Genomic DNA, 57,671 nt, shown 5'->3' with positions numbered 1-57,671 from the left:
CGTCATCCACGGCAATTGGTTAATTTTCCGAGCCCGCTCAGTCGCATTTTTGCCGCGCGGTTGCTATACGTCACCGGCTTTGTGAGAGGGAAGTGCAGTTTCATGGCGTTTTATTCGGTCAACCGTCGTTTTGTCGCGGGTCTGGCGCTCACCGGCTTTATGCTTGCCGCCGCCGGCTGCCAATCGAGCGACAATGGTATTCTTAACTTTGGTCTAACCAAGAAGGATCCCGTCGCGCCGCCGCCGCCGCAGGATCCCAAGATCCTCGCCAGCCAGCTGCGAGCCTATTGTCCGAAGGTGACGCTGCGCGACGGCACTGCCTATTTCAACACCTATGCCAAAGGCACGACGGCGAAGCCCAAGAAAAAGAAAGTTGACGCCGCGGCCGACGCCGAGGCCGAGGCAGCCGCCGCGGCCGCCCAGACCGGACCCAACGGCCAGCCGATCGATCCCGCTCACGATCCGTCGAAGATCATCTACCAGGCTTCGATCACCGACGTGACGCGCGATTGCACCCATGCCAACGGCCAGATGTCGATGAAGATAGCCGTCGCCGGCAAGATCGTGCCGGGGCCGATGTTCGCGCCCGGCACCGTCACCATGCCGATCCGCATCGCGGTTCAGCATGGCGAGGAGGTGCTTTATTCGCAGCTGCATCCGTACCAGGTGCAGGTTACCGACCCATCGGCCGCTACCCAATTCGTCTTCGTCGACAGCAATGTCGTGGTGCCGGAGCCGACCGCGCGCGACTACCAGGCCTATGCCGGCTATGACGAGAACACGCCGGTCGCTTCGGCGGACAAGCCGAAAGGCAAGAGGAAGAAGCGCGCTCCGGCGACCAACTGAGCAAGGGCAGGAAACAACGACGGCGTCTCGCTGGCCAAACGAAACAGACGTGTTCGTCGTCTATTCAGGTAATCCGGCTGCCCGTAATGCGCTGCCAAGAGCCTGCGCGAGCGCGGGCGCGCAATTCACGCCTGCAAACTGGCGGCTGTAGCGAAAGCCAGGCTGAAGCTCGATCACGCGGGCGGCGGCCGCCCTCGCTTCGTCCAATCGGCCAAGCTTGGCCAGCGCGGCGGCCAATTGCACATAGGTGATGCTGTGCGCCGGATTGGCTTGGACGGACTTGTAGGCAGCACGGCAAGCCTCTTCGTAACGGCCGCGCAGCAAATGGCTCATCGCCTGCGCGTCAAATGCGGCCCAGGCCCAGGAATCGAACGGGCTCAGCCGCATGCCCTGCTCGCTCCACTCTATCGCGCGCTCTGCTTCACCGCTCCATCCGAGCATGACGCTGCCGAGGATGTAGGTCAGCGCCGATGACGGGCTGATGGCAAGCGCAGCTTCCAATGCCGCGAATGCGCCGGCGCGATCATGCGCATCCATTCCGATGGAAAAGCCCGCCCATGTGAGGGCGAGCGCATCATCCTGCCCGTGGACAATGGCCGACCGCGCGTGGCGGATCGAAGACGCACGGTTGATCTCCTGCAGGCCGGCGCGAAGGAACAGGCAATGATGGCACATCGCGGCATTGCCATGCGCCAGCGCATAGGCCGGTTCGAGCGCGAGCGCACGCTCGAGAAGCACCAGCGCCCTGGTCACTTGATCCGGCATGCCTGAATCCACATCAGGCTGGGCCTGCAGCACGAGATCGTAGGCATCGAGACTGTCGGGGCGCTTGCGCTTGACTCGTTCGATCTCGGCTTTCCGCACGCTTGGCGCAATCGCTCCTACTGCTGCCAGTGCGATCTCGTCTTGGAGCGCAAAGATGTCTTCGGAGCTGCGATCGTAGCGCTCGGCCCAGACATGAGCGCCGGTCGATGCATCGATCATCTGCGCGGTAACACGAACGCTGCCGCCGGCCTTGCGCACGCTGCCTTCGAGGACATAGCGAACGCCAAGCTCGCGGCCGACCTGCTTCACGTCGATGGCGCGACCCTTGTAGCTGAAGGTCGAGTTTCGCGCGATGACGAACAGCCATTTGATGCGCGCTAGGCCTGTGATGATGTCGTCCACCATCCCATCGGCAAAATACTCCTGCTGCGGGTCGCCGCTCAAATTCGAGAACGGCAGGACCGCGATCGAGGGCTTCTCAGGCAAGCTCGGTCCCGACGCGGCGCGGGTGGTGGCCGAGGTGTCGGGAACATTGGTGGCGACGGCCGGTCCGACATAGCGATAGCCGCGGCGCGGCAAAGTCTCGATCCAACTCGCGACATTCGCGGCGTCGGCCAGAGTCCGGCGCAAGGCTGCAATCTGAACCGTCAGATTGTTATCGGCAACCGCCGATCCGCCCCAGCCGGCATCGATCAGCGCGTCCTTCGATACGGGTTGGCCCGCATTCTGGATCAGCAGCCGCAGCAGCGCCACGGCGCGCCGCCCGAGCATGGTCGGCTCGGCGCCGTAAAAGAGAATGCCCACCTCGGGATCGAGGCGGAACGAGCCGAACTGGTAGGCGTCGCCCCTGGCTGTCATTCGAGTCTTTTAGCAAATTTTTGGCAACGGATTCACGACTTTCCGGCGTGAGCAGCCGATGTTGCGCGAACGCTTGCCGCAAACAAGCGCCCTGTCAGAGGAGGATCATATGAGCGCCGATGCCGTCATCCGCATGCCCGACGAGAAGAAGGGCGTCATGTTGCGTGGCCATCCAATGGCTTTCCTCGTTACCGATGAAAATACCAGGCACACCAGCATGTTCGACTGGACGATCCCGCCGGAGTTTGCCACCGGGCGGCATGTTCACCGGGTGCAGGAGGAGACCTTTTACCTGCTCGAGGGCGAGTGTGAATGGCATGTCGGCGACAGGACGGTCCGGGCAACGCCCGGCACCTTTCTGTTCATCCCGCCGGGAATACCGCACAACATCACGAATGTCAGCGAGAAGCCGGCGCGCGTGCTGATGACCGTCTCTCCGCCCGGTCACGAACATTATTTCGAAGAGCTTGTCGAACTCACGGCGCATGGTGCGCCGGATCCGAAAGCGCTCGCCGATCTGCGAAACCGCTACGACACCGACCAGCTGTCGACGCTGACGACGCGCTCCTAGCCGGATCCCTTGGGTTTCTAGGCGTCTTCCGACCACTCCGACAGCGCCGCGATCGTGCTGTTGAGCTCCGCCCAGCGCCGGATGACCGTTTCGGCACCGGCCTCGGTCAGCGCATCGGCATGACCCGGATAGCTGTGCCCGGCGCCGGTGAAGCCGATGACGCGCATGCCGGCGGCCCTGGCGCCGGCGATGCCGTGCACGGAATCCTCAATCACGAAAGTGTTCTTCGGGTTGGCGCCGAGCTTTTCGGCGGCGTAGAGAAACACGTCCGGCGCCGGCTTGGTCTTCTTGCTGGGAATATCGAGGCCCGAAAAGATGCGGCCGGCGAAGAACGGCAGCAGCCGCACCTTCTCCAGCATGAATTCGACCCGCTCAGTGCGTGAATTGGAGCAGACGGCGCGCGGCGCGGTTACGGCCGCCACCGCCTCGCGAGCGCCGTCGATAATGCGCACGTCTGCGCGCAGCTTGCGGTCGACGAGTTCTTCCTCGCGGTCGATCAGCGAGGCCTGGAATGGGATCCGCGACTTCTCCTCGACCCGCAGCATGATGTCCTTGAAGGTCAGGCCGGCATAGGTCTCGGCAAGCTCCTCGGCCGAAATCTCGAATCCGGCCGACGTCAGAAGCTCGGCATCGACGCGCGCGGCGATGATTTCGGAATCGACGAGCACGCCGTCGCAATCGAAGATGACAAGGTCTGGCTGGGGCATGGCAATCCGGACGTTGAGAAGGGGAGCATGGCATGGCTGGCCCAAGCGGTGCGGCATACACCAACGGGCCGCTCTTCGCAAACCGAGCAAGCGTCTGCAGCCTTCACTGAATGTTTACGCTGATCGGTAACCATAACGGTCAGTAAACCGTAACGCGTGCTTTGGGTGTTTTGATGTCTGCCATGCGTCTTCTCGACGAGCTTTCCCACGCTCCCCAGCGGTCCGAATGGCTGGATACCATCCTGAAAGGCGATTGCGTCGCTGCGCTTGACCGCCTGCCGGAAAAGTCGATCGACATCATCTTCGCCGACCCGCCCTATAATCTGCAGCTCGACGGCGACCTGCACCGGCCCGACCAGTCCAAGGTCGACGCCGTCGACGATGACTGGGACCAGTTCGAGAGTTTCGAGGCCTATGACGCCTTCACACGTGCCTGGCTGCTCGCGGCGCGCCGCGTGCTGAAGCCCAGCGGCACCATCTGGGTCATCGGCTCCTATCACAACATCTTCCGCGTCGGCGCCCGCATGCAGGATCTCGGCTTCTGGATCCTGAACGACATCGTCTGGCGCAAGACCAACCCGATGCCGAATTTCCGCGGCCGCCGCTTCCAGAACGCGCATGAGACGATGATCTGGGCCTCGCGAGACCAGAAGGCCAAGGGCTACACCTTCAACTACGAAGCGCTGAAGGCCTCGAATGACGACCTGCAGATGCGCTCCGACTGGCTGTTCCCGATCTGCACCGGCGGCGAGCGGCTCAAGGACGAGAATGGCAACAAGCTGCATCCCACGCAGAAGCCGGAAGCCTTGCTTGCCCGCATCATGATGGCCTCGACCAAACCGGGCGACGTCGTGCTCGATCCCTTCTTCGGTTCCGGCACCACCGGCGCCGTCGCCAAGCGCCTTGGTCGCCACTTTGTCGGCATCGAGCGCGAGCAAGCCTATATCGATGCCGCCAATGAGCGCATCGCCGCCGTGCGCCCGCTGGAAAGCGCCGATCTCACCGTGCTTTCCGGCAAGCGCGCCGAACCGCGCGTCGCCTTCATCAGCCTGCTCGACAATGGACTGATGACGCCGGGCGCGACGCTCTACGATGCCAAGAAGCGCTGGGCGGCCAAAGTGCGCGCCGATGGCACGCTGGCCATCGGCGACAGCGCCGGCTCGATCCACAAGATTGGCGCCGAGGTGCAGGGGCTGGACGCCTGCAACGGCTGGACCTTCTGGCACTATGAGCGCAGCGGCGGCTTGACCCCGATCGACGAGCTGCGCCGCATCGCGCGCCTCGGCATGGAGCGGGCGGGGGGCTGATTCGCCTGAAGCTGAACCAAAACATCAACGGATCGCCGCAGGCGATTCAGATTACGCTGCAATCCCCAGCCGCTCAAGGTCTGCCTTAAGTGCCTTGGCGTCGGTGAACAGCACGGCCTGCCAGCCCGCCGCTTTGGCGCCATCGACATTTTTCTCGCTATCGTCGATGAACAACGTCGCGGGCGGTTCGAGCCCGAATGCGGCGACGTGATGGTCGTAGATCGCCTGATCCGGCTTGATCAGGCCGATCTCGCCGGAGACGGTGACGCCGCGCGGCCGGTTGAGGAAATCGAAACGTTGCCTGGCTTCGGCAAGCGTATCGGCGGCGAAGTTGGTCAGCATGGTCACATCATGGCCCCTCTCGATCAGGCCGAGCATGACGGCGACGCTGTCCTCGTAGGCGTGCGGCACCATCTCATGCCAGTGGCGGCGGAAATTTCGGATGTTCTCGGCGTGGTCGGGATGTTCGGCGATCAGCGCTGCCTCGGCCTCTTCCCATGTCCGCCCGCGATCCTGCTCGATGTTCCAGGCGCTCGTGCAGACATTGTCGAAGAACCACCGCCGCTCCTCGGCATCGGGGATCAGGCGGCTGAACGGAATGTCCGGATCATAATGGATAAGCACCTTGCCGATGTCGAAGACGATATGGCGGATTTCGGTCATTGCGGTCCTTTCAATGCGGGTGCTGCTTTTTGGTCGCGCCCGGTATGGCCGTCTCGATTACCTTTTTCATGACGGTGGGCAGCGCTTCCCCGGAAATTTCATGGGCCAGCGACCAGAAATACCCGTCGGGCGCATCGCGCTTGACGTGGGCATGAAAGATGTCGAGCTCGAGCGCGAAATGTGTGAAGACGTGGCCGATCTGCCCGGCACGCCGCCAATCGGCGGGAAAAGGCGCGGCATCCGCCGTCGTCGCGCCATCCACCCTGGCGGTCCAGGCGGTGGTCGGCACCTCCGTCATGCCGCCGAGCAGGCCTTTGTCGGGCCGCTTGCGCAAGAGGATCGCGCCGTCGTCGCGCTCGGCGACGAAGGCGGCACCCTTGCGCAGCGGCTTGTCGTCCTTCGGCAGGCGGACCGGAAAGCGTTCCGGATCGCCGCTGAGAATGGCGCTGCAATCCTCGCGCACCGGGCACAGCATGCAGCGCGGTCGCTTCGGCGTGCAGATCGTCGCGCCGAGATCCATCATCGCCTGGGCGAAATCGCCGGGCCGCGTTTGCGGGACCAGCTTTTCCACTAGGGCGCGGATTTGCGGTTTGGCTTCGCTGAGCGGCGTCTCGATCGAATAGAGCCGGCTCACGACCCGCTCGACATTGCCGTCAACGACTGCCGCCGGCCGGTCGAAGGCGATCGCCGCGATCGCCGCCGCGGTGTAGGCACCAATGCCGGGCAATTCGCGCAGGCCCGCCTCGGTGTCGGGAAAACGGCCGCCTCGCAGCGCCACGAGGTCGGCGCAGGCCTTCAGGTTGCGCGCCCTTGAGTAATAGCCGAGCCCGGCCCAGGCCTTCATCACGTCCTCGGCGGGTGCCGCCGCCAGCGCCTCGACCGTCGGCCATTTCTCGACGAAATTGCGGAAATAGGCTTTTACCGCCTCGACCGTGGTCTGTTGCAGCATCACCTCGGACAACCAAACGCGATAGGGGTCAGGCCTTTCGCCGCGCGCAAACGCGCCCGGCGTCACGCGCCAGGGCAAGTCGCGATGATGCGCATCATACCAGGCAAGCAGGCAGGCCCCGATATCCCGGGATCCAGCTTTGCTGGTATCTCCGGATCCCGCGTCGCCGGATGCGGCCTGCTGTGATGCCTTGCGGGTCTGGTTTAGTGGTGCCATTGATCGGATGAACTGGGGACTGGAGAACGCACATGGCAGGGAAAAGGCCCTTCGGCAATCCCGTTCCGGTCAGCGATCTCGCGACAGAGATCCTCGATCCGGTGCTGAAGAAGCGCGCCGGCATCTCGATAGGGCTGGTGCAGTCCTGGGAAGAAATCGCCGGGCCTCGGCTCGCCAGCCATTCGCGGCCGGAGAAGATCCAGTGGCCGCGCCGCCTGCACGAAGACGATCCGTTCGAGCCGGCGACGTTGATCATCGCCTGCGAGGGCATGGCCGCGCTGCATCTGCAGCACGAGGCCGGCGAGGTGATCAACCGCGTCAACGCCTTCCTGGGTTTCAACGCGGTCGGCCGCATCAAGATTCTGCAAAAACCGGTGCTTTCGCAAAAGGCGCGCCCGAAGCCGGCGCCGCGGCCTTTGAGCGAGGCCGAGAAATCGAAGCTTTCGCGCCTGGTCGGCAAGATCGAGGACGACGGCCTGCGCGCTTCGCTCGAGCGGCTCGGCGCCACAATTATGGGTGAAAGGAAGCCCAAACGGTCGTAAGAAGCGTCATGAATGCGTTACCGATCTCGCATTCGTGATGCTTGTGATCAAGTTTCCCGATTGGATTGGGGATCGCGATGCCTTAATTCGCGCCAACTCTCGCCTTTTCTAGCCCTTGCATTGCAAAATCCAACCGATATCAGGTGATTCGCATGAACCGTGCCCCGTTTGGCAAAAGTCTGTCTCGCAGAAACCTTCTGACCACGCTGGCTGCTGTTCCTGCGGTGGCGCTGCTTGCAGCATGCAGCGACTCCGGCGAGGAGGCCAAGGCCGCCGATGTGAAGCCGGCCAACCCGTCGACGCCTGCCAAGCCGGCCGCGACGCCGGCGGCGGCCCAGGTGCCCGAGGCGCAGGGCACCGTCGATATGGCGGAGCTGCTGAAGCCCGGCGCGCTGCCCGACAAGCAGCTCGGCAAGGACGACGCCAAGGTCACAATCGTCGAATACGCATCGATGACCTGCCCGCATTGCGCGCATTTCAACGACACCACCTTCCCTCAGTTGAAGTCGAAATACATCGACACCGGCAAGGTCCGTTACATCCTGCGCGAATTCCCATTCGACCCGAGCGCGGAGGCCGGCTTCATGCTGGCGCGCTGCTCGAAGGATAATTACTTCGCCATGGTCGACGTGCTGTTCAAGCAGCAGCCGAGCTGGGTTGGCGTCAGCAACACCAAGGAAGCGCTGCTGCAGATCTCGAAGCTCGCCGGTTTTACACAGGAGTCCTTTGAGTCCTGCTTGACGGACCAGAAACTTCTGGACGATGTGAGAGCAGTCCAGAAACGCGGAGCGGACGAGTTCAAGGTCGACTCGACGCCGACCTTCTTCATTAATGGAAAGACCTACAAAGGGGCGATGTCGATTGAGGAAATGTCGGCCATCATCGACCCTCTGCTCTGACATCCAGGCCGCGCCGAAGCGGTCCGGCTTTGGCGCGCACCCCTGTAGTGTTGGGCGGCGCGAATGAAGTTTTCGCGCCTTCGCCTCCTTGGTTTCAAGTCCTTCGTCGAGCCCGGCGAGTTCGTCATCGAACGCGGGCTGACCGGCATTGTCGGGCCGAACGGCTGCGGCAAGTCGAACCTCGTCGAAGCGCTGCGCTGGGTGATGGGCGAAAGCTCCTACAAGAACATGCGCGCGTCCGGCATGGACGACGTGATCTTCTCGGGCTCGGGTGCGCGGCCTGCGCGCAACACCGCCGAAGTCACGCTTTTCCTCGACAACACCGACCGCACGGCACCCGCCGCCTTCAACGATGCCGATGAGCTGCAGGTGTCGCGCCGCATCGAGCGCGAGGCGGGCTCGCTCTACCGCATCAACGGCAAGGAAGCGCGCGCCAAGGACGTGCAGCTTCTGTTCGCCGACCAATCGACCGGCGCGCGCTCGCCCTCGATGGTCGGGCAGGGCCGCATCGGCGAGCTGATCCAGGCCAAGCCCCAGGCCCGTCGCGCGCTGCTCGAAGAGGCGGCAGGCATTTCCGGCCTGCACACGCGCCGTCATGAAGCCGAGCTCAGACTGAAGGGTGCCGAGCAGAATCTCGAGCGGCTGGACGACGTCGTCGGCGAGCTGGAAGGCCAGATCGAGAGCCTGAAGCGCCAAGCGCGCCAGGCCTCGCGCTTCAAGAACTTGTCGGCCGATATCCGCAAGGCCGAGGCAACGCTCTTGCATCTGCGCTGGACGCTGGCCAAGGCGCAGGAAGGCGAGGCGCGTTCAGCGCTTGCCGTCGCCACCACGCTGGTCGGCGACCGCGCCGCCGCCCAGATGGCGGCGGCCAGGGAGCAGGGCATCGCCGCGCACCGGCTGCCCGATCTGCGCGACGCCGAAGCCGCCGCCGCCGCCGCCTTCCAGCGCCTGTCGATCGCCAAGACCCAGATCGAGGAAGAGGCCGGCCGCATCCGTGCGCGCCAGACCGAGCTCGAACGCCGGCTGCAGCAGCTCGACGCCGACATCGCCCGCGAGGAGCGGATGGTGCGCGACAATGCCGACATCCTCGAGCGCCTGCGCACCGAGGAAGCCGAGCTCAACTCGGAAAATGCAGGTGCTGCCGAGCGCGAGGCGACCACGCGCGCCGCCTTCGAGCAGGCCGGCGCGACGCTCTCGCAAAGCGAGGCAAAACTTGCCGCGCTGACCGCCGAGCGCGCCGAGGCGGCTGCCTCGCGCCACCAGATCGAGCGTAGCTTGCGCGAGACCGCCGAGCGCCGCGACCGCTTCGCGCGCCAGCTCGCCGACGTCGACCGCGAGCTTTCCGATATCGTCGCGCGGATTTCCGGCCTGCCCGATCCGGCCGAAAAGCGCCTGCTGGTCGAGGACGCGCTGGCTCGGCTGGAAGAGAGCGAGGCCGGCGCCATTTCCGCCGAGCAGGCCGTCGCCGAGGCTCGCGCCGCCGAAAGCGCGGCCCGCCCGCCGCTGCAGGATGCAAGGGCCGAACTGGCGCGCATCGAGACCGAAGCGCGCACGCTGGCCAAGATCCTCAACGCCGCCAGTGGCGATCTCTTTCCGTCCGTGCTGGAGCAGATCAATGTCGAGCGCGGCTATGAAACCGCGCTTGGCGCGGCCCTCGGCGAGGATCTCGACGTCCCGCTCGACCGCAGCGCCCCGGTGCATTGGGGCGAAAGCACGGTGCAGCCCGGCGATGCGGCGCTGCCTGAAGGCGTGAAGAGCCTTGCCAGCGTGGTGCGCGCGCCGGCGCAGCTTGCGCGCCGTCTGGCGCAGATCGGCATCGTCGACGGCGCCGACGGCCGTCGTATTCAGGCGCAGCTTGCGCCCGGCCAGCGGCTGGTCAGCCGCGACGGCGCGCTCTGGCGCTGGGACGGCCTGACCGCGAGCGCAGATGCCCCGACCGCCGCCGCGCAGCGGCTGGCGCAGAAGAACCGCCTGGCCGAGCTCGATGCCGAAGCCGTGCAGGCGACGCGCGTCGTGCGCGAGGCCGAGGAAGCGCTGGCTCGCGCCGAGCAGGCGATGCGCCTGGCAAGTGAGGCCGAGCGCAATGCTCGCCAGGCCGGCCGCGATGCCCAGCATGCGCTGGATGCCGCGCGTAACGCGCTGGCCGAGGCCGAGAAGGCTGGCGGCGAGCTGTTGAGCCGGCGCGCCGCGCTAGAAGAGGCACGCGCTCGCATCGTTGACAGCCACGAGGAGACGCAGGCCTCCTTCCTCGAAGCCGAGGAGATGCTGAAGGACGCGCCCGATCTCGGCGATCTGCAGCTTCAGCTCGAACAGGCTTCCGCCAACGTCTCGCGCGACCGCGCCACGCTTGCCGATGCGCGCGCAGTGCATGAAGGGCTGCGGCGCGAGGCCGAGGCGCGTATTCGCCGGCTGGATGCCATCGGTGCCGAGCGCAGGAACTGGCTGGAGCGCGCCGAAAATGCCTCGACGCAGATCGCCGCCCTCGGCGAGCGCAAGGCAGAAGCCGAAGCCGAGCGCGAGCGGCTGGCCGATGCGCCCGACGAGATCGACGCCAAGCGCCGCGCCCTGCTGACGCAGCTTTCCGAGGCCGAGGCGCTGCGCAAGGCTGCCGGCGACCGCCTGCAGGAGGCGGAAAACAAGCAGGCGGAGCTCGACAAGGCGGCCACCGCCGCCATCCAGTCGCTCGCCGAATCGCGCGAAACCCGCGTTCGCGCCGAGGAGCGGCTGACCGCGGCGGATGAACGCCGCGCCGAGGTCGAGGCGCGCATCCAGGAGGCGCTGAACACGCCGCCACATCTGGTCATCAAGCATACCGGCCTCGAAGCCGACGATCCGATGCCCGACATGGCCGAGATCGAACGCCAGCTCGACCGGCTGAAGATCGAGCGCGAGCGGCTCGGCGCCGTGAACCTGCGCGCCGAGGAGGAGCAGAAGGAACTGTCCGACAGGCTGGAAACCATCGTTTCCGAGCGCGAGGACATCATCGAGGCGATCCGCAAGCTGCGCCAGGCGATCCAGAGCCTCAACCGCGAGGGCCGCGAGCGGCTGCTGTCGGCCTTCGAGGTGGTCAACGGCCATTTCCAGCGGCTCTTCTCGCATCTCTTCGGCGGCGGCACGGCCGAGCTGCAGTTGATCGAGTCGGAGGATCCGCTGGAGGCGGGACTGGAAATCCTCGCCCGCCCGCCCGGCAAGAAGCCGCAGACCATGACGCTGCTTTCCGGCGGCGAGCAGGCGCTGACCGCGATGTCGCTGATTTTCGCGGTGTTCCTCACCAACCCCGCGCCGATTTGCGTGCTCGACGAGGTCGACGCGCCGCTCGACGATCACAATGTCGAGCGCTTCTGCAATTTGATGGACGAGATGTCGAAGACCACCGAGACGCGCTTCGTCATCATCACCCACAACCCCATCACCATGGCGCGCATGGACCGGCTGTTCGGCGTCACCATGGCCGAGCAGGGCGTCAGCCAGCTGGTCTCGGTCGACCTGCAGGCCGCCGAAGCGATGCGCGAGGCGAGCTGAGAGCTCGGCCGGTTCAGGCTGGCGAACCTGCTCTACTTCTCCGCAGCCGTAGCAGGCGCCGTGTAGCGCCGCCGCACGGCATCGATCACCAGCTTGCGGCTCTCGTCGGCCGATAATGCCTTGTTCTTCTCCGCCTCAGCCGTTTCTTGGGCGAGGTCCTTGTCCCTGATCTGTTGGCGGAACCATTTGGAATAGTCGCCGGCGCGCAGATGGTATTCCCATGTCTTGTCGTCGATGCCTTCCGCCATCTGCGCGAAGATGATGAGATTGTGGGCCCTGAGGTTCATCGCCTTCTTCGGACCGGTGAAGTAGAAGCTGCCTGCCTCGTCGAGCTCGCCTTCGGCATATTTGCGGCTGTGGCGCTTCAGCGACTGGTCCGGCTCGATTGCCTTTACCGTGAACGGCTTCTTGCTGTCATGCGGCCGCCAGAACAGCACCCGGTCGCCCTTGGGCAACGGAATGCTCTTTGGAGCCTGGAGTCCCGTTTCCTTGCAGAAGGTCTTGATCACGCCCTTCGCCTTGGGCCCAAGCGCAATCACCGCCGTCACCAGGCCGAGCGCATCGGTCGAGATCGCTTCCGGATGGACAGTGATCAGCACCGTGCCGGGCAGCTCGATCGAAAGCACGGATCGCGTATCCCCGCGTCGCTTGGGCATCAAATGATGCGCCTCGTCGATGATCAGCCAGTGCGGTCTTGCCGTGCGATAGCGGACATTGCCGAGGCCCGGCAGCAATTCAGCGAAGAAATCGGGCCTCTCATCGACCTTCAGCGCCAGGCCGTTGACCACGATATTGGTCTGCGGTTTTTCGATCAATTCCAGCAACTGTTCCTTGTTCGGCGCGGTCGAGCCGTTGCCGAGCGGCACCGCGCCTTTCAGTCCGTCATAGTCGCCCTCGGGGTCGAAAATGCAGAATTGCAGACCCTTTTCGACCAGCCGCTCGGTGAGCGCCGTGGCCAAGGTCGATTTGCCGATGCCCGAGCTGCCGGCGATCAGCACTGTTTCCATCGGCGACAAGTAGATGTCCTTGCCGCGTGAGGTCCCGAGCAGCACGCCGCGCAAGCGTTTTTTAGCCAGCAGATGATCGTGCTTGACCAGCCTGCGGATCAGCTCCTCGACGCCCTTGCCGCGCGTTTCCTTGGTGACGAGGTCGGCGGTTTCCTTGACGGCGGGCAGCGCATTGGCCACCGCGACGCTGCAGCCCGAAGCCCTGAGGAAGGCGTGGTCGTTTTCGGCGTCGCCGACGGCCACGACATTATGCGGCGACAGCTTCAGGTCGTCGAGCGCCGCCGCCAACCCGGTCGCCTTGTTGATGCCGGAAGGCAGGATCATAACCGCGCCCTTGTTGAAGATGATCTCCAGCTCCAGCCCAAGCTGCTTGATGACGTCGAGCACGGTGGCTTGGTGCGGCTCCCAGGTGGCGACGATCGAGCGGCCGACGGACAGCGGCTTCACGCCGCGCTTTTTGAGCCTGTCGACAAGATCCGCGGAAGGCGAGGGGGCGATCGTACGCTCTTCCTCGCTGGCCGGCGTGTAGACCAGCGCGCCGTTTTCGGCGACCACCTTGTCGAACAGGGAAAGTTCGGGAAACACCTCCTTGAGATCGGGCAGTTCCCGCCCGGTGACCAGGATCAGCTTGCGCCCGGACTTCTTCAGCTTCTCCAGCGCCGAGATCGTGCTGGCCGCGACCAGGCCATCATGCGCCAGCGTGCCATCATAATCGGTGGCCAATGCCATGAAATACATCGGTTGAAACCTCTCCGAACGGTGTTTGTCGGTCCGTCTGGAACGAACAACGCCTGTCGGCGGAAAAGGTTTAGGCCGATGGTTGGCGTCGAAACGATCGCGGTGTTTCGCCCAGCTCACGGCCCATACAGCGTCGCCCAGCGGAATTGGAGCGTGCGCCGACGGGAACCCGGTCGGCACGATCACGTTCGGTCTTGACGAGGTTGCTTCCGCACAAGCGCTTGAGCTGGAGTGAGAGGCCGATCCGATGTATGTCTTTCTGGAGGTCCTGACCGTCATCCTTGTGGCCGGTGCGATGGCTATGGCGCTCGCCCACGCGCTGGAGCTGCCGGGCAAGTTGCGACTCGGCAGGCAAGAGTATTTCGTTGTCCAACGCATCTACTACCCGGGTTTCACGATTGGAGGCGGCATCGCGGAGATCGGTGGGATCCTCGCGACTTTTGCGCTGATGCTGACGTCGAGCGGTGCGCTCCATGTCTGGCTGATCGCCGGCGCCTTGATCGCACTTCTCGCCATGCAGTTTGTCTTCTGGTTCATGACCCAGCCGGTCAACAAGCAATGGCTGCAGGACGTGGAACTGAACGCGCCGGCCAAGCGCTTCTTCGCGACTGAAGGCAGCGACGGAGCTCCGCCCCCACCGGCGCAGGAGTGGACGGCGCTGCGCAACCGCTGGGAACTATCGCACGTTATCCGCGCGACACTGGCGATGCTGAGCCTGATCTTGCTCACCACCGCAATCGCCAAAGGCGCCTGATGTCCGACCGGCTTTCCGGTCAAACCACGCGATGCTTCAAACGCGTTGGCCGATCGTCCGTTCGAGCTTGGCGTTGATGTGGAGGTTGGCTGGGGCGCCAGGATTCGAACCTGGGAATGTCGGTACCAAAAACCGATGCCTTACCACTTGGCGACGCCCCAGCAGGCGGGCATGCCGCGCTGCGCGCGGCCTTATAGGACGAGGCGACGCAAAGCTCAATGCCGGGAGATCAACTAAAATCGGCAGTGACGCGGGGCCGCCATTTCCGGCCAGTTCGTCGCCCGATCGCCGGCGGTGGATCGTAAGCCGCACACGCCGCGCGGCAGCTTCGGGCGGTGCGGGCGCGGGAGCGGCTCAGCTCCGCGTTCAGGGACGCAGGCGATGCAGCCTTGCCTAGGCCTGGGCCACGCGCGCGCGGCAATCCTCCAGGACGGCCGCAAGCGTATCGTCGAAGGGATGCTCGGGCGCCCAGCCGAGCAGGGTCCGGGCGCGGGTCGCATCGCCGACGATGCATGGCAGATCGCTCGGCCGCAGCCGCAGCGGATCCTGCTCCGTGACGATCTTGACGCTGCTGCGGGCCAGCAGCCGATCGAGGATGTCTCCCATCCGCCAGGAGAGGCCGGACGCAAGGTTGAAAATGGCGTTCGGCGCAAGATCGCGGCTCTTCAGAACCGCGCGCGCATAGGCGTTGGCGATGTCGCGCGCATCCAGGAAATCGCGCCTCGCATCGAGGTTGCCGACGCGGATCACCGGCGGAGCCAGGCCCGCTTCGATCCGGGCGATCTGCATGGCGAAGGCCGGCACGGCAAATGCCTCGGTCTGGCCCGGGCCCGTATGGTTGAACGGGCGCATTCGGACACACTTCAATCCCTGGCGCGAAAGCGCGCCGAGCGCGAGGTCGGCCGCGGCCTTGGTCACGGCGTAGTCGTCGATCGGAGCAAGCAGCGTGCCTTCGTCGATCGGGCGTCCGGTCTTGGCGCTTTCGCCATAGACCAGGCCCGATCCGACATGAACCAGCCAGCAGTCCGGTGCTTTGTCGAGGATGGCATGGGCCACGTTGAGCGCGCCGTCCACATGAATGCGCCATGTGTTGCGGGGATCGGCCTGGGCGGCACCCAGGGCCGCGACCGCCGCCATGTGAATGACATGGGTGGGCTGGTGACGGGCAATGGCATCATGGACGGCGGCCGGATCGGTCACGTCCAGTTCTTCGACCTGGCCGAAGGCGGGATGCGGTCCACCATCCTTGGAGGTCGCGGCAATGACAATTTCGCGGCCGCAAATCCTGTGCAGCGCGTCGCCCACATAGGGCCCGACGAAACCGTTGGCGCCGGTTATCAAAACGCGCATGCCGGCCTCACGGACCACGACGAATTGTCCGCATGCGGATGCGTGACGGAAGACGGTGCGTCAAGTCATCGACCTGTTGATGCAAGAGCTTCCTTTCAATTCCTGGCAGCCGAGTGGCGCGCCAGATCGGCGTCCACCATTTCGCGGATCATATCCTCCAGGGAGATCGTCGCTTCCCATCCGAGCTTCGCCTTTGCCTTGGCCGGATTGCCGCGAAGGATTTCGACTTCCGCCGGCCTGAACAGGTCGGGATCGATGACAAGATGGTCATCCATCTCCAGCCCGACATGCTCGAACGCGATCCTGCACATATCGCGCACCGTCGTCGTCCTGCCGGTGGCGACCACATAGTCGTCGGGCTGATCCTGCTGCAGCATCAGCCACATGGCGCGGACATAGTCCCTGGAGTGGCCCCAGTCGCGCTTGGCGTCGATGTTGCCCAGGCGCAGTTCCTTGGCCATGCCCTTCTTGATGCGCGCGACGGCGTCCGTGACTTTGCGTGTCACGAATTCGATGCCGCGAAGCGGCGATTCGTGATTGAACAGGATGCCGCTCGAAGCGTGCAGGCCGAAGCTCTCGCGATAATTGACGGTGATCCAGTGACCGTAGACCTTCGCCACCGCATAGGGAGAGCGGGGATGGAAAGGCGTGGTCTCCGACTGCACCGGCTCCTGGATAAGGCCGTACATCTCCGACGACGACGCCTGGTAGAAACGCGCCTCGGGAATCTCGAGACGCAGCGCCTCGAGAACATTGGTGACGCCGATACCGGTGACGTTGCCTGTCAGGATCGGCTGCTGCCACGAGGATCTGACGAAAGACTGTGCGGCCAGGTTGTAGACCTCGTCCGGCCTTACGTCGCGCATGGTTCGACTAAGACCCGACAGGTCCGTCAGGTTGCCGTCCACGATCCGCACATCGTTTTCGATCCCCAGCCATTTCAGGCGCATGGTGTTGACGTCGGCTGTGCTCGACCGCCGCGCCAGCCCGTGGACTCGGTAACCCTTCGAAAGCAGGAGCTGGGCCAGATAGGCGCCATCCTGCCCCGTAATGCCGGTTATCAACGCCGTTCTTGTCATCGATGCTCTCAGGGCTCGGGCGAGACGTGGGGCACGTGTCCCCGTTATTGTAGAGCGGGCCGCGCCCCAAGCCTGCGGCGATCGCCGGCTCCGTCTTCGTTATACGGCTTCTGATTCATCTGCCAGTGTGGTGTCGCGCGCTTGTTCCAGCGCCATTGCCACAATCTCGCTCGCCCTGTCATGGCTGGCGGCCTCGGCATAGCACCGAAATTCGGGAGCGTTGCCGGAAGGCCGCAGATGGATGATCTCGCCGCTGGTCATCCGTGCCCTGAGACCATCGGTCTCATCGACGTCCAAGACGCTGCCGAAGGGGGCAAGGAAGTGTTGCAAAGCATCACGGTCGGCGAGCTTTCGCATCAAGCCGCGCGATTTCTCGACAGGGAAGTTCTCGAGCCGTTCGCTGGCGCAGACCGGAAGGCTCCAGGTTTGGCGCAGGCCGGAAAGCGATTTTCCGGACGATGCCATCGTGCCTAGCACCGCCAGGATCGGCAAAAATGAATCCCGTGTCGGCAACGCCGACAAGATCTTGCCGTTCACCACGCAGTCCGACCCCAGAAGAACCCCGCCATTGGCTTCGAAGCCGACGATAATGCCGCCTGCCTGCCGCGCGGCCTCCATTTCCGCTATGACGAAAGGGGATCCGACCTTCGTTCTCCTGACGCCGAATCCGAAAGCATCGGAGATGCCTGAATTGGAGGTGATCGGCGTCACCACAATGTCGGCCTTAAGGAACAGCGCCGTGGCCAGCCCGATCAGGTCGCCGCGGAACAGTTCGCCATTTTCGTCGATGACAAGCGGACGATCGGCATCGGCGTCGGCAGAGAGCACGGCGTCGAATTCGAATTCGCGCACCCAGCCTTGCACCCTCGCCATCGTTTCCTGGCCGACGGCCTCCGTATCGACGGGCACGAAGATTTCCGTTTTCCCGACGGGGATCACCTCGGCGCCGTAGGACCGCAGGACCTCGACCAGCAACTCCGCCGCAACCGTGCTGTGCTGGTAGACGCCGAGCTTCATTCCGGAAAGGCCGCCAGGGGGCAGAATGCCATCGACACGATCTCGAAAGGCCGCGAGCGCCTGTTCATGGCCGGCTTGCCGGTTCGCATGGGCCGGAGGCCAGGGATATCGATCCGACAGTTCCGCGACGTGACGGGTGATGGCGGCCTCATCCGCCTTGTCGATCTCGCCCCTCGGCCCATAGAATTTGATGCCGTTGCGGTCGGCGGGAATATGCGACCCCGTCACCATAAGCGCCGCGGCGCCATGCAGGCGGGCGTAAAAGGCGAGCGCAGGCGTGGGGATGGGACCGCAATCGACCGGCTGGAAGCCGGCTGTGGCCAAAGCCGCCATGCAGTCTTCGGCAATCGTTGGGCTGCTGTCGCGCAAATCGCGCCCGACGAAGACCTTGCCTTGCTGAAATCCGGTCGACCGCAAGCGCCGGGCGAAACCCTCAGTATAAAGTCCGCTTGGCCTTCCCACCAATTCGGAAGCCAAACCCCGAACGCCGCTTGAGCCGAATTTCATCAGTCTGCTTTGCTGTTGGAAGATTGCTGACGCTCATTGGAATGAGCCCGGCTGTCAACATCAAAAATAACTCGAAATCCGCGTCTTTTCCTAATGTCCCCAAACGGCCAGTTCGTTGCCGGCCGGATCAGTGAAGTGGAATCGCCTGCCGCCCGGGAAGGAAAAGATCGGCTTGACGATGGTGCCGCCAGCACTCTCGACCGCGTCCAGCGTTTCCTCGAGATTTTCGGAGTAGATGACCGGAAGCGGCTTGGCCGGCGCCTCGCCGGCATCTGCCTGGAAGCCGCCGTCGAGCCCTTCGGCAAAGGCTGCGTAAGTCGGACCGTAGTCGGTGAACGACCATGAAAAGGCGGCGCTGTAGAAGGATTTGACGCTGTCCAGCGTGCCGCCCGTCGCCGGCAGTTCAAGATAGTCGAGTTTTCCATTGAGTTTCATCACGCTACTCCACTGCGTTCCCGTTATGTTCTATATCGGTCGTTTCCCTCCAGCAAGTCTTTTTGACGCAGCTTTTGCTTAATCGATTGTAGCCGCAGTGGTTGCTTGCCGGTGCCTTGCCTTTCGCAGTGCAGCATCCTATCGCTCGGAGCAGGGAAGGTGGGAAACGGCCATCATCGGATGTTTCTATCTTCCACGAACTGGAGGGCAAGCATGACCAAGTGGGTTTACACCTTCGGCGACGGTGCCGCCGAGGGCCGTGCCGGCGACCGCAACCTTCTCGGCGGCAAGGGTGCCAATCTGGCCGAGATGTGCAGCCTCGGGCTGCCGGTGCCGCCCGGTTTCACCATCACCACGGAGGTCTGCAACGCCTATTACGCCAACGGCCGCACCTATCCCAGCGGGCTCGAGACGGATGTCGTCTCCGCTCTCGACCATATCGGTCGGATTACCGGCCGCCGCTTCGGCGACCCGTCGAAGCTGCTTCTGGTCTCCGTGCGCTCCGGTGCTCGCGCCTCGATGCCCGGCATGATGGATACGGTGCTCAATCTCGGCCTCAACGACGAGACGGTCGAGGCTTTGGCCGCCGATTCCGGCGATGCGCGTTTCGCCTATGACAGCTACCGCCGCTTCATCCAGATGTATTCCGACGTCGTCATGGGCCTGGACCACGAAGTGTTCGAGGAGATCCTCGAGGACCAGAAAGCCAGTCTCGGCCATGAGCTCGACACCGGCCTGACGGCCCAGGAATGGCAAGGCGTGATTTCGCTCTACAAGGCCAAGGTCGAGGAAGAGCTCGGCAAGCCGTTCCCGCAAGATCCGCAGGAACAGCTCTGGGGCGCGATCGGCGCCGTGTTCTCGAGCTGGATGAACAACCGCGCGATCACCTACCGGCGCCTGCACGACATCCCGGAAAGCTGGGGCACCGCCGTCAACGTCCAGGCCATGGTATTCGGAAATATGGGCGACACGTCCGCGACCGGCGTCGCCTTCACGCGCAATCCCTCGACCGGCGAGAGGCAGCTCTACGGCGAATTCCTGGTCAATGCCCAGGGCGAGGATGTGGTGGCCGGCATCCGCACGCCACAGAACATCACCGAGGCGGCGCGCATCGCCGCCGGCTCCGACAAGCCGTCGCTGCAGAAGCTTATGCCTGACGCCTTCCAGGCTTTCGTCGACATCTCCGACCGGCTGGAAAAGCACTACCGCGACATGCAGGATCTCGAATTCACCATCGAGCGCGGCAAATTGTGGATGTTGCAGACCCGCTCCGGCAAGCGCACCGCCAAGGCTGCGCTGAAGATTGCCGTCGAGATGGCAAAGGATGGGCTGATCACCAGGGAGGAGGCGGTCGCCCGCATCGATCCGGCCTCGCTCGATCAACTGCTCCATCCGACCATCGACCCGAATGCCGCGCGCGATATCATAGGGACGGGCCTGCCGGCGTCGCCCGGCGCCGCCACTGGCGAGATCGTTTTTTCCTCCAGCGATGCCGAGGACGCCAGGGCGCAAGGCCGCAAGGTAATCCTGGTGCGCATCGAAACCAGCCCGGAGGACATCCACGGCATGCATGCCGCCGAAGGCATCCTCACCACGCGCGGCGGCATGACCAGCCACGCCGCGGTGGTGGCGCGCGGCATGGGCAAGCCCTGCGTGTCCGGCGCCGGCTCGCTGCGTGTCGACTACAAGGCCGGCACGCTGCTCTCGATGGGCCAGACTTTCCGCAAAGGCGACATCATCACAATCGATGGCGGCAACGGCCAGGTGCTCAAAGGGGCGGTCGCCATGCTGCAGCCGGAGCTGTCGGGCGATTTCGCCGCCATCATGGAATGGGCCGACGCCGCGCGCCGCATGAAGGTGCGCACCAACGCCGAAACGCCGCTCGACGCCCGCATGGCGCGCTCTTTCGGCGCCGAGGGCATCGGCCTTTGCCGCACCGAGCACATGTTCTTCGATGGCGACCGTATCGTCGCCATGCGCGAGATGATCCTGGCCGACACCGAGAAGGACAGGCGTGCGGCCCTGGACAAGCTCTTGCCCATGCAGCGCTCGGACTTTCTCGAGCTGTTCGAGATCATGGCCGGCCTGCCGGTGACGATCCGCCTGCTCGACCCGCCGCTGCACGAATTCCTGCCGAAGACCGAGGCCGAGCTCGCCGAGGTCGCCTCCGCCATGAACGTGTCGGCCGACAAGCTCAGGCAGCGCACGGAAGCGCTGCACGAATTCAACCCGATGCTGGGCCATCGCGGCTGCCGGCTCGCCGTCTCCTATCCCGAGATCGCCGAGATGCAGGCGCGCGCCATCTTCGAGGCGGCGGTCGAGGCCGGCCACAAGGCCGGCGCGCTGGTCGTGCCGGAGATCATGGTGCCGCTGGTCGGCCTGGTGAAGGAGCTGCAATACGTCAAGGCGCGCATCGATGCGGTCGCGCAAAGCGTCATGCAGGAGACCGGCACCAAGATCGATTATCTGACCGGCACGATGATCGAATTGCCGCGCGCGGCGATCCGCGCGCATGTCATTGCCGAAGCGGCCGAATTCTTCTCCTTCGGCACCAATGATCTCACGCAGACCACGTTCGGCATCTCGCGCGACGATGCGGCGTCCTTCCTGGAAACCTACCGGCAGAAGGGCATCATCGAACAGGATCCGTTCGTGTCGCTCGACATTGACGGCGTCGGCGAGCTGGTGCGGATCGCGGCCGAAAAGGGCAAGGCGACGCGGCCGGGCATCAAGCTCGGCATCTGCGGCGAGCATGGCGGCGACCCGGCCTCGATCCGCTTCTGTGAGGAAGTCGGCCTCGACTATGTGTCGTGCTCGCCCTACCGCGTGCCGATCGCCAGGCTGGCCGCCGCGCAGGCGGCCGTGGCGGCAGCGAAGGGCGCGACAAAACGCGCCTGACATTCCCGACACCTTACGGTTTTGTATGCAATGTCACGCGAACGTGCGCGTGACGGCCCTGAATCTCGACACCGTTCCAAGCGACTTTTCGACACCGAATTTATTTGTGTCGGAAAACCCATGTTGCAGATTTCCCCATCCGTTTACCGATCGATCCTGATCCTGCAGACCAAGTTCATTGGCGACATCGTGCTTGCCTCGGCGTTGGCGAAGAACCTGCAGCTTCAATATCCGGGCGTCAGGATCGTGTTTCTCTGCGAAGCCCATTTCGCCGGCTTCCTGACTGCCCATGGCATAGCTTCCGAGGTCGTCCCCTTCAGCCGTGCCAAGATGCGTGGCTCGCCGCTCGAGCGAGGGCGCGAGCTCTTCCGGATGGTGCGCACGTTGCGGCAGCACCGCTTCGATATGACCGTCGACATCACAGATTCCAAGACCTCGCGGATCATTTCTGGACTGGTCAACGCTCCGGTCAGGGTCGGCTATTTTCCGACGGAGCGGCCTTTGCGCTGGCACGAGCGTCAACCCGCCAACGTCAGGATGAAGCCGTTCGGATTCGGCAAGAAGCACTATCTCTACCGTTATTTGTCTCCGCTGGAGGCGCTGGGCATCGATCTGCGCGTCAGGGCGCCGGCCATCCGGCCGCTGCCCTTCGAGACGACGCGCGCCCTGGCCTTGCTCGCCAGGCACCAGATCCAGCCAAACGCTTTTGTTGCGGTCCATGCCGGAGCAAGCTTCGCGGGGCGGCGGTGGCAGCCGGAACGCTTTGCCGAGACAATCGACAGAATCGTCCGCGAAACCGGCCTGCGCGTGGTCCTGGTCGGCGGTCCGGACGAGGTTGAGGCGACCGACAGGATCATGGCCGCGGCGAAGACGCCCGTCGTCAACCTGGCGGGCACGCTGCGGCTGGAAATGCTGCTGGCGCTGCTCAGGGAGGCGCGGCTGTTTCTCGGCAACGAAAGCGGACCGATGCATATGGCAGCAGCGGCCGGAACGCCGGTCGTCGGCCTGTTCGGCCTGACCAACCCGGTCCTTTGGGCGCCGGTCGGCGTGCCCAGCATTTCGTTGCGGCCATCGATGCCTTGCGGCTGCATCGGGGGCGACCTGTGCCGCCGGACCGACCCGAGCAAGGCATGCTGCGTCTGGCGCCTAGAAGTCGATCCGGTGGTGGACGCGGCGCTGGAACTCCTGGCGCGCACCGAGATGGTCCTGGAAGCCGCGGTCTGACATTTGCTGGAATTGCGGACCGCCCGCCGGCCGCGTCCCCCGCTTTGCGCAAGCCAGGAAAAAGTGTGAAACGGTCAGGTCCTGGGACTTCGCCTTAGCCTTCCGTCCGGAATTGCGTCAAAGACGACGAAATAGCGCATTCTCCGCGGTTTCCGAGAAACGGTGAAACGCTCTATCCGCGCGCGAGAGTCCGATGGTCCGCGACCGTGTCGTCTTGTATAAGATCACGTGAAAATGCGCGTGATGGTTCCACATGTCGACATCTCAACCCAGCTTCGCGAACTCCGGTCTGTCCGGAGCTCAGACACCGATGTTGCGGGCTCCCTTTGCAGTCCGCTCGATCCTGATCTTGCAGACGAAGCACATTGGCGATCTCGTTCTTGCCTCCGCGCTGGCGAAGAACCTGCAGCTCGAATATTCCGACGCCCGCATCGTCTTCCTCTGCGACGCCCGCTTCGGCGGTCTCCTCACCGCCAACGGCATCGCCTCGGAGGTTGTGACCTTCCGCCGTTCCCATATGCGCGGCACGCCGCTGCTACGCCTGCAGGAACTCGTTCTCACGCTCTTTAAGTTGCGCCGCTACCATTTCGACATGGCCATCGACATCACCGACACCAAGACGTCGCGGTTCATCTTGGGGCTGGTCGGCGCACGGGTTCGCGTGGGATATCACCCGTCCGAAAGGCCCCTGGGTTGGTTTGCGCGCCAACCTGCCAATGTGAAGGCCAAGCCGTTCGGGTATGGCGAGCAGCACTTTCTCTATCGTTATCTTTCGCCGCTGGAGGCACTTGGCGTGGACTTGCGCGCGCGGGCTCCCGCCTTCCGGCCGCTGCCGTTCGAGACGACGAAAGCCTTGGCGCTGCTGGACAAGCTGCACCTTCGGCCGAACGCCTTTGTCGCGGTGCATGCCGGGGCAAGCTTCCCTGGGCGCCGCTGGCAGCCCGAGCGCTTTGCCGCCGCAATCGATCGGATAGCGGCCGAAACCGGTCTCGACGTCGCCCTGGTCGGCGGCCCGGACGAGAACGAGGTGGCCGAGAAGATTCTGGCGACTGCGAAGACGCCGATCGTCAACCTGGTCGGAGCGCTCCCGCTCGAAACGTTGCCGGCGCTGTTCAAGCAGGCGCGGCTGTTTCTCGGCAACGACAGCGGCCCCATGCACATGGCTGCCGCAGTCGGCACTCCCGTCGTCGGCCTGTTCGGCCTGCAGAGCCCGATCCACTGGGGACCAGTCGGCGCGCCGAGCGTCGCGGTATGCCCGTCCATGCCTTGTGACTGCGTCGGTGGCGACCTGTGCGAACGGCCCGACCCCAACAAGGCATGCTGCGTCTGGCGTCTGGAGGTCGACGCCGTCGTCGAGGCAGCGCTCCAGTTGCTGGCCCGAACCGAGATGCCTCTGGAAGCAGCGGTATAGGCGAAAGCAAATTTTCGCGATTGCTGTTTTTACGCTGTTTGCCGTCCCGATTTTCGCCTAGATGCCGGTCTTCTAGAGACAAGTTTTTGACGCGGCGCGAAGGATGATGCCGAGCGTGCCGGTTTGGAATGAATGATGGGTCTGCTTCGAAACTCCCTTTGCGCGATGGCACTGTTCGCAGCGTCGGCGGGCAATGCCGCGACGCTGCTCGAACCGACGCTGCACCTGAAACCGCACGACGTTGAAGGCGGCGGCGGTCGAGTCGCCCTGACGCTCGATGCCTGCGGCGGAACGACCGACACAAGGATACTTTCGGCGCTTGTCGACAACAGGATACCGGCGACGATCTTCGTTACCGGCATCTGGCTGAAGCGCAATGCCGAGGCCGTCGAGATCATGCGGGCGCATCCCGACCTGTTCGAGCTGGAAAATCACGGCGGCCGCCACGTTCCGGCGGTCGATACGCCGCGGAAAATCTTCGGCATCCGCAGCGCCGGCAGCCCGGACGCCGTGCAGGCCGAGGTTGAATCCGGCGCCGCCGCCCTGGCCGGCGCGGGCGGCCCTGCGGCAAAATGGTTTCGCGGCGCCACCGCCGAATACAGTCCCTCGGCGATCGCCATGATCCGCAGGCTGGGCTTCAAGATCGCAGGCTTCTCGGTCAATGGCGACGGCGGTTCGCTGCTCGGCGCGAAGGAAACGGCGCGCCGCATCGGCGCCGCCAAGGACGGCGACGTCATCATCGCCCACATCAACCAGCCGACCCATGCCGCCGGCGAGGGCGTGGTTCAGGGGCTGCTCGCCTTGAAGCAGAAGGGCATGACCTTTGTACGCCTCGACGATGCCGAGGGCGTCGGCAATGACGGCACCACCGATTGAGAGCGCGGCGCGAGGCTGGCGACCGCTGAATTTTGGCGGCCACCTCCTTCCGAGATCGACCTAAGCGCCCCTCCCTTTACGGCTCAGTCCGGCGTGGCTTCGACCGTCACCTTGTTCGTGTAGAACGCGCCGTGATTGCGGATCTCGACCATTTCGTCGAACGGATGCTCATAAGCCCACATCGCATTCTCGCCGGCTTCGCCGGCCGGCTGGACGCTCCAGTAGCTGGCATCGCCCTTGTATGGGCAATGTGTCGAATGGTCGGTCGGGGCGAGCTTGCCAAAATCGATATCGTCAAACGGGATGTAGAAGACGGCCGGGTAAGGTGGCTCCGAGAGAACCTTTGCCGCAGTCGATGTGGCGATGATCCTATCGCCGGCGCGGACCGTGACGGTGCCGCGATAAGGTTCGACGGTGATCACCTTGTCCGGGTTGCGCTGGAAGCCGGGGGCTGGATTGGCAAGCTTGTCCATGAATGGTCTCCTGGAGCAATTCTAGAAAAAGTGCGAAGCGGTTTTCCGTCCGGAATTGCGTCAAACAAAGAGAGAGCGTTTCGTTGTTTCCGCGAAACGGTGAAACGTTCTCAGGGGAGACTTACATGTGTCGGGCAGGCGGGTCGCGCAAGCGCGCGTCACGCTTGGCGTCATCACCATTCATTGAACGTCTGCTTCCGGTCGTCAGGCGGCCGTCTTGAAGGCGTCCATGAGGCCGGCATAGGCGGCGGCAATGCCCGCGACCGGATTGGTGCTTCTCGCCGCCGTCTCGACCTTCAGCGCGCCGCCGGTGGTCGGCAGCGTGAGCAGCAGGAACTGACGATTGTCGGCGTTGCCGATGCAGGCCGCGGCGACATGCTCGCCCTCGGCGCCGTTTTCAACGCGCATCTTGAACAGCAGCGTTCCGCCGACGGCCTCCAGCGCACCGCCGACGACTTCGGCAAATTCATCTTCGGAAACGGTTTTGATGTCCGGCGTCAGATCGTCCAGACTTTCGGCAAGCGTGCTTTCGAGGGCTTTTTCGTCGAGCTGCGCGTCCATGCGAATCTCTCCATTCGCCAATCTCACCCAGCCCGTTAACGAAGCTTAACGGCGACGATGGCCGGATTATGGCGGTTTTCCTGGTCCTTCGATCCATCCACTGGCTTCGACTTATGGCGGCTGGACAAACCGCCGGTTCGTTTCACAATGCGTGAAACAAATGACGCGAATGCGCAAAGGGAGGAATTGATGCTTGGATTGATGCAGGAATGGCCGCTGCTTTGCCATAAGCTGCTCGACCATGCGGAACGCCAGCACGGCAGCCGGGAGGTCGTGTCGCGTTCGATCGAAGGCCCGATCGTGCGCACCAGCTATGCCGAAATCCATCACCGTTCGCTCAAGGTGGCGCAACGGCTGGAGCGTGACGGCTTCAGGCTCGGCGACCGCATCGCGACCCTTGCCTGGAACACCGCCCGCCATATCGAGGCCTGGTACGGCATCATGGGCATCGGCGCGATCTATCACACGCTCAACCCGAGGCTTTTTCCTGAGCAGATCGCCTGGATCATGAACAACGCCGAGGACAAGGCGATCTTCGTCGACCTGACCTTCGTGCCGATCCTGGAAAAGATCGCCGGCGCGGTCCGATCGCTGCGACGGGTTATCGTGCTGACCGACCTGGCGCATATGCCGCAAACGTCGCTGCCGAACGCCGTCGCTTACGAGGAATGGCTGGCCGAAGCCGACGGCGCCTTCACCTGGAAGACGTTCGACGAGAATACCGCCGCCGGCATGTGCTACACGTCGGGCACGACGGGCGACCCGAAGGGCGTTCTCTACAGCCACCGCTCCAATGTCCTTCACGCCATGATGGCCGCCATGCCCGACGCCATGGGCATGTCCACCCGAGACGTGATCCTGCCGGTCGTGCCGATGTTTCACGCCAATGCCTGGGGGCTCGGCCAGAGCGGGCCGATGATCGGCGCCAAGCTGGTGATGCCGGGCTGCAAGATGGACGGCGCCTCGATCTATGAACTGCTCGACACCGAAAAGGTGACGTTCAGCGCCGCCGTGCCCACCGTCTGGATGATGCTGCTGCAATATCTGGAGGAGACGGGAAAGGAGCTGCCTTATCTGAAGAAGGTCGTCATCGGCGGGGCGTCCTGTCCGCGCGCCATAACCGCCAAGTTCCAGGACAATTACGGCGTGCAGGTGGTGCATGCCTGGGGCATGACCGAGATGTCGCCGCTGGGCACCCTCTGCACCCTGAAGCCGCAATATGAGGCGCTGACCGGCGAGGCGCGGCTCGATGTCCAAGGCAAGCAGGGTTTTCCCCCCTTCGGCGTCGAGATGAAAGTGACGGACGACGACAACAACGCGCTGCCCTGGGACGGCAAGACCTTCGGACATCTCAAGGTGCGCGGCCCCGCGGTGGCCCGAGCCTATTATGGCGGCGCCGGCGCCGAGCAGTTCGACGCCGACGGCTGGTTCGACACCGGCGACGTCGCCCATATCGACGCCAGCGGCTATATGCAGATCACCGATCGCGCCAAGGACGTCATCAAGTCCGGCGGCGAGTGGATATCGACCATCGATCTCGAGAACCTTGCCGTCGGCCATCCGGACGTGGCGGAGGCAGCGGCCATCGGCATCCCGCATTCCAAATGGGGCGAGCGGCCTTTGCTCGTCGTCGTGCGCAAGCCCGGCAAGGAGCCGACCAAGACCGACATCCTCGCCTTCATGAGCGGCAAGGTGGCGAAGTGGTGGATGCCCGACGACGTCGCCTTCGTCGGCGAAATTCCGCACACCGCCACCGGCAAGATCCAGAAGACCAGTTTGCGTGCCCAGTTCAAGGATTACCGCCTGCCGACGGATTGACGAAAAATGTTCGATCTTTCGGCTTCAAGCCGGCGCCAAAAACCTCTAAGTCTCGGTTCGGACTGGGGTAATGCGGCAGACAATGGCTACAATTCCTGAACGGCAGACGTCGAAGGCGGCCGGCTGGTCGCGGCGGATCGGGGCATTCTCTCTCGTCCTTTTGCTCACCGCCGTTGCCGCTTACAGGCTGGGTCTCGTCGAGACGCCGCCTTTCCTGTGGGTCCTGGCGCTCGTGGCGCTGCTGGCAGCGCTTGCCCTGTTGCTGGCCGGTCTCGGCCTGGCCAGGGTCTGGAGCTTCGGCGATCGCGGCGGCCGCGATCTCTCCATCGGCGCGCTGCTGGCGCTGCTGGTGCTGGCACCCTACGGCGTCGCCGTCTACTGGGCGACGATCTATCCGCCGCTGCGCGACATCTCGACCGATCTCGACGATCCGCCCGCGTTGGACACCAGCGACCGTACCGGCGATATGAACGAGTTGTCGCCGCCGACCCCGGGCGAACAGGCCCTGCAGGCCGAGGCCTATCCGCTGGTCAGCGGGCGCAGCTACAATCTGCCTTTCGAAACCGTCGTCGACGCTGTCGAAACCGTGCTCGACCGCCGCGACTGGCAGTTGACGGCGCCTTATCCCGACATCAACGGGCAAAGCCAGGCGACGATCAACGCGCTGGCAAAGGGCTTCGTGCTCGGATTGCCGGCCGACGTCGCCATCCGCATCACCGACGACGGCGAGCAGGTCATCGTCGACATGCGCTCGGCCTCGCGCTACGGCCGCTACGACCTCGGCGACAACGCCGCTCGCATCACCGATTTCCTTGGCGAGCTGGACCAGCAAGTCGCCGGGCAGGTCGGCGCGGCGCCGGCTGAGTGATCACGCGGCGGGGCTGAAAATGCCGTCTATAGCCGGATCGCCTTCTGTGGCCACGAGGCCGCGGGCAACCAGATCCTCGAGATGGGCAAGCACCGAAAGACCGGCGGCGCCGTGCAGCCGCGGGTCGGTGTCGCGATAGATCGCCGCGACCATTTCCGCGATCGTCCGGTCTCCGGCGCGGATGCGCTCCAGGATCGCCCTTTCGCGCATCTTGCGATGCGTCTTCAGGCCGCGCATGAAGCTTTGGGGCGCGGCCACAGGTCCGCCGTGGCCAGGTAACAGCAAGCGATCGTCGCGCGCCAAAAGCTTGTCGAGGGAGCTCATATAGTCGGCCATGGCGCCGTCCGGCGGCGCGATGATCGAGGTCGACCAGGCCATGACATGGTCGGCTGAAAACAGGGTTCCGGTTCCCTCGAGGGCAAACACGGCGTGGTTGGCGGTATGGCCGGGCGTCAGCACGGTGCGGATGGCCCAGCCGTCGCCCTCAGTCCGCGCATTGTCGGCCAGCACGACATCGGGAACGAAGGCGAGATCGGCGCTGGCGTCGAGCGGATTGACCTCGCCGATGCGCAAGGGGCGCGCCGGCCGATGCGGGCCTTCGGCAAGCGTTGGCGCGCCGGTGCGCTCCTTCAGCCGCGCCGCCAAAGGCGAATGGTCGCGATGGGTGTGGCTGACGAAGATGTGGCTGACCGGTCGGCCGCCGATCGCCTTGAGCAGTGTTTCGAGATGGGCGTCGTCTTCCGGCCCCGGATCGATCACCGCCAGCGTGTCGCTGCCGACGAGATAGCTGTTGGTGCCGTGGAAGGTGAAAGGACCCGGATTTCTTGCGGTGATGCGCAGCACATCCGGCGCAACCGGAACCGCCCGGCCGTAGGCGGGATCGAAGCTGGTGTCGAATTCAAGGGCCATGCCTGCGGGCTCCGTTGCGATGCGGCAAAGTGATTGCCGTCCGATACGGAAGCCAATATAGGAAAATCAATGGATGTCGTCCAAAACTGCGCAGCGGTTTTTGGGAGAACGACATGCATCAAGACAATTTTTAAAGCGCGTCGCCTGAATGCGTTTCTGCGCGATGCGCTTTAAGAGCCAGCTAATCAGCCACCCGGCAAATCAGCCAGAATGGGGAAGACCATGGCAACTGCAACCACGATGCGCCCGCTTGTTTCTCTCACCCTGCCGGATCGGGGTGTTGCCCGGCTGGCGACCCAGCTCTTCCTGGCGCTCGCCGGAACCCTGCTGCTGACGCTTTCGGCCAAGACCAAGGTGGTGCTCGGCCCGGTCGACATCTCGCTGCAGACGCTGGCCGTGCTGTTGATCGCCTCGGCATTCGGCCTGCGCCTTGCCGTCGCGACGCTCCTTCTCTACCTCGCCGAGGGCGCTTTTGGTCTGCCGGTCTTCCAGGGCACGCCGGAAAAGGGCATCGGCATTGTCTATATGCTGGGCTCGACGGGCGGCTATCTCGCCGGCTTCGTGGTCATGGCGGCGATCGCCGGCTGGGCCGCCGACCGCGGCTGGGACCGCGACCCTTTCAAGCTGTTCGGCGCCATGCTGACGGCAGAGGTCGTCATGATGGCCATGGGCTTTGCCTGGCTGGCCACGCTCATCGGGCCGGAAAAGTCCTGGCAGTTCGGCGTCCTGCCTTTCATCATCGGCGACCTGATCAAGGTAGCTTTGGCCGCCAGCCTGGTGCCGGCCGTGTGGACATTGCTCAAGCGCGGCTGAGAACAATCGACGAGAAAAGGGCCGGCGGGCGACAAGCGCCCGCCGGCCCTTTTTCATGGCGCTGTCGGATTTCGCTCGAAACCGCCTCCTGTCGGATGATAGAAAGCGATGAAGTAACGTCGGGAAGCAGTCAAAGCCGACATTGACAAGCCAGCGCCCGAAAACTAAGCACGGGCAACTTGGCGTCGAGGCGGGGGCCGCGGTAGTTCAAGGAGAGCTTGTTGAAAGGAATTATCCTTGCGGGTGGCAGCGGAACACGTCTTTATCCGCTAACATTAGCGGTTTCTAAGCAAATACTGCCGATCTACGACAAGCCGATGATCTATTACCCGCTGAGCGTGCTGATGCTCGCGGGAATTCGCCAGATTCTGGTCATTTCAACTCCGCGCGACTTGCCGGTCTTCCAGGCGTTGCTGGGCGACGGTTCCGAATTCGGGCTGGAATTGTCCTATGCCGTGCAGGCGCAGCCCAACGGCCTCGCCGAGGCCTTCATCATCGGCCGCGACTTCATCGGCACGGACAGCGTGTCGATGATTCTCGGCGACAACATCTATTTCGGCGGCGGCCTGTCGCAGCTCTGCCGCGAGGCGGCGACGCGCGATGGCGGCGCATCGGTCTTCGCCTATTATGTCGACGATCCCGAGCGCTATGGCGTGGTCTCCTTCGACAAGGCCACCGGCAAGGCTCTGACGATCGAGGAGAAGCCGCAAAAGCCGAAGTCCAACTGGGCCGTCACCGGTCTTTATTTCTACGACAACAAGGTAGTCGATATCGCCTCGACGATCCGCCCTTCGGCGCGCGGCGAGCTCGAGATCACCGCGGTCAACAATGTCTATCTCGAGCGTGGCGAGTTGCATGTCCACCGCCTCGGCCGCGGCTATGCCTGGCTGGACACCGGCACGCATGACAGCCTGCTCGAGGCATCGTCTTTCGTGCGCACGATCGAGCATCGCCAGGGCATCAAGATCGCGTGTCCGGAGGAGATTGCGCTGGAACAGCACTGGATCAGCGCCGATAAGGTTCTGGATCGCGCCGCGCGGCTCGGCAAAAACGAATATGCAGCCTATCTGCGCCGGCGGGTCGCCGATCTGATGGAGGAACGCGGTGCTTGAGGTCAGGCGGCTCGGCCTCGACGGCGTGCTGGAGATCGTGCCGAAGCGGCATGGCGATGCGCGCGGCTTTTTCAGCGAGACCTGGAACGCCGAGCGCTTTGCCGAAGCCGGCATCGATCTCGCTTTCGTGCAGGACAATCATTCCTATTCCGCCGCGGCCGGCGTGCTGCGCGGCCTGCATTACCAACTGCCGCCGCGCGCGCAAGCCAAGTTGCTGCGCGTCATCCGCGGCAGCGTGCTCGATGTCGCGGTCGACATCCGCCGTTCTTCGCCCACTTTCGGCAAATGGGAAGCGCTGGAGATATCGGCCGACAAGGGCAACCAGGTCCTGGTGCCGCAAGGCTTCGCACATGGTTTCGTCACGCTCGTGCCGCATACCGAGGTGCTCTACAAGGTGACCGACACCTATTCGCCCGGGCACGACCGCTCGATCCGCTTCGACGACCCGGCGATCGGCATCGCATGGCCGGAGATCGCGGGCGGCTTCCAGCTTTCGGACAAGGACCGCAACGCACCGCTGTTGGGCGCGGCGGAGGTGTTCGCGTGAGGAGGGACGGTGGCATGAATTTCCTGGTCACCGGCGGCGCCGGCTTCATCGGCTCGGCCGTGTGCCGGCATCTGTGCGCCAATCCGGCCTACCGCGTCACCAATCTCGACAAGCTCACCTATGCCGGTAACCTCGCCTCGCTGCGGCCGATCGAGAACGCGCATAATTACCGCTTTGAGCACGCCGACATCTGCGACGAGCGCGCGGTGCTGGAGATCCTGCGCCGCGACGATATCGACATCGTCATGAACCTCGCCGCCGAGAGCCATGTCGACCGCTCGATCGACGGTCCAGGCGCTTTCATCGAGACCAACATCGTCGGCACCTACCGCATCCTGAATGCGGCGCTGGAATATTGGCGCGGCCTGTCCGACGAGCGCAAGGCGGGCTTCCGCTTCCACCATGTCTCGACCGACGAGGTCTTCGGCGACCTGCCTTTCGACGGCGGCATGTTCGTCGAGGAGACGCCCTATGCGCCGTCCTCGCCCTATTCGGCCTCCAAGGCGGCGTCCGACCATCTGGTGCGGGCCTGGCACGAGACCTACGGCCTGCCGGTGGTGCTGTCCAACTGCTCGAACAATTACGGCCCCTATCACTTCCCGGAAAAGCTGATCCCGCTGGTCATCCTCAACGCGCTCGACGAGAAGCCGCTGCCCGTCTACGGCGCCGGCGCCAATGTGCGCGACTGGCTGTTCGTCGAGGATCACGCGCGCGCCCTGGAACTGGTCGCCACCAAGGGGCGGCCGGGCGAGAGCTACAATGTCGGCGGCAATTCCGAGCGCACCAATCTCGGCGTCGTCGAGGCGATCTGTGATCTTCTCGACCTCAGGCGCCCGCGCGCCGGCGGCAAGCGCCATCGCGAGCTGATCGCCTTCGTCACCGACCGCCCCGGCCACGACCGCCGCTATGCGATCGACGCCTCCAAGATCGCGCGCGAGCTAGGCTGGACGCCGCGGGAGGATTTCGACAGCGGCTTGGCAAGGACCGTCGACTGGTATCTCAACAACGAATGGTGGTGGGGGCCGATCCGCGAGCAGCGCTACGACGGCGCGCGGCTGGGCCGGGCTACGGCGCGCCCGGTCGAGAACGCCCCAGCCGAGAACGCCTTGATCCGCAACGCCCCGATCGGCAATGCAAAGACCGAAAGCGGCCCGGCCGGGAACGCGGCCGAGAGCAGGAAGGTGACGACGTGAGGCTTGCCGTCACCGGACGCGAAGGCCAGGTCGCCGCAAGCCTGGTCGAGGTGGCGCGGGGCCGCGACGATTTCGAAGTCGTCGCCGTCGGCCGGCCGGCGCTCGACCTTGCGCGACCCGACACGGTGTACGCAGCCCTTGAAGCGGCAAGGCCAGACATCGTCGTTTCCGCCGCTGCCTACACCGCTGTCGACCAGGCCGAGGACGAGAAGGACCTGGCCTTCGCCGTGAACGCAACCGGCGCCGGCAAGGTGGCGCAAGCCGCGGCAAGGCTCGGCGTCTCCGTCATCCATCTGTCGACCGACTATGTCTTCGACGGCGCCAAGGACGGCGCCTATGTCGAGACCGACCCGACCGCGCCGCTCGGCGTCTACGGCGCCTCCAAGCTCGCCGGCGAAGAGGCGGTCGCCGCGGCCAATCCGCGCCATCTCATCCTGCGCACGGCCTGGGTCTACAGCCCCTTCGGCAGGAACTTCGTCAAGACCATGCTGAGGCTGGCCGCCGACCGCGAGGAGATCGCGGTCGTCGCCGACCAATGGGGCAATCCGACCTCGGCGCTCGACATCGCCGACGCGATCCTGCATGCGGCGCCGAGGCTGGTCGGCGACGGCAATTTCGCCGCCTTCGGCGTCTATCACCTGGCGGGCGAGGGCGACACCAACTGGAGCGGCTTTGCCCGTCACATCCTCGACACAAGCCGGGCGTTTGGTGGCCCGCACGCGAACGTGCGCGAGATCGCGACGAGCGACTATCCGACCAAGACACGGCGCCCGCAAAATTCGCGGCTGTCGAGTGCCAAGTTTGCAGAGGCGTTTGGGTGGCAGGCGCCGGGGTGGCGGGAGTCGAGTGAAAATGTGGTTCGGCGGCTGGGGGGCGGCGAGACGAAACAGGCATTGAGTGCATGAACAAGCATCCAGCACCGGAGCAACTGCGCGATGCGAGCGCGCAGTCGGCCGATCAAGCGGCGCCGAAGAAGGGCGCGAAGGCTAAGTCACCGAAGACCAAGCCCGCGAAGCGCACCTGCATCATGGTGCTAGGCATGCACCGCTCGGGGACGAGCGCGCTCACGAGGGTGCTCAGTCTGTTAGGGGCGACGCTTCCGGAGCGGGTTATTGGCGCGGATGACAACAATGCCAGCGGTTATTGGGAGCCGACAAGCCTCAATATGCTTAATGAGCAGTTGCTCGCCGAGGCCGGTAGCAGTTGGGATGACTGGCGGACCTTTGACCTTGGCACTCTCTCGTCGTCGAGGGTGCAGTTCTTCAAAGATGAGATTGCTCGAAACGTGGAACGAGAATACGGGCATGAAGCTGTTATCGTTTTGAAAGAGCCGCGTATTTCGAGGTTTTCTTCATTGTATGAAGAAGTACTTGCTTCGATCAATTTTAAAACAAAGTACATTCTAACAGTTCGCAATCCCATTTCAGTCATCGCCTCGCTAAACCAGCGTGACGGGATGACTTCGGCATTCGGTTCCATGCTTTGGTTACGCCACGTGCTGGATGCCGAGCGAGCAACGCGTGGCGCTCCGCGCGCATTTCTTTCTTATGAATCTCTTGTCGAAGATTGGCGACCATCAATCGCGAGGGTTGGGAAAACCCTATCAATAGATTGGTCGGCGTCGCACGCCGAGGCGAAAGTTGAGATCGATCGTTTTTTGTCGGCAAAGCATCAGCATCATGTGGCAACAACCGAACGATTACTCGCAAACGGAGCGATCCTAGATTGGGTAAAAGACACTTATTTTGCGGCTAGATCCCTAGAGAAAGATCCCAATGACATTGGGGCGCTTGCTCGGTTGGATCAAATAAAGGCAGTATTTGATGCCGGCACTCAGAAGTTTGGTGCAGCTTGCATTCCCGAATTGAACACAAGGCGGGCAGCATATTTTTATAAAATGAAAGAATTAGTAGAGAAGAATGCGAACCTGCAGGCCAAAGCCGACTCGTTAATTGGGCAAGACAGCGCTACGTCCAAGCTGCTGGCAGGTAAAGATACAAGGATTAGTGAACTAGCTCGGGAAGTTGAGGTGCTTAAAGCGCGTTTGGAGGAGGCTGTTCAGAAAATAACTCAGCTGGGGGAGGCTATTTCGCTTGAACGCGAACGGATAGCTGCAGAAAAAGAGCATGCAATTGCTCACATTACGGAGGACAGATCAAGAATTGAGGACGAAATGAAGGAAAATAAAAGAAGAGCCGAAGAATTGTCAGGAAAGTTATCTGATATATATGCTAGCAAATCATGGAGATTTGCTAACTTCCTATCTAATTTCTCGTTAATATTGAAAAGATGACCGAAAAATACTGAAATCTGAGCGGAAAATTCGATGAAGCCGATCTACGTCGCCTTTTACCTCCCGCAGTTTTATCCGTTCCCTGAGAATGACGCTTGGTGGGGTAAGGGTTTCACGGAGTGGACGAATGTTACCAAAGCAGTTCCTTTGTTTGATGGGCACTATCAACCGCACTTGCCAACAGAACTGAGTTTTTATGATCTTCGGGTGCGGGAAACGCAGCATGAGCAGATAGCACTTGCCCAACAATATGGCGTCGACGCTTTTTGTTTTCATTACTATTGGTTCAGCGGCAAGCGGTTGTTGGACAAACCTGTTGACGCTTTTCTGGTCGATAAGTCGGCTCGCATGCCTTTTTGTTTATCTTGGGCAAACGAGAATTGGACGCGGCGTTGGGATGGGGCGGAGCAGCAGATGCTGATTTCGCAGGATTACGAGTCCGGCTATGAAAAAAAGTTCGTCGAAAGTATCGCACCATTCTTGCGCGATGACCGCTATCTTCGTGTGGACGGCCGCCCAGTCTTGATCGTCTATCGACCGCAGCAAATCCCCAATCCGGCACAGTCGGTCAAGAAGTGTCGCGAACACTGTCGGAAAATTGGCCTCGGGGAAATCCATTTGGTCGCCGCGCTCACGCATGGAAACTTCGACTATGAGGCTCTCGGATTCGATGCTGGAGTGGAGTTCCCTCCGCACAACATGATGGTGGAAAATGTTAATCGCGACGTGACGCCATTCGAAACGTTCAGCGGGATGTTTGTCGACTATTCAGATGTGGCGCGTGACTTCCTAGGCCGCGACCACCGCGGTAAGAAAATTTATCGAACGGTTGTACCATCGTGGGATAACACAGCCCGGCTTGGCGGCCGCGCTGTTGCAATGCTCGGTGCGACTCCCGACAACTATGAGCGCTGGCTGCGGGCGGCAACGTCTCGCACCGTGGCCGAGCGCACTCCGGCCGAGCGGCTGGTTTTCATAAACGCATGGAACGAGTGGGCTGAGGGTTGCCATCTTGAGCCGGATAGGAAGTTCGGGCGTGCCTTCTTGGATGCGACTCTTCGCGTCAAGGAGGGTAGATCTGTTCTTGATGATGTTTTCGACCTTCACCCTTTCCGCAAGGCAGAGAACGAGGAGAAGCCACTCGCGGTTTCTAGCAGCACAATATGGGCACAGGAGGAGCCGACACGGCGTTTCCTGGCATTTAAGTTGAAGACGCAGAGTCTGCTGAGCAGTGTTCCAATAGCCTACCAGAGTGCCAGGTTTTGTTTCCGAAGTGCGCGTGCTGCTGCTCGCCAAATTAGATCAATTAGGGGTCGGATATCGGTTTCGAAAGACGCCCCCCCAAGGTCACTCAAAGCTAGCCTTCCATTCACTTTGGAGACCGTTCCTCTTGGTCGGTCAGCGCGACAAGTCCAAGATCGAACCGAGCTGCTGGCTGAGAAAGGCGACGCCATCCTGACAGCCTATCGCGGCAGAACGGTCACCAGCAAAAGTGCTGAGGTTACCGCAGGTTGCGGTGCCACGAAGCAGGACCGACTCATTGAGCTCTTTGCGGAAAAGAGCTTTGAAGCGGTGCCTTTACAATTTGGGCGCTTCGTAAATTGTGTGGCCCATTCGCGGGCCATAGGGGTCATTACGCAAGGCGGCAGATTGATCGAGGAGTCAATTCGAGTTTATCGGTACGTCTACAAAGACCTCGATTTTCTAAGGTACTTGGAAGAAGATGATGGAAAATACGTCCTTTTGTCAAATAAATTCGAATCGATAGATGAAGAAGTTATATTGCCGATGCACTCTAGTTTTGCATTTGGTCACGTTATATTTGATGTAATCCCTCAGATACTTTTTTGGGAAGGCGAGATCAAGCAGGGGCGCTTAAAGGTGGTTCTGCCGAATGACGCTCCATTGTGGGTGCGCAGCATCCTAGCCACGTGGGGCTTTTTGCCCCATCATTTTCTCATTCTGCCGCACACTCCTTACAGATTCCGATCGGCTATTGTTTGCAATGGCCTCACGACGAACACCACCTACTATCCCAATCCTGACGCTATGGCGCAGTATGCAGCACAGCCTACTGTCCCAAGCATATCTGGAAAGCCGGCACTGATCTATTTGACGCGAGATCACTCAAACACTTACTCAGATCGTTTCATAGACAACGAAGCGGATGTCATCTCGACCTTGGAGGCTCTAGGATTCGCCGTCGTCGACCCATCTGCATATCCTTATAGCGAGCAGATAGAGTTATTCCGCAACGCTAAGATAATCGTTGGGGCGCATGGGTCAGCGTTTGCAAATGTGATCTGGTGCCGGCCAGGTACTAAGCTGGTAGATGTTATGCCAGACGACTGGGTGGGCTTTTGGAACGACTATGGCATCACGGAGATGTGGCTGTCACGCGCTAGCTCGTTGTTCGCCCTCGACTACGAAGTCTTACTCTGTAAATCGCGGATGGTGGAAGGCCCCTTTCCCGGCCAACCTCATTTGACTAAGCGGGAGATAACGTCTCAGGTCGATACGGATGCCCTTAGCCGTCGCGTACGGAACCTAATTAAGGCGGTCGGTCAGTGACGCTTAGCTATTTCGAAGTAATCTTCAACCTTGCGCGTCGCGAGGTGGTTGGCCGTTATCGCGGATCGATCCTCGGTATCCTATGGTCTTTGCTAACGCCGCTGCTCATGCTGGCAGTTTATACGTTTATGTTTGGCACGGTCCTGCAAATGCGCTGGGCTGGGGGCGGCGACGCTCAGCCAACTGCGGAGTTCGCTCTCATTTTATTTGTAGGCCTAATTTTCTTCCAAACATTTTCTGAAGTTCTGACAAGAGCTCCAACTCTAATTTTATCAAACGTCAGTTACGTGAAGAAGATCGTTTTTCCACTAGAAGTCCTGCCCACAGTGGCATTGGCGGCAGCGCTCTTCCACATGCTGGTGAGCTTCTTTGTTATGCTCATTTTCCTTTTGCTTTCGAGAGGTTCAATCCCTCTGACGGCACCGCTTCTTCCGATTGTGGTCGTGCCCTTCATAGTCATCCTGATCGGTCTATCATGGATCTTCGCCTCTGTGGGCGTCTATTTTCGTGATATCGGTCAGGTCCTAAATCCCATCATAAGTGCGCTCATGTTCTTGTCGCCGATATTTGTGCCCGCGGAAGCTCTGCCGAGTGCCGTGCGACCATGGCTGGCTCTGAATCCGATCTCAATTCCCGTAGAACAAGCCCGCCAGGTCCTGATTTTCGGCCAGGTCCCGAACTGGTCAGTTCTCGCCATATATACCGTGGTGGCAGTAGTCATCGCGGTGCTTGGATTTCTGTTTTTCCAGGCTACGCGGAAGGGCTTCGCCGATGTCCTCTGAAGTAGCCATCTCTGTGAAGGCTGTCTCCAAGCATCATCTGATGTTCGATCGTCCAGAGGATCGACTAAAGCAAATGGTGGTGCCACGGCTGCAGCGATTAGTGGGACACGCGCCTAAGCGTTACTATCGTGACTTTGCCGCTTTGGCCGACATATCGCTTGAGGTCCGGCGAGGTGAGACTGTCGGCATTATTGGCCGTAACGGATCAGGAAAGTCGACGCTTCTGCAGATTATCTGCGGGACACTGCAGCCTACGACTGGTTCGGTGACTGTAAACGGCCGCGTAGCGGCGCTACTTGAATTAGGTGCCGGTTTCAACCCTGATTTTACCGGCCGTGAAAATGCTTATCTCAACGCCTCCATTCTCGGGCTCAGCCGAGCCGAGATGGACAAACGCTTCGGCTCCATCGCAGCGTTTGCCGATATAGGTGATTTCATTGAGCAGCCGGTGAAGACCTATTCCTCTGGTATGTATGTACGGCTGGCTTTTGCCGTAGCTATCAATGTTGACCCTGACATTTTGGTGGTTGATGAAGCCTTGGCCGTCGGCGACGAGGCGTTCTCCCGCAAATGTTTCGCCCGGATAGAGCAGATCAAAGAACGTGGCGGCACGATTTTGTTCGTCAGTCATGCGGCGCAGACAATAGTCCAACTTTGCAATCGCGCGGTACTGCTTGACAGTGGCGAGAAGATATTCGAGGGCACGCCCAAGGCGGTGGTAAGTCAGTATCAGCGACTCGCCAACGCCAGCCCCGCAGGTGCTGCAGAAATTCGGGCCGCGATTCGCGCGCTGAACGCAGACATCGACGAGGGGTCTGCTTCAGTGCAAGCCTTTCCGAAATCGGACGCAGGCATGGCGCCTCCTGCTGAAGCGATTACATCTGACACTGAAAGTTGGTTCGATGTTTCAACAGACATGCCGCAAGTGAACAGGCACGAGAGTCGCGCCGCGAAGGATGCGCCTAACGAGGATAGTCTTGCAGATTATTTTGACGCAACCCTCATCCCAAGGTCTACCGTGACGCTTGAGGAACGCGGCGCAAAAATCCACGATGTCAGGATCACCACTCTTCACGGCAACGAAGTAAATGTTTTGCGTTTGGGAAAACGATACGTTTTCCAGTACTCCGTCGACTTCAGCGTGGACGCGACAAGCGTGGGATTCGGGATGTGGATCAGAACTGTGGATGGCCTTGGCTTGGCCGGCGTGCAATCTGTTAATTCCCGATCACAGCGTACGCCGAAGGTTGTGAAGGGAGAGACTGTAAACGTAGCAATTGAATTTTCTTGCGTAACTCTTCCCGGCGCGTATTTCTTCACCTGCGGTGTTTTTGGGACTGTTGGCTCGGAACAAATCGTCATGCATAGGATTATCGACGTCCTGATGTCCCGCACAGCCCCGGAGACCGACGTCATCGCAATTGGAAGGATCGATCTGGGTGCGAGCCTTCGTTTGGCGCGACAAGAGAGTGGGTCGAAGCTCAAGGATCCTGAACCAGATCGTGATGTGGATTTGTGAAATTGGCAAAGCCCATTATTATAGGTGGATTTTACAGATCCGGAACCACGTTGATTCGAAGGATCCTGGACTGCCACAGCCATATTCATTGCGGCCCTGAAGTGAAGTTCTTCAAGGACTTTTTAGGCGATTATTTGGACGATCCTTTGGCGCACGCACGTCTCTTTTCAACTGCACGATCTTACGGACTGCCAGAGGCGCAACTGCTGTCGATTTTTGGGGCTGCTTTCGTCGCTTTTCATGACGAAGCGGCTAAGTTCGCTGGAAAACCGCGCTGGGCGGACAAGAATCCCGAGAATGTTTTGTATCTCCGTGAATGGGACGCGATCTTGCCCGACGGTTTTCTGTTCATTCACATGACTCGAAACCCGTTGGACGCCTTGGCGTCGCTTGTCGAAATTGGCTTTGAGAAAGCGGTGCCGCCGGAATTTGAGAAAAAGGTTCATCTATATGAGCGGTTTCGGAAGGCTGGCGACTCTTACTGTTCTGCTAATCCGGCGACCAGCCTTGAAATTGACTACGATGACCTGGTGAACTCGCCCGAGAGTACGGTCTTGAACCTAGCCGAGCGTCTTGGCGAACCGTTCGAGGCGCAAATGCTTGTCAATTGGAATGCGCCGGAGAGGGGGGGCGGGATAGAAGATCCTAAGTCTTCAAAGTACGCCACTATCCACTCAAGGAGCGTTGGGCGTGGTCGCGCTGAGCTTGACCAAAGCAAAATCGAATTCGTAGAACAGCATCTATCAGCCTACATTCCCTAGGCTCAATCGACCAGTTTGGAGACGCAGTGCGCATCATTGCTCTTATCGCTGCCCGCAATGAGGAACTCTATATCGGACGCTGTCTGGAGCACTTGCGCCAGAATGGCATCGATTTTATTCTTATCGACAATGGCTCGACAGACCGGACCGTGGAGATTGCCGAAGCCTACATCGGTCGCGGCTTGATCCGCATAGTGCCTGTTGAATACCCAGGGTACTATGATTGGGTGGGATTGCTGAGGATCAAGGAGCGGTTGGCTGTCGATATCGACGGAGACTGGTTCATCCATCACGACGCGGACGAAATCATGGAGCCACCAGTATCCAATGTCCGGTTGGCCGACGCGATTGCTTCTGTCGACGCGGCGGGCTTTAATGCTATCAATTTCGACGAGTTCGTCTTCGTTCCGACCGATGAATCGAGTTCTTTCGAAGGTACGGATTATGTTGAGTGCATGCGTTACTACTATTTCTTCGAGCCGCACCCACTGCGCCTCATCCGCTGCTGGAAGAAGACGCCACATATAGAACTGGCCGAGTCGGGTGGCCATGGAGCAAACTTTGAGGGAAGATCTCTGTTTCCTCATAACTTTGTGCTTCGGCACTACATCGTGCTGAGTGGCGCGCACGCTAGAAGGAAATATTCTACTCAACGAATATACGCGGAGGAAGAAGTTCGTGACCGCGGATGGCATGGTTGGCGAGCTAAGTTCCACGACACCATGGTTCGCTTGCCCGGTCGCGGGCAGATGGTTGATTTCAGGATGCAATCAAACTGGGACAAGACGATGCCGTTCAGAAATCATATTTTTATCGTTTAGCTACAGAGTAGTAATTATTGCCATGGAGGCGGCCATTTAATTTATTGATCTAAAGCGGTTGAAGTGTCCAAAGTTGATGGATTCAGCTGAGGTAATCGAGACGGAGGACCAGTATTCATCAAGCGCGCTCTTATCCATCGGCTTAGAACTGGCTATAATCGAGTCGTAGTTCACTGAAAGCGAGTTATTGTTAGGGTCCAGTCCTGAAACAACCACCAAGCCCGTTGGCGCGCTGTCGGCGATAATCATCGAAAGTTCAGGCCGATATCGCTGCAGAGTGGGGATTATCTTCCATACGTCGCCAGCCCACCAGCCAGGAAAGGCGGAATTCGGATGGTTGGCGTCAGCGATATCTCTTGAGGTCATGTAGAACCCTGGCGGCAAGCAGTCGTGAAGGGCGATGATCGATTCGGCGGCGCAGTGCTTTTCCGTGTTTATAAAGTCACGGAGCAGAAATTCGAATAGGTGCATGCCGTCAAGAAAGGCAAGGTCGATGGGTCTTCCGAGTATGGCGGACGGATCGTGTTCTTCAAAGAACGCATCGCTTGTTTGCTGAAATAGGTGACAACTTGGTTTTCTCCCTATTATATTCGTTTCACATTTGAAACGCGGGTCGACACCAATCGTCGCGCATTCCGCCAACTTGATCGTGTCGCCAAATTGGACACCAATCTCAAGATATGACTTTGGTTTGGTCTTTCTGTGGATGTCGTCCAGCAGGCTAACGTATGGCTTGCCCGAAACACGTTCTCTAAAATCGACGTCTTGCATCGCTGACTTTCCATTCTGGTCTGCGTTTAGCAGCGGAGCGTCCGCCCAGAATCCGACTGCATGCCACCCGTTGACACCTCTATTTTGTCGCCTCGCGACAGGCAACATGTGAATTGAGCCTTGCGGCAGGTACCGCGGCAAAAAAACTTCCAGCCCTCCCGTCCTCTCGGACCTAACGCGATAACAGGGCGACGGGTCGGGGATCTGCAATCTGAAGTGGCGGTGGACGATGTTTTATCCAGGCCGGTCTGGTGGCATCTTCGTGCCTGGAGTCAGTGCTACCCAATGACCGCATACACAGAAGCCGTATCGGAGATCCGACCGAGGATGCGGCGCGCCATGATCGTGCGCTTCACCCGCACGGCCCAGCCTGCCGAATACGCCATCGCAGGCATCATGGCCACCGAGACCGCCACCCGGATCGGGAGGGCCGTGTCAGTATCGTCTGCGCAATATCCATCGGGAAACCAGGAAATTGAGCATCGTCGTGACGACAAGCGTTGCAAAGAATGCCGCCGCTCGGCTTTGCAGCGCTCGCTCGAGAAGGTGAAGGCTTACCAAGCCTGCCACAAACACCGCGGCGACCGAGCCGCCGACCGCCAGCCGGTCCGTCAAGCCGGTGCGCCCGCCGGGAAAGACGCGGTCCGGATAGAACACCATCACGAATGCGAGGCCTGCTAGCCAGGCAATCGTGTAGGAAACGCCCGACGACAGCATCGTCAGGCCGGCAAAGTAGACGGCACTCGTCAGCGCGGTGTTCAGTCCTCCCGCCGCAAGAAAACGAAGCGCGTCCGAGCCTATCCGGTCAGCGGCCATCCGGCCCGACCGTCGCGAGGAAATCCGAATAGTCCCTGATATAATCGCTTGCGTCATATGGATGCGAGGCCATGACGAGCAAGACCGTGTCCGGCTGGAACTTGTACTGGATGCCCCACACGCCGGGCGGCAGATAGAGCCCGACCGAGGGATCCGCCAGCGACACTTCCTTTCTGTCGTGACCGTCATCGACGACCACCGACAGGCGGCCATGGGTGGCAATCAGGAATTGCTGGCACTGGCGGTGCGCATGCTCGCCCCTGACCTTGTCGGAACGGACGCCGTAGACCAGAAACGAGCGCAAGGGCTTGAACGGCAGGTTGTGTCCGAACTCGAGCGGGGCCAGCTCGCCGCGAAGGTCGCTGAAGTGCGGCAGCCGCCAGAGCTCGCATCCGCCGACGCCCAGCGCCATCCTGTCGCCTGCAGGGCCGGGGGCCGCTTGCGTCATCACGGGCTCGACCTGCGGGCCGGTTTGATAGCCGACGATGACGGCCGGATTTCCAACCACCACGGCGTTGGCCGGCACGTTCTTGGTCACCACGGCGCCGGCGCCGATCATCGCCTGGCGGCCGATCGTTATGCCCGGCAGGATCGTTGCGTTAGCGCCGATCGACGCGCCGTCCTCGACGACCGTCTGGAGAAACTGCTCCGGATAGTGTTTCGAACGCGGGAAGCGGTCGTTGGTGAAGGTCGCATTCGGGCCGACGAACACGCGATTGCCCAGCCGGACGCCGTCCCATAGCTGAACGCCGCTTTTTATCGTGACGTCATCGCCGACGCTCACGTCATTTTCGATGAAGACATGATCGCAGATGTTGCAGTTCGCGCCGATCACGGCGCCTGGGAGGACGTGAGCAAACGCCCATACGCGTGTTCCGTTGCCGACGCGCGTGCTTTCGCAGATACCGCGGTCATGGACGAAAAATGGTTTGTCGTTCATGCGGACGTCCCGTCAACAATGCGGCTTATTATCCGCAATGGGCGCGATTTGGTATTTTCAACCGCCCGCCAAAGATAACAGCCAAGGATGCCTTGCACCGCGAGGATCGCTGATCCAAAGCCCACGATCAGCAGCACTAGGGTCGTGTATCCGGCCGGATCGATCTTGCCCAGCAAGCGGGCGACGACGGTGATCACGGCAAACACAAGACTGAGCACGCAGCCCGCAATGCCTACCCAGAGTATGAAAACGATCGGAAAATCGGAAAACGAGAAGATCGAATCCATCATATATCTGAGCCGGCGCCCAATGCCCCAGGCACTCTTCCCATGCTCCCGCTCGCGCCGCCGGTAGGGCACGAACTCCCGCCTGAATCCGACCCAGAACAGCTGAACCACAAGCGAGCTGTTTGGCTCCTCGATTGACAGGATCGCATCGAGCGCCTGGCGGTTGCAGGCAAATATATCCACGCCGCCGCTCGGCATGCTGGGCAAGATCAGCCTGCGGTAGACGCTCCAGAAGGCCCGGGACAGGAAACGTGTCAGAAGGGGATCGTCGCGGCCGGTTCTGCGGCCAAACACGACGTCGGCCGTATCCTTTTCCAGCATCGAAAAGAATTCGACAATGAGCTCGGGCGGCTCCTGCAGGTCGGCCGCCATCGCGGCCACATGTTTTCCGGATGCATGCTCGAGCCCCGTCCGAATGGCCGTGAAGGAGCCAAAATTCCGGCTGTGGAAGATGATCTTGTACCTGTAGCTGGCGTCCTTCAAAGCCCTGACCAGCAGGCCTCCCGACTGGTCGGGCGACCCGTCGACGACAAAAACAAACTCGATGTCGCCCTCATACATGGCGTCGAATTTGGCGACGGCCTGCAACAGGGAAGGGATGTTCGGCTCATTGCGGTAAATGGGAAAAACAAGAGAGCGCGCAGTCACATTGCCTCCCATTCGCCCAAGGCCCTGCACACTTGCTCGACCTCATCATTCGTCATGTCCGGGTAGCACGGGACGGAACAGAGACGACTGATGCTTGCCCTGGAGATTGCGAGATTTTCGGTCCCTTTCATGGGCAGGGCAGCCCAACCAACCTGATCGCAATCGAGCACGGGATAGTGGACATCGGTATCGACGCCGCGCTCTTTCATGAAGGTGCGGAATGCGTCCCGGTCGTCACACAGCAGGACCGCGAGGTGTGCGACGGCGCCATTGCCGCCGTCGAGGAATTTGAGCCGGCGTCCGGTGACGGCCCTAAATCGGCTGACGATGCTGCGGCGTTGTTCGTTGCGGCTGTTCAAGTCCGGAAGCAGCACATCCAAAATCGCGGCCTGGACCTCGTCCATGCGAGAGTTGCGCCCTCCCGGCAGGGCCACATGATATTTGGAACTCCAGCCATATTGATGAAGCTGACGAACGCGGTCCGCCAGTCTTGGATTGGAGGTGAGGACTGCGCCGCCGTCACCCATCGCGCCGAGATTTTTGGTCGGATAGAAGCTGAAAGTGGCGATGTCTCCAAGCGATCCAGCCGTTTCACCCCTGATGCGAGCACCATGTGCCTGGGCGCAATCCTCGATGACCGGTATGTGCGACACGCCGGCATTGACAAGTCCTGCCCGGATAGCGGGAACATCGACCACGCCGCCGTAAAGATGGGTAGCGACAATCGCAGCCGTGTCGGTACTCACCGCCTCCAGCACCGATTGGACGCTTACTAGTTGGCTGGCTGGTTCGATATCGACGTAGTGTGGAATGAGGTCGTTGTGCCAGCACGCGCAACTGGCATATCCCCCGGCATTCGCCGCCACGATCACCTCGCGTCCATGCGCATCGCCAAGCCCGACGATAGAGCGTAAAGCGAGTTCAAGGGCGTCCGTCCCGTTTGCGACGAGGATGCAATCCGAGGCTCCTGCAAACGTCGCAAAGTTCGCTGCGAATCGCTTCCCTGCCGCGCCATTGAGCCACCATCCGGACCGCAGCGTGCTTGCTACTTCGCGCGCGATTTCAACATCATAGCGCTGGTACAGACGCTTGAGGTCATTCATCGGAACGGCATTCGGCTTCGTCATCAACAACTCGACAGCGTGTCTTCTTTGTTCCGGCGTGTTCGCCCCGCAAACATCCGGAAACTCAGATGATTCTGACATGACTCAGTTAAGAATACTTGCATCGCGGAGACAGCGGAAAGCCGGAACCACCAGGCACAACTGTTGAGATTCCGGCTCGGTCGCGACAGGCTGGCGTCATTTTGGGGAACGCTGTGGGCCTAGGGGCTGGCCAAACCGCTTCCGCAGACCTGATCGGCACCGCCGTCAGCGACTCCACTCGGCCGCTCGCCGAGCTCGCTGAAGCCAATGATGGAAGCCGGATCGTCACATCGTGACATTTATTAGCTTCCCCTGTTGGGTGTCTGACAGTTTCTCTGAACGACTGGCAATCCAGCCTGAGTTATTGCGGCTTCAAGTCAAATCACTCGCACAATCGAATATCGCCCAAAAAACCTCTAGCCCTCCCGCCCTCTCCGCGCTAAGGCGGTAACCGGGTGACGGGATTGGGGATTGCAATCTGAAGTGGCGGTGGGCGATGTTTTGTCCGCGGCCGTTCTGATAGTATCACCGCGCCTGGAGTCAGTACTGCCCAATGACCGCATACGTAGAAGCCGTATCGGAACTCCGACCGAGGATGCGGCGCGCCATCATCATGGTCCAGGATCTCGTCATGGTCCTGGTCGCGGTGGCGCTTAGTCTCATCCTATCGCAGTCGCGGCTTTCCTTCGACGCGTTCTCCGTCGGCGGGCTGGCCTGCTGGGCGCTCATCGTGCTCATCGCCCATCTGCTGTTCCGATCCAGCGGCCTCTACAACACCGTCTGGCGCTTTGCCTCCACGCCCGACTTCTTCAACATCCTCAAGGGCTGCGGCAGCCTGACGGTGGTGCTCTATCTGGCCTCGCTTGCCTTCCGTTTCTTCTTCCAGCCGGTCGCCGGCCTCAACGAGCGCCAGTTCATCGTCTTCTTCCTGGTCTCCTTCACTATTATCTCCGCGCCCAGGCTCTATTATCGCTTCCTGCGCGACGGCGCGAGCTGGCGCATCCTGCGCCGCGCCGCCGGCGATGCCTCGACCAAGCAGGCGCTGTTCATCGGCCGGCTGGGCGAGGCGGATCTGATCGTGCGCTTCACCCGCACGGCTCAGCCCGCCGAATACGCCATCGCCGGCATCATGGCCACCGAGAGCGCCGCGCCGCTCGGCACGCGGATCCAGGGCGTTCCGGTCGTGGCGCTGCGACCGCGCCTGGTCGAGGTGCTGGAAGACTATGTCAAAGGCACGCAAAGCCTCGACCTCCTGATCTTCGGCCAGGGGGTCGAGCGCGAGATCGAAGACTATGCCGAGCTGGTGCGCGTCGCCCGCCACAGCGGCATCGCCGTCGTCCAGTTTGCCGGCCTGTCGGAACTGGGGCAGGGCGGCAAGCTGGTTCTGGATGCCGTCGAGATGGAAACCATCATGCGCCGTTCGGCGGTCGCCACCGATACCACGCGCATCGGCGCCTTCGTCGGCGGCAAGCGCGTGATGGTCACCGGCGGCGCCGGCTCCATCGGCCGGGTGCTCGTCAAGCGCGCGCTGGAGCTGGGCGCCGAGGCGGTGCTGGTGGCCGACAATTCCGAATTCGGCATTTTCCAGCTCGATCAGCAGACCGACGACGCCGACCGCGACCGGCTGACCAGCCGCATCGTCGACGTCGCCGACCGGCCTCACATGACGCGCCTCGTCAGCGAGTTCAAACCCGCGATCATCTTTCATGCCGCGGCGCTGAAGCATGTGCCGCTGCTCGAGAAGAACTGGGAAGCGGCGATCGAGACCAATGTCTTCGGCACGCTCGCCTGCGCCGAGATCGCCGCCGAATGCGGGGTGCCGCAGTTCCTGCTGATTTCCAGCGACAAGGCCGTCGACCCGACCTCGGTGCTGGGCGTCACCAAGCGTGCGGCTGAACAAATCGTCTCGTCGCTGCATGAGGCCCAGGCGGTCTCGCCGCCGCCGCGTGCCGGCGTGGCGAATGGCCATGCCGGCCCCGTTGATCTGCGTCATTCGGGCACGAAATTCATCGCCGTGCGCTTCGGCAACGTCTTCGGCTCCAACGGCTCGGTGGCGACCGTCTTCCAGGCGCAGATCGAGGCCGGCGGGCCGGTCACCATCACCGACCGGCGCATGACCCGCTATTTCATGACCATGGCCGAGGCCGTCGATCTCGTCATCATGTCGGCCGCCGATGCCGAGCAGCGCCAGGGCAAGGACGACTACGCCATCTACATGCTCGACATGGGCAAGCCGGTGCCGATCCTCGAAGTCGCCGAAACCATGATCCGCATGGCCGGCAAAAGCCCCTACACCGATATTCCGATCCGCTTCACCGGCATCAGGCCCGGCGAGAAGCTGCACGAGACGCTGCACGCCGAGAACGAGGAGGTGGTCAAGCTCGACACCGCCAAGATCTTCGGCCTCAGGACCGGCGTCGTCGAATGGCCGAGGATTGAGGCGGCCCTGCCGGCGCTGGCGGCCGCGATGCAAGCTCGCGACAAGACCGCGGCACTTGCCATCCTGGCCGGGCTCTATCGGGCGCAAGAAGACATGGGCGGCGTGCGCGAAGAGGCGGTGCCGAAAGCGGCCGGGCAGGTCGGTTAAAACTTTGCCGCGGGCCCGCAATTAGATATTGAAAACCTTTCAAGCACCTCGCGGGCAAGTGATTCCAAAGCCGTGACCAGAAAAGATCAGCGCGTGGCCGTTCTCATGGGCACGAAGGATGGCGCGGCCTATATCGGCGAACAATTGGAATCCTTGGCGACGCAATCCTGGCCGCTCGTCGATCTCTGGGTCTCCGACGACGGCTCGTCGGATGCCACGGCCGCGATCGTCGAGGCGTGGCGATCCCGCTGGACCAAGGGGTCGCTGACACTTTTGCAGGGCCCGCGAAGGGGCTTCGCCGCCAATTTCCGCTCCATGATCCTCGATCCGCGCATCGATGCCGACTGCTACGCCTTTTGCGACCAGGACGATGTCTGGGAGCCGGATCGGCTGGAGGCCGCCATCCGCTGGATGGAGGGAGAGGACATGGAAACGCCGCTCCTGTTCTGCTCGCGCACGGCGACTATCTCCGAGGCCGGCGCTCCGGCCGGCTACTCGCCGCTCTTTCGCCGCCCGCCGTCCTTCCGCAACGCGCTGGTGCAAAGCATCGCCGGCGGCAACACCATGCTCTTCAACCGCAAGGCGCGCGACCTTCTGGCGAAAGCGTCGGCCAGAACCGAATTCGTCAGCCATGACTGGTGGGCCTATCTCATCGTCACCGCCGCCGGCGGCAAGGTCCATTACGAGCCGCGGCCGCTGGTCAGATACCGCCAGCACTCGGCAAACCTCGTCGGCGCCAACGTTTCATGGCAAGCGAGGTTTTCAAGGCTGGGCCGTCTGTTCAAGGGCCAGTTCGCCGCCTGGACGGACACCAATCTGCGCGGCCTAGCCGTCAACCGCGATCTCATCGCGCGCGATGCAGCGCTTTGCCTTCGCCTGTTCATCAGGGCGCGCAAGGGCAATGTCTTCAGGCGCTTCGGCCTGCTCGGCAAAAGCGGTGTCTACCGGCAGACATTCATGGGCACGCTCGGGCTCTATGTCGCTTTCCTCTGGCGCCGGATCTGAGCCATGACGGCCAAGCGCGCGCTCGACCTGGCGGTCGCCGTTCCGATGCTGGCGCTGGCGTCGCCCGTCCTGCTTGCCGCGATGCTGGCTATCCGGACGACGTCGGCGGGCCCCGCCATTTTCTCGCAGATCCGCGTCGGCCGGGGAGGAGCCCTCTTCGCCTGTCACAAGCTGCGCACCATGTATCGGGAAACCCCTTCCTTGCCCACCCACGAGGCGCCGTCCGGTTCGGTCACCGCGGTCGGCAAGGTTCTGCGCGCAACCAAGATCGACGAACTGCCGCAGCTCTGGAACGTGCTGAAGGGCGAGATGAGTCTTGTGGGTCCTCGTCCATGCCTGCCGACGCAGGCGGAGCTGATCGAGCGGCGCAAGGAACTGGGCGTGCTCACCGCACTTCCGGGCATCACAGGGCTGGCGCAGGTCAAGGGCATCGACATGTCCGATCCAAGACTTTGCGCTGAAACCGATGCGGCCTACGTCAAGGCCGCCTCGACCGGCCTGGACCTCAAAATATTGCTGGGCACGTTCTTCCGCACATAGAGCGGTTCATCGTTCACGGAAGCGGCGAACGGCTCCTCTGTCGCGCCAGTTCTTCAAGCCGGCCGAGTGTGTCGGCCTCCTGTTCCCAGCCTTCCGAAGCAAGCAACGACGAATCGCAGACCTGCGTCGCCATCAGCGCATGCCACGCGGCCCGTCTGCCGCTGAGCGTGGCCAGCATTCGGAACGGCCAGGCCGGCACGGGAAGAAGCCGGGCCGGCCGGCCATATCCGCGCCGGAACGCGGTGACGATTTCGGACACCGCAACCGGCGTAGCATCGCCCAGCACATAAGTTGGGAGCGGCGCCGTGGGACGGCTCAAAAGATGCGTCACGGCGCCGGCCACGGCGTCATGCGAGACGAGCGAACGAACCGCCGTCAGAGCGGCTGTCGGCAGCGGCAGGCCGGTGGCGGCCAACCGCATCAGCCCGCGCAAATTTCCCTTCATGCCTTCGCCATAGACCGGCGCCAACCGCAGCGCCGTCGCGCCGGTGCGTCCGGCCGTTGCAAAAGCCTCCAGCATTGCGATCTCGCCTTCGCGCTTGGAGCGCCCGTAGGCGCATTGCGGGGCAGGGGGCGTGGCCTCGTCGATCGTGCCGCTGAACCTTGCGCCCACCACGGCGCGAATCGAGGAGAGATAGACGAAGCGCCCGTCGATACGCGTGGCCGCCGCTTGGGCCAGCCGTCCGGTCAGCGTCACGTTGATGGCTCGCAAGTCGGCCGCGCCGGCGCTGCGGTCATTATTGAGCGCCGCGCAGTGGACGACATGCGTCACGTCACGCATCAGGGTCAGAAAGGCCTCCTGCGGTGCATCGGTAGCGGGCAGCGCGACGGCATCGTCCTCGCCTGCCAGCCGCTGCGGCAGGCGCGATGCGATCCGTATGTCGAATCCGGCCTCGCCCAACCGGCTGACGATCCGGCGTCCAATGAAGCCCGTCGCGCCGGTGACCAGGACCTTCATGGTTGCGGGCTGGCGCCCGGCGCCATGGTGGGCGCGCTTTTTCCGGTCGGTTCTATCGTCCGTCCGGAAGCGAGGTAGGTTCCCGAGATCAGGAACACCATTAGCGTCGCGTCGAGGATATCGTGGCCGACCAGGATTCCGGCCATTCCGCCGGTGAGATAGGTGATGACGGTGACAAGGATCATCGTCGCGCCGAACCTCTCCACCGGATCGGCGCTGCGGCGCAGCGTCCGTGCCGCGTTCCGTGCGGCAACGACGAAGATCGACGCCAGGGCCAATGCCCCCAGCAGGCCGGCCTCGACCAGCGCCGTCAGGAAGCCGTTGTGGAAATGGCTGAAACCCTGCTGTAGGCCGAACTGGTCCTGCAAGCCGTGCTTCATCAGCGCCCGGCTCGCCGAGATGCCGTGGCCGAAAATCGGCATCTCGCGAAACGCGGCAAAACCGATTTCCCACATCGCTACGCGCAAGCCGAGCGCGGTCGAATGGTCGCCATTGACATTCAGCGCATCCCAGTCGCTGACCAGGAAATCGGCCCGGTCCAGGATGACGCGAGAGCCGATGGCGGCAATCACAAGGGCGACCACGACGCCGATCGCCACGAAGCGCGCCACGCTGGCGCCGGTGAACCGGCGGCGGTTGATGAGGAGCACGACGATGCCGGCAATCGGCACGGCTACCCAGATCATGCGCGATCCCGAATAGACGATCGCCAGGGCTCCGGCTATCGCTGCCAGGACCAGCAGCTTCCATCGTTTCTCGATGCCTGACAGCGCGCCGGTAAGGCATGTCATGGCGGCAAGGCACGTGACGGTAGCGAAGACGATCGGATTGCCGGCGCCGCCCTCCGCCCTCACACCGAGCCGGTGGGACTGGAACACGGCCATCGCCAGCGCGCCGAAGCAGGCCGCGGTGCTGGCCAGAATGGCGATGCGTGCCAGCGCGGTCTTCTCGGTGATGCTCCACGTCGAATAGGAGAGGGGGAAAAGCAGGAAGGTGATCAACGGCAGGAAGAACCGCAAATCGGCAGCCAGCGTGCCGTTGACGATCGAAGCGAGAACCATGGCCGCGCAATAGGCATAGATCGCCGCCGTGACGGCGAGCATCGGCCGGTCGATATTGAAGCGTCGCCGCTTCGCGGCCACCAGCATCGCCGACCACACGCCACCGGCATTGAAGGCGATGCTGACCAGCGATCCAAGCACCGGCGGCGAAAAAAAGCAGACGATCGAGAAATAGATGTTGATCTGTGTGGGCGTAAGATGGCGCCGGAGCGTTGTAGACGGGTTCAAATGCTTGCTTCGCAATTTCCAGGTTGCGCCCGGATCCATGGAGCCAGCCAAAGGCCGCCTCGCCGGTCTCCGTTTGCCGCGCCTTGCCCGTTCCCCGAGCCCATATAGCGGCTGGCGCCGATCCGCGATAGTGCGGTCGACAATGTCGCGACAGAAAATCCCCCGGTCCGGCGAGTTCCGGAATTGTCTGGGCACCACGGCTTTTCCCCGCTCAGCGTTTTTCGATGGCTCCAGCAGGATTTTCCGCTTTGTCGGCCTTGCTTGGAAAATTCGTTCTCCAATCACCGCGAGCCGTGCGGGTCTTGCATTGTTATCGGCGGCGCCGATCTGTTAGAACGCCCGCACGAAACAGTTTGTCCGAAGTGAAATCTGCGCCTGGGCGGCATCGGATTGCCCCTGCGATGCAAGATTTCCGCTCCACGGCACGAGAGAACGCTCGACGCTCCATGAATATCGCGCTCACGCATCTGCAGCGGCTCGAGGCCGAATCCATCCACATCTTCCGCGAGGTCGCGGCGTCTTTCTCCAAGCCGGTGATGCTCTATTCGGTCGGCAAGGATTCCTCGGTGCTGATGCATCTGGCAATGAAGGCCTTCTATCCGGCCAAGCCGCCTTTCCCGTTCCTGCATGTCGACACCACCTGGAAGTTCCGCGAGATGATCGCCTTTCGCGATCAGATGGCGCAGAAGCTAGGCTTCGACCTTTTGGTCCACGTCAACGAGGACGGCGTGCGCGACGGCATCAATCCGTTCGACCATGGTTCCAACACCCACACCCATGTCATGAAGACGGTGGCGCTGCGCCAGGCGCTCGACAAATACGGTTTCGACGCCGCTTTCGGCGGCGCCCGCCGCGACGAGGAGAAGTCGCGCGCCAAGGAGCGCATCTTTTCCTTCCGCAACGCCCAGCATGCGTGGGACCCGAAGAACCAGCGGCCGGAAATGTGGAAGATCTTCAACACCCGCATCGCGCCGGGCGAATCGATCCGCGTCTTTCCGCTGTCCAACTGGACTGAGCTCGATATCTGGCAGTACATCCTGCAGGAGAACATCCCGATCGTGCCGCTCTATTTCGCCAAAGAGCGGCCGGTGGTCGAGCGCGACGGCATGCTCATCATGAAGGATGACGACCGCATGCAACTGCATCCCGGCGAGGCGGTCGAGAACCGCCTGGTGCGCTTCCGCACGCTGGGCTGCTATCCGCTGACCGGCGCGATCGAGTCGGATGCCGACACGCTGGAAGCCATCGTCGGCGAGATGCTGACCGCACGCACCTCCGAGCGCCAGGGCCGCCTTATCGACCGCGACGAGGCCGGCTCCATGGAAAAGAAGAAGCGCGAAGGGTATTTCTGATAATGCGCCACATGATGGCCAAGAGCCTCGCCCCGACCGATTCGATCCGCGACTACATGGCCGCGCAGGAGAAGAAGTCACTGCTGCGCTTCCTCACCTGCGGCTCGGTCGACGACGGCAAGTCGACGCTGATCGGCCGGCTGCTCTCCGACACCAAGCAGATATTCGAGGACCAGCTCGCCGCGCTCGAAAAGGATTCGCGCAAGCACGGCACCACCGGCGACGACATCGACTTCGCGCTGCTGGTCGACGGGCTGGAGGCTGAGCGCGAGCAAGGCATCACCATCGATGTCGCTTACCGCTTCTTCGCCACGCCGAAGCGCAAGTTCATCGTCGCCGACACGCCCGGTCATGAGCAGTACACGCGCAACATGGCGACCGGCGCCTCGACAGCCGATCTCGCGATCGTGCTGATCGATGCGCGCCAGGGCGTGCTTCGCCAGACCCGGCGTCACTCCATCATCGCCTCGCTGCTCGGCATCCGGCATATCGTGCTTGCGGTCAACAAGATTGACCTCGTCGGCTTCGACAAGACCGTGTTCGACCGGATCGTCGCCGACTACGGCGAATTCGCCAAGGAACTGGGCTTCATGAGCGTCGCGCCGATCCCGATGTCGGCGCGCTTTGGCGACAACGTCACCAGCCGCTCGGAGCGCACGTCCTGGTATTCCGGGCCGTCGCTGATCGAGCATCTGGAAACCGTGTCTGTCGACGAGGCCGCCGTCGAGCTGCCGTTTCGCTTCCCCGTCCAGTATGTGAACCGTCCGAACCTCGATTTCCGCGGCTTTGCCGGCACCATCGCCTCGGGCACCGTCTCTGAAGGAGACGAGGTCGTCGTCGCGAAATCCGGCAAGGCGTCCCGGGTCAAGCGCATCGTCGCGCAAGGCGGCGACCTCGAGCAGGCGGTCGCTGGCCAGGCGATCACGCTCGTCCTCGAGGACGAAGTGGAGGTGTCGCGCGGCAATATGCTGGTGTCGCCGGCCGCGCGTCCGCAGGTCGCCGACCAGTTCGCCGCCAACATCGTCTGGTTCGACGAGCAGGCGCTGCTGCCCGGCCGCTCCTACATCCTGCGCACCGAAACCGACCAGGTGAGCGCGACCATCACCGACCTGAAATACCGCGTCAACGTCAACGATTTCGCGCATGAGGCGGCGAAGTCGCTCGACATCAACGAGGTCGGCGTCTGCAACCTGTCGACGCGCGCGCCGATCGCTTTCGATCCCTTCGCCGAAAACCGCACCACCGGCGCCTTCATCCTGATCGACCGCATCACCAACGCCACCGTCGGCGCCGGTATGATCCTGCATTCGCTGCGCCGTGCCGAAAACATCCACTGGCAGTCGCTCGATGTCGGCAAGCGCGGCCGTTCCGACCTGAAGAACCAGCGTCCGGCAGTGTTCTGGTTCACCGGGCTCTCCGGCTCGGGCAAGTCGACCATCGCCAATTTGTTCGAGAAGAAGCTGTTCGCGTCCGGCCGCCACACCTACATCCTCGACGGCGACAATGTCCGCCACGGCCTCAACCGCGATCTCGGCTTCACCGACGCCGACCGCGTGGAAAACATCCGCCGCGTCGCCGAGGTGGCCAAGCTGATGGCCGATGCCGGCTTGATCGTCATCGTCTCCTTCATCTCGCCCTTCAGCGCCGAACGGCGCATGGCGCGCGAGCTGATGGCCGAGGGCGAGTTCGTCGAGGTGTTCGTCGACACCCCGTTCGAGGAATGCGCCCGCCGCGATCCAAAGGGTCTCTACGCGCGCGCCTTGAGCGGCGAGATCAAGAATTTCACCGGCGTCGATTCTCCCTATGAGGCGCCGGAGAACCCGGAAATACACCTGAAGACTCTGGGCAGGAGCCCGCAGGAGATGGCGGAAGCCTTGGAACACTGGCTGACCGAGCGCGACATTGCCGAGGAGCAGTATGACAATGGCGGCGGTATCTGACGAGGCGATGCTCGGCGTCTTCGAGCGCCTGGCGCTCGAGGCCGGGCGCGTGGTGATGCGCGTCTTCCACGAAGGCTGCGCCGTCGACAGCAAGGCCGATTCTTCGCCGGTAACGGAAGCCGACCGCGAAAGCGAGAAGATCATCCTGGCCGGCCTGCGCGCCGCCTATCCGGACATCCCCTGCGTGGCCGAGGAGGAGGTCGCAGCGGGAATTGCAACGCCCGATCTCGACGGCGCCTTCTTCCTGATCGATCCGCTCGACGGCACCAAGGAATTCGTCAACCGCCGCACCGATTTCACCGTCAACATCGCGCTGATCCGCCACGGCGTTCCGGAAGTCGGCGTCGTTTTCGCGCCGTGCACGGGACGCTTTTTCTCCGGGCGACCCGGCAAGGCCGAGGCGCTGGAGGTCGATGCCGACTATCGCATCGCCGGCCGCCGGCCGATCACGGTGCGGGCAGGGGGCACGCCGCTCGCGGTCGTCGCCAGCCGCTCGCACAACACGCCGGAAACCGAGGAATTCATCCGCGATCTCGGCGCCGCGGAAATCGTCTCGATCGGCTCGTCATTGAAATTCTGCCTGCTCGCCGCGGCGGAAGCCGACGTCTATCCGCGCTTCGGCCGCACCATGGAATGGGACACGGCCGCCGGCGACGCAGTGCTGCGCGCCGCCGGTGGCATGACGCGCACGCTGGACGGCCAGCCGCTCGTCTACGGCAAGCGCAACCAGGCCAGCGACAGCGATTTCGCCAACCCGCATTTCATCGCGACGGGGAAGGGCGCGTAACCTCGCCGCTTGAGGGGGGATGGCCGGCAGGTCAGAAGGGGATACGCGCCGACGTTTGCGTTTCGCTCCGGCGCGTTTCGTCGCAAGCTGCGCCTGACGAGGAGCCCTTTCGAGCCCCCTCACAAGAGGTCTGCGTTGCTGATCTTTGGCCCAGTCATCCACGGCGGTGCTGTGGGCACCTCCTCGATAACGCCAACCTTGCGGGCCCAAGTCGTAAAGGCCTTGTGCGCGGCCTCGACTGGTTTCCGACCGTCATAGGCCGAGTAGCACGCCTCGCAGGCCGCCGCGTGAAGCAGGCCACGTCTCTCCACCGGCCATTCTTCCAAAAACTCAATGGCATCCATCACGCAGTCGATCTTTTGGATGTAGCCATTCTCCCCTACGAAAACTGACTGCTTGAAAGCATCACTTTCCATAGTGACCT

At 62.2% G+C, this 57,671-nt stretch carries 50 protein-coding genes and 1 tRNA gene; 30 read left to right on the top strand and 21 right to left on the bottom strand.

From position 1 onward, the window contains the following. Positions 1–102 precede the first annotated feature (102 nt). Positions 103–846 (top strand): hypothetical protein, encoded by a 744-nt coding sequence (locus tag LB535_RS12630; RefSeq protein ID WP_224632420.1) that lies wholly within the window; start codon positions 103–105, stop codon positions 844–846. Between the two features lie 60 nt (positions 847–906). Here the strand turns inward: LB535_RS12630 and LB535_RS12625 are convergent, their stop codons facing one another. After that, the gene (locus tag LB535_RS12625) at positions 907–2,469 is read right to left on the bottom strand and encodes a winged helix-turn-helix domain-containing tetratricopeptide repeat protein (RefSeq protein WP_224632419.1); all 1,563 of its coding nucleotides are present in this window, start codon (positions 2,467–2,469) and stop codon (positions 907–909) included. 109 nt (positions 2,470–2,578) lie between these two features. On the opposite strand from LB535_RS12625, the gene LB535_RS12620 reads away from it, so the two are divergent. Next, positions 2,579–3,040, top strand: coding sequence for a cupin domain-containing protein (locus LB535_RS12620; protein ID WP_224632418.1), 462 nt, complete (start codon positions 2,579–2,581; stop codon positions 3,038–3,040). A gap of 17 nt (positions 3,041–3,057) precedes the next feature. Here the strand turns inward: LB535_RS12620 and LB535_RS12615 are convergent, their stop codons facing one another. Continuing rightward, positions 3,058–3,747 (bottom strand): HAD family hydrolase, encoded by a 690-nt coding sequence (locus LB535_RS12615; RefSeq protein ID WP_224526341.1) that lies wholly within the window; start codon positions 3,745–3,747, stop codon positions 3,058–3,060. A gap of 173 nt (positions 3,748–3,920) precedes the next feature. On the opposite strand from LB535_RS12615, the gene LB535_RS12610 reads away from it, so the two are divergent. Further along, positions 3,921–5,054, top strand: a complete 1,134-nt coding sequence (locus LB535_RS12610) for a site-specific DNA-methyltransferase (protein WP_224632417.1) — start codon at positions 3,921–3,923, stop codon at positions 5,052–5,054. Positions 5,055–5,105: 51 nt separating this feature from the next. Here LB535_RS12610 and LB535_RS12605 read toward each other — a convergent pair whose 3' ends face one another. Both LB535_RS12605 and mutY read right to left on the bottom strand, forming a co-directional pair. Further along, positions 5,106–5,717, bottom strand: a complete 612-nt coding sequence (locus LB535_RS12605) for an HAD family hydrolase (protein ID WP_224632416.1) — start codon at positions 5,715–5,717, stop codon at positions 5,106–5,108. Positions 5,718–5,727: 10 nt separating this feature from the next. Next, complete coding sequence (mutY, locus tag LB535_RS12600; protein ID WP_224632415.1) at positions 5,728–6,882, bottom strand: A/G-specific adenine glycosylase; 1,155 nt, start codon at positions 6,880–6,882, stop codon at positions 5,728–5,730. A gap of 32 nt (positions 6,883–6,914) precedes the next feature. Between mutY and LB535_RS12595 the strand changes: the two genes are divergently transcribed. From LB535_RS12595 to smc, 3 genes are all read left to right on the top strand, one after another. Continuing rightward, positions 6,915–7,424, top strand: a complete 510-nt coding sequence (locus LB535_RS12595) for a DUF721 domain-containing protein (protein ID WP_224632414.1) — start codon at positions 6,915–6,917, stop codon at positions 7,422–7,424. A gap of 152 nt (positions 7,425–7,576) precedes the next feature. Next, positions 7,577–8,323 carry a DsbA family protein gene (locus tag LB535_RS12590; RefSeq protein WP_140847337.1) on the top strand — a complete coding sequence of 249 codons (747 nt, stop codon included), beginning with the start codon at positions 7,577–7,579 and terminating at the stop codon, positions 8,321–8,323. 63 nt (positions 8,324–8,386) lie between these two features. Beyond that, the gene (smc, locus tag LB535_RS12585) at positions 8,387–11,845 is read left to right on the top strand and encodes a chromosome segregation protein SMC (protein ID WP_224632413.1); all 3,459 of its coding nucleotides are present in this window, start codon (positions 8,387–8,389) and stop codon (positions 11,843–11,845) included. Between the two features lie 32 nt (positions 11,846–11,877). Here smc and LB535_RS12580 read toward each other — a convergent pair whose 3' ends face one another. Continuing rightward, positions 11,878–13,590: an HAD family hydrolase gene (locus LB535_RS12580; RefSeq protein ID WP_224632412.1), complete on the bottom strand. Its 1,713-nt coding sequence runs from the start codon at positions 13,588–13,590 to the stop codon at positions 11,878–11,880. Positions 13,591–13,837: 247 nt separating this feature from the next. On the opposite strand from LB535_RS12580, the gene LB535_RS12575 reads away from it, so the two are divergent. Next, positions 13,838–14,344 carry an anthrone oxygenase family protein gene (locus tag LB535_RS12575; protein WP_224632411.1) on the top strand — a complete coding sequence of 169 codons (507 nt, stop codon included), beginning with the start codon at positions 13,838–13,840 and terminating at the stop codon, positions 14,342–14,344. 86 nt (positions 14,345–14,430) lie between these two features. On the opposite strand, the gene LB535_RS12570 is transcribed toward LB535_RS12575, so the two are convergent. The 5 genes from LB535_RS12570 to LB535_RS12550 form a co-directional block, all read right to left on the bottom strand. Then, positions 14,431–14,505 (bottom strand) — tRNA-Gln (locus tag LB535_RS12570). Between the two features lie 232 nt (positions 14,506–14,737). Continuing rightward, on the bottom strand, positions 14,738–15,694 hold the full coding sequence (locus LB535_RS12565; RefSeq protein ID WP_224632410.1) for an NAD-dependent epimerase/dehydratase family protein: 957 nt from the start codon (positions 15,692–15,694) through the stop codon (positions 14,738–14,740). A gap of 95 nt (positions 15,695–15,789) precedes the next feature. Then, entirely contained in the window at positions 15,790–16,773 is a 984-nt protein-coding gene (gene gmd, locus LB535_RS12560; protein ID WP_224526321.1) for a GDP-mannose 4,6-dehydratase, read from the bottom strand. A 99-nt stretch (positions 16,774–16,872) separates the two neighbouring features. Then, on the bottom strand, positions 16,873–18,297 hold the full coding sequence (locus LB535_RS12555) for a phosphomannomutase (RefSeq protein WP_224632409.1): 1,425 nt from the start codon (positions 18,295–18,297) through the stop codon (positions 16,873–16,875). A 90-nt stretch (positions 18,298–18,387) separates the two neighbouring features. Further along, a complete protein-coding gene (locus LB535_RS12550; RefSeq protein WP_224545796.1) occupies positions 18,388–18,732 on the bottom strand; it encodes a VOC family protein in 345 nt (114 codons plus the stop codon). 213 nt (positions 18,733–18,945) lie between these two features. Here LB535_RS12550 and ppdK point away from each other — a divergent pair, with 213 nt between their 5' ends. The 4 genes from ppdK to LB535_RS12530 all read left to right on the top strand — a co-directional run bounded on the left by ppdK (position 18,946) and on the right by LB535_RS12530 (position 25,141). Then, positions 18,946–21,630, top strand: a complete 2,685-nt coding sequence (ppdK, locus tag LB535_RS12545) for a pyruvate, phosphate dikinase (protein WP_224632408.1) — start codon at positions 18,946–18,948, stop codon at positions 21,628–21,630. Positions 21,631–21,750: 120 nt separating this feature from the next. Then, complete coding sequence (locus LB535_RS12540) at positions 21,751–22,854, top strand: glycosyltransferase family 9 protein (protein WP_224632407.1); 1,104 nt, start codon at positions 21,751–21,753, stop codon at positions 22,852–22,854. Positions 22,855–23,164: 310 nt separating this feature from the next. Beyond that, complete coding sequence (locus tag LB535_RS12535; protein WP_140846208.1) at positions 23,165–24,265, top strand: glycosyltransferase family 9 protein; 1,101 nt, start codon at positions 23,165–23,167, stop codon at positions 24,263–24,265. 135 nt (positions 24,266–24,400) lie between these two features. Then, complete coding sequence (locus LB535_RS12530; RefSeq protein ID WP_224632663.1) at positions 24,401–25,141, top strand: polysaccharide deacetylase family protein; 741 nt, start codon at positions 24,401–24,403, stop codon at positions 25,139–25,141. An 83-nt stretch (positions 25,142–25,224) separates the two neighbouring features. On the opposite strand, the gene LB535_RS12525 is transcribed toward LB535_RS12530, so the two are convergent. Further along, positions 25,225–25,614, bottom strand: a complete 390-nt coding sequence (locus tag LB535_RS12525; protein ID WP_224605016.1) for a DUF427 domain-containing protein — start codon at positions 25,612–25,614, stop codon at positions 25,225–25,227. A gap of 204 nt (positions 25,615–25,818) precedes the next feature. Further along, entirely contained in the window at positions 25,819–26,175 is a 357-nt protein-coding gene (locus LB535_RS12520; RefSeq protein ID WP_095766801.1) for a hypothetical protein, read from the bottom strand. A gap of 189 nt (positions 26,176–26,364) precedes the next feature. Between LB535_RS12520 and LB535_RS12515 the strand changes: the two genes are divergently transcribed. Then, positions 26,365–27,993: a fatty-acid--CoA ligase gene (locus tag LB535_RS12515; RefSeq protein ID WP_224632406.1), complete on the top strand. Its 1,629-nt coding sequence runs from the start codon at positions 26,365–26,367 to the stop codon at positions 27,991–27,993. 82 nt (positions 27,994–28,075) lie between these two features. Next, complete coding sequence (locus tag LB535_RS12510) at positions 28,076–28,861, top strand: DUF1499 domain-containing protein (protein ID WP_224632405.1); 786 nt, start codon at positions 28,076–28,078, stop codon at positions 28,859–28,861. Here LB535_RS12510 and LB535_RS12505 read toward each other — a convergent pair whose 3' ends face one another. Continuing rightward, on the bottom strand, positions 28,862–29,770 hold the full coding sequence (locus tag LB535_RS12505; protein WP_224632404.1) for an MBL fold metallo-hydrolase: 909 nt from the start codon (positions 29,768–29,770) through the stop codon (positions 28,862–28,864). Positions 29,771–29,992: 222 nt separating this feature from the next. Between LB535_RS12505 and LB535_RS12500 the strand changes: the two genes are divergently transcribed. The 11 genes from LB535_RS12500 (at position 29,993) to LB535_RS12450 (ending at position 42,182) form a co-directional block, all read left to right on the top strand. Then, complete coding sequence (locus LB535_RS12500; RefSeq protein WP_224632403.1) at positions 29,993–30,583, top strand: biotin transporter BioY; 591 nt, start codon at positions 29,993–29,995, stop codon at positions 30,581–30,583. A 221-nt stretch (positions 30,584–30,804) separates the two neighbouring features. Beyond that, positions 30,805–31,695, top strand: a complete 891-nt coding sequence (gene rfbA / locus LB535_RS12495) for a glucose-1-phosphate thymidylyltransferase RfbA (protein ID WP_224605008.1) — start codon at positions 30,805–30,807, stop codon at positions 31,693–31,695. After that, the gene (gene rfbC, locus LB535_RS12490) at positions 31,688–32,242 is read left to right on the top strand and encodes a dTDP-4-dehydrorhamnose 3,5-epimerase (RefSeq protein WP_224632402.1); all 555 of its coding nucleotides are present in this window, start codon (positions 31,688–31,690) and stop codon (positions 32,240–32,242) included. The genes rfbA and rfbC overlap by 8 nt, the downstream gene beginning before the upstream one ends. 14 nt (positions 32,243–32,256) lie before the next feature. Next, positions 32,257–33,435, top strand: a complete 1,179-nt coding sequence (rfbB, locus tag LB535_RS12485; RefSeq protein WP_224632401.1) for a dTDP-glucose 4,6-dehydratase — start codon at positions 32,257–32,259, stop codon at positions 33,433–33,435. Then, positions 33,432–34,340, top strand: a complete 909-nt coding sequence (gene rfbD, locus LB535_RS12480) for a dTDP-4-dehydrorhamnose reductase (RefSeq protein WP_224632400.1) — start codon at positions 33,432–33,434, stop codon at positions 34,338–34,340. The genes rfbB and rfbD overlap by 4 nt, the downstream gene beginning before the upstream one ends. Next, positions 34,337–35,728 carry a sulfotransferase family protein gene (locus LB535_RS12475; RefSeq protein ID WP_224632399.1) on the top strand — a complete coding sequence of 464 codons (1,392 nt, stop codon included), beginning with the start codon at positions 34,337–34,339 and terminating at the stop codon, positions 35,726–35,728. The genes rfbD and LB535_RS12475 overlap by 4 nt, the downstream gene beginning before the upstream one ends. Positions 35,729–35,761: 33 nt before the next feature. Further along, on the top strand, positions 35,762–38,299 hold the full coding sequence (locus LB535_RS12470) for a glycoside hydrolase family 99-like domain-containing protein (RefSeq protein WP_224632398.1): 2,538 nt from the start codon (positions 35,762–35,764) through the stop codon (positions 38,297–38,299). After that, complete coding sequence (locus LB535_RS12465; RefSeq protein WP_224632397.1) at positions 38,296–39,081, top strand: ABC transporter permease; 786 nt, start codon at positions 38,296–38,298, stop codon at positions 39,079–39,081. The genes LB535_RS12470 and LB535_RS12465 overlap by 4 nt, the downstream gene beginning before the upstream one ends. Next, positions 39,071–40,600, top strand: coding sequence for an ABC transporter ATP-binding protein (locus LB535_RS12460; RefSeq protein ID WP_224632396.1), 1,530 nt, complete (start codon positions 39,071–39,073; stop codon positions 40,598–40,600). The genes LB535_RS12465 and LB535_RS12460 overlap by 11 nt, the downstream gene beginning before the upstream one ends. A 2-nt stretch (positions 40,601–40,602) precedes the next feature. Next, complete coding sequence (locus tag LB535_RS12455) at positions 40,603–41,361, top strand: sulfotransferase family protein (protein WP_224632395.1); 759 nt, start codon at positions 40,603–40,605, stop codon at positions 41,359–41,361. A 26-nt stretch (positions 41,362–41,387) separates the two neighbouring features. Then, positions 41,388–42,182, top strand: coding sequence for a glycosyltransferase (locus tag LB535_RS12450; RefSeq protein WP_224632394.1), 795 nt, complete (start codon positions 41,388–41,390; stop codon positions 42,180–42,182). A 36-nt stretch (positions 42,183–42,218) separates the two neighbouring features. Here the strand turns inward: LB535_RS12450 and LB535_RS12445 are convergent, their stop codons facing one another. The 5 genes from LB535_RS12445 to LB535_RS12425 form a co-directional block, all read right to left on the bottom strand. Further along, a complete protein-coding gene (locus LB535_RS12445) occupies positions 42,219–42,953 on the bottom strand; it encodes a class I SAM-dependent methyltransferase (protein ID WP_224632393.1) in 735 nt (244 codons plus the stop codon). Between the two features lie 435 nt (positions 42,954–43,388). Beyond that, the gene (locus LB535_RS12440; RefSeq protein WP_224632392.1) at positions 43,389–43,769 is read right to left on the bottom strand and encodes a GtrA family protein; all 381 of its coding nucleotides are present in this window, start codon (positions 43,767–43,769) and stop codon (positions 43,389–43,391) included. Then, positions 43,759–44,709, bottom strand: coding sequence for a WxcM-like domain-containing protein (locus LB535_RS12435; protein WP_224632391.1), 951 nt, complete (start codon positions 44,707–44,709; stop codon positions 43,759–43,761). The genes LB535_RS12440 and LB535_RS12435 overlap by 11 nt, the downstream gene beginning before the upstream one ends. Beyond that, on the bottom strand, positions 44,706–45,656 hold the full coding sequence (locus LB535_RS12430) for a glycosyltransferase family 2 protein (RefSeq protein WP_224632390.1): 951 nt from the start codon (positions 45,654–45,656) through the stop codon (positions 44,706–44,708). The genes LB535_RS12435 and LB535_RS12430 overlap by 4 nt, the downstream gene beginning before the upstream one ends. Beyond that, positions 45,641–46,771 (bottom strand): DegT/DnrJ/EryC1/StrS family aminotransferase, encoded by a 1,131-nt coding sequence (locus LB535_RS12425; RefSeq protein ID WP_224632389.1) that lies wholly within the window; start codon positions 46,769–46,771, stop codon positions 45,641–45,643. The genes LB535_RS12430 and LB535_RS12425 overlap by 16 nt, the downstream gene beginning before the upstream one ends. Positions 46,772–47,342: 571 nt before the next feature. Here LB535_RS12425 and LB535_RS12420 point away from each other — a divergent pair. The 3 genes from LB535_RS12420 to LB535_RS12410 all read left to right on the top strand — a co-directional run bounded on the left by LB535_RS12420 (position 47,343) and on the right by LB535_RS12410 (position 50,921). After that, the gene (locus LB535_RS12420; RefSeq protein ID WP_224632388.1) at positions 47,343–49,376 is read left to right on the top strand and encodes a UDP-N-acetylglucosamine 4,6-dehydratase; all 2,034 of its coding nucleotides are present in this window, start codon (positions 47,343–47,345) and stop codon (positions 49,374–49,376) included. Between the two features lie 93 nt (positions 49,377–49,469). Next, complete coding sequence (locus tag LB535_RS12415; protein WP_318012293.1) at positions 49,470–50,381, top strand: glycosyltransferase family 2 protein; 912 nt, start codon at positions 49,470–49,472, stop codon at positions 50,379–50,381. 3 nt (positions 50,382–50,384) lie between these two features. Further along, positions 50,385–50,921, top strand: a complete 537-nt coding sequence (locus LB535_RS12410; RefSeq protein WP_224632387.1) for a sugar transferase — start codon at positions 50,385–50,387, stop codon at positions 50,919–50,921. 13 nt (positions 50,922–50,934) lie between these two features. On the opposite strand, the gene LB535_RS12405 is transcribed toward LB535_RS12410, so the two are convergent. Continuing rightward, positions 50,935–51,879, bottom strand: coding sequence for an NAD-dependent epimerase/dehydratase family protein (locus LB535_RS12405; RefSeq protein ID WP_224632386.1), 945 nt, complete (start codon positions 51,877–51,879; stop codon positions 50,935–50,937). Continuing rightward, positions 51,876–53,168 (bottom strand): O-antigen ligase family protein, encoded by a 1,293-nt coding sequence (locus LB535_RS12400; RefSeq protein WP_224632385.1) that lies wholly within the window; start codon positions 53,166–53,168, stop codon positions 51,876–51,878. The genes LB535_RS12405 and LB535_RS12400 overlap by 4 nt, the downstream gene beginning before the upstream one ends. Positions 53,169–53,614: 446 nt before the next feature. Between LB535_RS12400 and cysD the strand changes: the two genes are divergently transcribed. From cysD to cysQ, 3 genes are read left to right on the top strand one after another with little or no spacing between them, the layout of a single operon-like run. Next, on the top strand, positions 53,615–54,520 hold the full coding sequence (cysD, locus tag LB535_RS12395; protein ID WP_224707448.1) for a sulfate adenylyltransferase subunit CysD: 906 nt from the start codon (positions 53,615–53,617) through the stop codon (positions 54,518–54,520). A gap of 2 nt (positions 54,521–54,522) precedes the next feature. Continuing rightward, positions 54,523–56,460 carry a sulfate adenylyltransferase subunit CysN gene (gene cysN, locus LB535_RS12390; RefSeq protein WP_224632384.1) on the top strand — a complete coding sequence of 646 codons (1,938 nt, stop codon included), beginning with the start codon at positions 54,523–54,525 and terminating at the stop codon, positions 56,458–56,460. A 7-nt stretch (positions 56,461–56,467) separates the two neighbouring features. Further along, positions 56,468–57,247, top strand: coding sequence for a 3'(2'),5'-bisphosphate nucleotidase CysQ (gene cysQ / locus LB535_RS12385; RefSeq protein ID WP_224632661.1), 780 nt, complete (start codon positions 56,468–56,470; stop codon positions 57,245–57,247). 119 nt (positions 57,248–57,366) lie between these two features. Here cysQ and LB535_RS12380 read toward each other — a convergent pair. Then, a partial coding sequence (locus tag LB535_RS12380; protein WP_224632383.1) for a DUF982 domain-containing protein occupies positions 57,367–57,671 on the bottom strand: 305 nt, incomplete at its 5' end.

It is taken from the genome of Mesorhizobium sp. CA10 (assembly GCF_020165285.1).
GTDB lineage: Bacteria > Pseudomonadota > Alphaproteobacteria > Rhizobiales > Rhizobiaceae > Mesorhizobium.
The sequence above is the reverse complement of the archived record's forward strand: the minus strand, read 5'-3'. Positions and strand labels throughout refer to the sequence as shown.

Coding starts and splice junctions, on each gene's coding strand:
- LB535_RS12630 (WP_224632420.1), top strand. CDS start 103: ATGGCGTTTTATTCGGTCAACCGTCGTTTTGTCGCGGGTCTGGCGCTC.
- LB535_RS12625 (WP_224632419.1), bottom strand. CDS start 2,469: ATGACAGCCAGGGGCGACGCCTACCAGTTCGGCTCGTTCCGCCTCGAT.
- LB535_RS12620 (WP_224632418.1), top strand. CDS start 2,579: ATGAGCGCCGATGCCGTCATCCGCATGCCCGACGAGAAGAAGGGCGTC.
- LB535_RS12615 (WP_224526341.1), bottom strand. CDS start 3,747: ATGCCCCAGCCAGACCTTGTCATCTTCGATTGCGACGGCGTGCTCGTC.
- LB535_RS12610 (WP_224632417.1), top strand. CDS start 3,921: ATGTCTGCCATGCGTCTTCTCGACGAGCTTTCCCACGCTCCCCAGCGG.
- LB535_RS12605 (WP_224632416.1), bottom strand. CDS start 5,717: ATGACCGAAATCCGCCATATCGTCTTCGACATCGGCAAGGTGCTTATC.
- mutY (WP_224632415.1), bottom strand. CDS start 6,882: ATGGCACCACTAAACCAGACCCGCAAGGCATCACAGCAGGCCGCATCC.
- LB535_RS12595 (WP_224632414.1), top strand. CDS start 6,915: ATGGCAGGGAAAAGGCCCTTCGGCAATCCCGTTCCGGTCAGCGATCTC.
- LB535_RS12590 (WP_140847337.1), top strand. CDS start 7,577: ATGAACCGTGCCCCGTTTGGCAAAAGTCTGTCTCGCAGAAACCTTCTG.
- smc (WP_224632413.1), top strand. CDS start 8,387: ATGAAGTTTTCGCGCCTTCGCCTCCTTGGTTTCAAGTCCTTCGTCGAG.
- LB535_RS12580 (WP_224632412.1), bottom strand. CDS start 13,590: ATGTATTTCATGGCATTGGCCACCGATTATGATGGCACGCTGGCGCAT.
- LB535_RS12575 (WP_224632411.1), top strand. CDS start 13,838: ATGTATGTCTTTCTGGAGGTCCTGACCGTCATCCTTGTGGCCGGTGCG.
- LB535_RS12565 (WP_224632410.1), bottom strand. CDS start 15,694: ATGCGCGTTTTGATAACCGGCGCCAACGGTTTCGTCGGGCCCTATGTG.
- gmd (WP_224526321.1), bottom strand. CDS start 16,773: ATGACAAGAACGGCGTTGATAACCGGCATTACGGGGCAGGATGGCGCC.
- LB535_RS12555 (WP_224632409.1), bottom strand. CDS start 18,297: ATGAAATTCGGCTCAAGCGGCGTTCGGGGTTTGGCTTCCGAATTGGTG.
- LB535_RS12550 (WP_224545796.1), bottom strand. CDS start 18,732: ATGAAACTCAATGGAAAACTCGACTATCTTGAACTGCCGGCGACGGGC.
- ppdK (WP_224632408.1), top strand. CDS start 18,946: ATGACCAAGTGGGTTTACACCTTCGGCGACGGTGCCGCCGAGGGCCGT.
- LB535_RS12540 (WP_224632407.1), top strand. CDS start 21,751: ATGTTGCAGATTTCCCCATCCGTTTACCGATCGATCCTGATCCTGCAG.
- LB535_RS12535 (WP_140846208.1), top strand. CDS start 23,165: ATGTTGCGGGCTCCCTTTGCAGTCCGCTCGATCCTGATCTTGCAGACG.
- LB535_RS12530 (WP_224632663.1), top strand. CDS start 24,401: ATGGGTCTGCTTCGAAACTCCCTTTGCGCGATGGCACTGTTCGCAGCG.
- LB535_RS12525 (WP_224605016.1), bottom strand. CDS start 25,614: ATGGACAAGCTTGCCAATCCAGCCCCCGGCTTCCAGCGCAACCCGGAC.
- LB535_RS12520 (WP_095766801.1), bottom strand. CDS start 26,175: ATGGACGCGCAGCTCGACGAAAAAGCCCTCGAAAGCACGCTTGCCGAA.
- LB535_RS12515 (WP_224632406.1), top strand. CDS start 26,365: ATGCTTGGATTGATGCAGGAATGGCCGCTGCTTTGCCATAAGCTGCTC.
- LB535_RS12510 (WP_224632405.1), top strand. CDS start 28,076: ATGGCTACAATTCCTGAACGGCAGACGTCGAAGGCGGCCGGCTGGTCG.
- LB535_RS12505 (WP_224632404.1), bottom strand. CDS start 29,770: ATGGCCCTTGAATTCGACACCAGCTTCGATCCCGCCTACGGCCGGGCG.
- LB535_RS12500 (WP_224632403.1), top strand. CDS start 29,993: ATGGCAACTGCAACCACGATGCGCCCGCTTGTTTCTCTCACCCTGCCG.
- rfbB (WP_224632401.1), top strand. CDS start 32,257: ATGAATTTCCTGGTCACCGGCGGCGCCGGCTTCATCGGCTCGGCCGTG.
- LB535_RS12475 (WP_224632399.1), top strand. CDS start 34,337: ATGAACAAGCATCCAGCACCGGAGCAACTGCGCGATGCGAGCGCGCAG.
- LB535_RS12470 (WP_224632398.1), top strand. CDS start 35,762: ATGAAGCCGATCTACGTCGCCTTTTACCTCCCGCAGTTTTATCCGTTC.
- LB535_RS12460 (WP_224632396.1), top strand. CDS start 39,071: ATGTCCTCTGAAGTAGCCATCTCTGTGAAGGCTGTCTCCAAGCATCAT.
- LB535_RS12445 (WP_224632393.1), bottom strand. CDS start 42,953: ATGCAAGACGTCGATTTTAGAGAACGTGTTTCGGGCAAGCCATACGTT.
- LB535_RS12440 (WP_224632392.1), bottom strand. CDS start 43,769: ATGGCCGCTGACCGGATAGGCTCGGACGCGCTTCGTTTTCTTGCGGCG.
- LB535_RS12435 (WP_224632391.1), bottom strand. CDS start 44,709: ATGAACGACAAACCATTTTTCGTCCATGACCGCGGTATCTGCGAAAGC.
- LB535_RS12430 (WP_224632390.1), bottom strand. CDS start 45,656: ATGGGAGGCAATGTGACTGCGCGCTCTCTTGTTTTTCCCATTTACCGC.
- LB535_RS12425 (WP_224632389.1), bottom strand. CDS start 46,771: ATGACGAAGCCGAATGCCGTTCCGATGAATGACCTCAAGCGTCTGTAC.
- LB535_RS12420 (WP_224632388.1), top strand. CDS start 47,343: ATGACCGCATACGTAGAAGCCGTATCGGAACTCCGACCGAGGATGCGG.
- LB535_RS12410 (WP_224632387.1), top strand. CDS start 50,385: ATGACGGCCAAGCGCGCGCTCGACCTGGCGGTCGCCGTTCCGATGCTG.
- LB535_RS12405 (WP_224632386.1), bottom strand. CDS start 51,879: ATGAAGGTCCTGGTCACCGGCGCGACGGGCTTCATTGGACGCCGGATC.
- cysD (WP_224707448.1), top strand. CDS start 53,615: ATGAATATCGCGCTCACGCATCTGCAGCGGCTCGAGGCCGAATCCATC.
- cysN (WP_224632384.1), top strand. CDS start 54,523: ATGCGCCACATGATGGCCAAGAGCCTCGCCCCGACCGATTCGATCCGC.
- cysQ (WP_224632661.1), top strand. CDS start 56,468: ATGCTCGGCGTCTTCGAGCGCCTGGCGCTCGAGGCCGGGCGCGTGGTG.